The organism is Glaciecola sp. HTCC2999, assembly GCF_000155775.1.
Classification (GTDB): Bacteria; Pseudomonadota; Gammaproteobacteria; order Enterobacterales; family Alteromonadaceae; genus Opacimonas.
On the sequence record NZ_DS989812.1, the window covers coordinates 117727 to 175397 of the forward strand.

Genomic DNA, 57671 nt, shown 5'->3' on the forward strand with positions numbered 1-57671 from the left:
CGGGTTGACTTCCTAGTGCCTTTTATTGATACCGTGGCGGCAGATCGCAGTTTAAAAGAGCAAGCCGTGGACGTGCCGGAGCAATCCGCCATTACGAAAGATAACATCAGCTTATCGGTTGACGGTGTACTGTATTTTCGAGTGCTTGACCCGAAAAAAGCCACGTATGGCGTCGATGATTATGTCTTTGCGGTAACGCAGTTGGCACAAACCACCATGCGTTCAGAACTGGGTAAAATGGAATTAGATAAGACCTTTGAGGAGCGCGATATGCTAAATGCGAATATCGTCTCAGCCATCAATGAAGCGTCGAGCCCTTGGGGGATCCAAGTCCTTCGCTACGAGATCAAAGACATTACTCCACCATCCTCCGTCATGGAAGCGATGGAAGCGCAAATGAAAGCAGAACGGGTTAAACGTGCCCAAATATTAGAGTCTGAAGGAGATCGTCAAGCGGCGATTAACCGTGCTGAAGGTGAAAAACAATCACAAGTCTTAGCCGCAGAAGCTGACCGTGCAGAGCAAATTCTCCGTGCAGAAGGTGAGGCCAAAGCGATTGTTGCGGTGGCTGAAGCGCAAGCCGAAGCATTGGCAAAAGTTGGTCAACAAGCCAACACTGTCGAAGGTCAAAAAGCCATACAATTAGACTTAGCGACCAAAGCGATTGAAGCTAAACAAGCCATTGCCAAAGAATCTTCGGTGATTTTATTACCAGATAATGCTACCGATGCAAGCAGCTTAGTGGCTCAAGCGACGAGTATTATTAATACGTTAAATAAGGGTGGTCAAGCATGAACTGGCTCACGCATAATTTAGCAGAAACCTTATTCATCATTGGTTTGATTATTTTAATTATCGAAGTCACGGTATTGAGCTTTTCGACGATTATTTTGTTTATGCTAGGGGCGGCGACTATTATCACCAGTATCACCATGTATATGGGGGTGATCAGTGCCAATATTCTCGATGCCACCTTGATGATCGCTATTGTCACTGCCGTATTAGCGCTTATTTTGTGGAAGCCGTTTAAACAGCTACAAAATACACAAAATGATAAAGCGGTGAGTTCTGATTTGGTTGGGTTTACATTTATATTATCCGAAGAACTCAGTCCAGGTAAGGATGTCAGCTATAAGTATTCAGGAATTCAATGGCGTTTAGTCAGCACCCAGACCATTGCTGCACAGACCAAAGTCAAAGTGGTTGCGGTGAATGTTGGTGAATGGGAAGTGATTGCGCTCAACTAAGCCTTGATGTACTCTTTTGCTGTTGCTATGTGTTGGCAACAGCATGTTTTTTCGACTAAGAGCTCATAATGTCATTATATCAACAAGCGATGCTTCAAGCGCTAGGTATTCAGCAATACGCAGAACGTCATAACTCATCTGATCATGATCTTGCTTCTACACATGAAGTTGAGACACCCGTGCCAGCTCCTCAGGAATTAGCTCCTCAGGAACTAGCCACACAGGAATTACCTACTCAGGAACTCGCTCCACAAGAATTACCCCCTCAGAAAACCTATCCTCAGGTGCCAGATAGGCTGATACGTGATATCCAGATTGCATTGGGCGTGGATGTGAGCGTGAATTTCGGGACTGAGATAACGGTGGCTAAAGATCTTGTTACCTTACCTTATCCGTTCTCAACGAGCGATAAACCCATGCTGCTCAAAGCACTACATGGCCATGCCTGATATTCAAATTACACCATTAAGCATGCATGATGCGCCGAGTGCATATACCATCATGGAATCGGTTCAACCGGGCACTTGGAGCCAAGCCACGTTTTTAGATGCGCTTACTCCTCCTAACCTAGCATGGCAATTATGTATTGAAAAACGCTGTATAGGGTTATGTATTGTACAAACCTTGATGACACCACAATTCAAAGAATGGACCTTAGAAGAAATTGCGATTCATCCCGAGTATCAGTCACAAGGATATGGACATGCGATGCTTGAATATATGCTCAAGCAAGCACAAGAATTAGCAGTAGATGAGATATTTTTAGAAGTAAGAGAGACTAATCTGCCCGCACAATCACTCTACACTCGCCATGGTTTTACACAAATAGACCGCCGTAAAGGGTATTACCCCAGTCTACCGATAAATGGACTCGTCACCTCCACCAGAGAAGATGCGCTGATTATGCGTTGGGCAAGTTCGCAATAATGATTTCTGTTAGCATATCCAGATCAAATGGTTTGGCTAAATGATCATTCATTCCGGCATCTCGACAGGTTTTTTGGTCGGACACCATGGCATTCGCTGTCATCGCAATAATGGGGACGTCAGTTAAATTTAGCGTATGACGAATAAACTTTGTCGCAGCGATACCATCCATGACAGGCATCTGCATATCCATAAAAATAATATCAAATTCGTGCGGCTGTGCAGTCAATGTTTCGACTGCTTGTTGACCGTCTTCAACAATACTTACTTTAATGTGTAAATTTTCCAACATGTTTCTAGCCACTTCTTGATTGATAAAGTTATCTTCAACCAAGAGTATATGAAGTTGAGAAAAATCATATTGAATATGGCCAGCCGCTGGTTGATTATCGTATTTATCGAGCAGCTGAGAGGCAATTTCTTCATAAAAATTAGATGGGGTGATGGGTTTAATAAAATATCCATCGATAAGGACTTGTTGATAATCTTCAAGCTCTGAACTTAGGTCGCTACTTAATGTACACATTAAATAAATCAACGGTCCGTCATCACTCGTGATTTGCTGTTTGATAAGGCGTAACTCATCCCACGTGCTGTCATTTATTTCGTATTTATCAACCACCACAACATTAATCGTAGGGTGATCTTCATTGCTTATACTCTCGTCGAGTATCGTTAATACTTGGTCAGTAGAAGACGCGTGCAGACATTGCCACTTAAAGTTGTCACAGATATGATCAAAGATATCTTTACCAATGGCATTTTCAGAATAAAATAATATGTTCTGTTGTTTGAGTAAATGCTCGTTGACATATTGCGTTGTGCTATTGGATAAATGCAGATTTTCCGAGTCGGCTTTTTTGAAGTTAAGCTCGAACCAGAATGTCGAGCCTACCATGGGTTCGGATGACACTGCTAACGAGCTTCCCATCAATAACAAAATACTTTGACAAATGTTAAGTCCAAGCCCTGTTCCACCATATTTTTTGGTGGTATTCATATTGGCCTGTTCAAAACTTTCAAAGATCCGCGATTGTTGCTCTTGATTAATCCCAATACCCGAATCACTGACTTCAAACTTAACGGTCATATGATCATCAGAAAGGGCTGTTTGGGTTAATTTGATTTTGACAAAACCCTCGTCAGTAAATTTAATCGCATTACTGACAAGGTTAATTAGGACTTGACGCAGGCGTGTCTCATCGCCCAAAATATTCATATTCATATTCATATTCTGGTCGATATCTAACCATAGTTCGAGACGTTTCTCATTCAATGAACTAGACATGAGTGAACCTATGTCATTAATCATCATTTCTAGAGAAAATACCGATTTTTGTAATGTCACTTTATTCGCTTCAAGTTTACTGTAATCAAGTATGTCATTGACAATTTGAGAAAGTAAACGAGTGGACTTTAATCCGTTTTGGGCAAATTCGTGTTGTTTTTTATTTAATGATTCAAGTTCGAGTAATTGAAAGAAGCCCATTATCCCGTTCAGTGGGGTCCGAATTTCATGACTCATGTTGGCTAAAAATGTACTTTTAGCCTCAAGTGCCCGTTGCGCATTTTGATTTGCAGTAGCGGCAATATCACGTTGGATTGCCAAATTTTTCAAACTCAAATAAACCGCTAACATGGTGCCAAGAAACAATACTATAGATATGACAATAAGCGCAATCAAGGTCTGATTAATTGAAGATGCTTCAGTGATATTATCGGTGAGTGAGTAAGTATATAGTAACGTCGGATATTCACTTTTCTCTTTTTCTGTATCCAGTTTGATTTTCCCATAAACGGTATTGTCATCAAAATGAGTGGTTGAATCAGTCAGTTGTGAGATAGTTTGCCATAATTGTGGTGACTCTTTTGCTAAATTGGCATCGGTGCGATTTAGCAGCCATCCCCAATTTTTACTAACGTCGTTATTTTGCAGGTAATAGCCTTGGGAGTTCAATATACTGACTCGATGATTGATGAGAGTATCTAATTCATCAAATAATGCACTAGAGGAATAATTAATCACTAATATACCGGATTGTTCCCCGGCTTTATCAAAGCGTTTGATAAATCGTATTGTGGGATTGAGTGGACGTTCAATTACTCCGAACTCTTTATTAAGGTCAAATTCAGACGTCATAATATCTCTATCGACAAGCTCGAATCCGGCTTGCACATAGTTACGGTTGAGCTTATTTTGTTTGTCGTCAGAGGTAACGATTTGCTGGGTTAAGCGATGGCGTTCAACTCGAATTTGTTCAATACCGCTTCTATCAATAAAGCGTATTTGTTGAATATTGGAATGTGCCGCTAGCATATTCTGCCAAGATAGCTCGATAGCGGCTTGAGCAGACTCAGTCGATTGGGCCAGGTATTGTGTGAAAACGGATTCGTTACTCAATAAAATCAGGTCTTGTTCGACACTATTAAGTTCATCTTCAACGATGTATTTTAACAGCGCAACCTGGTGTTTAACTTGGTTAATTTGAAAATTTTGGTTATTTTTACGTTCCTGCATAACCTGAAAATAAATCACAGAGATAAAGAAAAGTGAAATTAAAAATGTAGGAAAAGCAATTTTCAAGAATAATGGCTCTGATTTCAATGATGACTCCTTTCATATTGGTTCGAGCATTTGAGACTGAGTATATCCTTTAGTATAACGATTAGCTATTAAATTGTGTTAACTATTTAACCAACATTTGTCAGGTTTAATTTATAGTTTTTAATTATTTTGCTATACTCACGCACCCAATAAGCACCCAATTTTTTGAATGTGTTTTTCACTTGTTTTATAAACACTGTTCTTAGCTGTTTATTTGCATATCGACACACACAGATAACTTAATTTTTGTCCCTTCGAACATAGGACGAAAAAGGAATATACAGACATGGCAAATGCCGATTTTCTGAATGAAATCAATAAGCGAAGAACGTTCGCAATCATTTCTCACCCGGATGCGGGTAAAACCACGATCACTGAAAAAGTCCTATTATTTGGTAACGCTTTACAAAAAGCTGGTACGGTAAAAGGTAAAAAATCCGGTCAACATGCCAAGTCAGATTGGATGGACATGGAAAAAGAACGTGGTATTTCGGTATCAACGTCTGTGATGCAATTTCCTTATGCGCAAAAGCTCGTTAACTTACTCGATACTCCTGGACACGAAGATTTCTCCGAAGATACTTATCGTACGTTAACCGCCGTCGATTCATGTTTAATGGTCATAGATGCGGCAAAAGGTGTCGAAGATCGCACCCGTAAACTCATGGAAGTGACACGTCTTCGTGATACGCCGATTATCACGTTTATGAATAAACTTGACCGCGATATTCTGGATCCAATGGAACTACTCGATGAAGTGGAAACTGAGTTAAACATCGCGTGTGCGCCAATTACGTGGCCAATTGGTTGCGGTAAATTATTCAAAGGGGTGTATCACATTCACCGCGATGAAACGATTTTATATGCGACAGGCCAAGGTCACACCATCCAAGAATTGCGCATTGTTAAAGGATTAAATAACCCTGAATTGGATGAGGCAATAGGTAGTGACTTAGCCGAGCAATTGCGTGACGAGCTCGACTTAGTGATGGGGGCATCAAATGAATTTGACCAAGAATTATTCTTAGACGGCCAACTGACCCCTGTGTTTTTTGGTACGGCGTTAGGTAATTTTGGTGTCGATCATATGTTAGATGGTTTAGTGGAATGGGCGCCTAAACCACAAGCTCGTGTCACCGAAGCTAGAACAGTTGATCCCGAAGAAGAAAAGTTCACTGGTTTTATTTTCAAAATCCAAGCGAACATGGATCCGAAACACCGGGACCGTATCGCATTTTGTCGCATTGTTTCAGGTAAATATGCCAAAGGGATGAAAATGCGTCACACCCGAATTGGGAAAGATGTCCGCGTCTCCGATGCGTTAACGTTTTTAGCCGGGGATAGGGCGTTATTGGAAGAAGCGTATGCTGGCGATATCATTGGTTTACATAATCATGGTTCTATCCGCATCGGTGATACCTTTACGGCTGGAGAAGACGTACGTTTTACCGGTATTCCAAATTTTGCGCCAGAGCTGTTTAAGCGTATTCGTCTCAAAGATCCATTAAAGATGAAACAGTTGCAAAAAGGCCTGATCCAATTATCAGAAGAGGGCGCAGTCCAAGTATTTCGTCCATTGATGAACAATGATTTGATTGTTGGTGCGGTCGGTGTGTTGCAGTTTGATGTGGTCGTTGCGCGTTTAAAAGCCGAATATAATGTCGATGCGATTTATGAGCACGTGTCGGTCGCCACTGCGCGTTGGGTATATGGGGATGACCGTAAAGTCGATGAGTTCCGTCGTAAAGCCCAAGCTAACCTTGCGTTAGATGGTGGCGATAACTTGACGTATATTGCCCCGACTATGGTGAATTTGTCATTAGCGTTAGAGCGCTACCCAGATATTAATTTTACCGCGACCCGCGAACAATAATTTTTTCAATAAAGAGCGATTATGAATATTCAAGCTATTTTAGTTGAGCGTTTTTCTACAGCCTTAGCCAAACTCGATGCCGCTGATGCTGCCGTGCCTGTAAGTAAAAGTACCCGTCCAGAATTTGGTGAATATCAGTTTAATGGCGCGATGGGATTAGCCAAACGCCTGCGTTGTTCACCGCGTGATGTCGCTCAACAAATTTTAGATGTGGTCGACCTCGATGGCATTGCTGAGCAATGCGAGATTGCAGGTCCTGGTTTCATTAATATTCATTTATCGAGCCAATGGTTAGCACAACAAGCCTCTCGTGTACTGGCAGATGAGCGCTTAGGCATTGAAACTCAGCCTCAACAAAACATTGTTGTGGATTACTCCGCACCTAACCTCGCAAAAGAAATGCATGTGGGCCATTTGCGTTCTACCATTATTGGTGATGCGGTGGCCAAAGCGCTTGAATTTATGGGGCACAATGTGTTGCGTCAAAATCACATGGGCGATTGGGGCACACAATTTGGCATGTTACTAGCGCACTTGAACGATAAACTTCAAGCGAACGAAGTGGCAGAAACGGCCCTGTCTGATTTAGAAGATTTCTACCGCCAAGCTAAAGTGCGGTTTGATGCGGAAGAGGGGTTTGCTGATCGCGCCCGTGAATACGTGGTCAAGCTACAAGGCGGGGACGATGCTTGTTTAGCGTTATGGCAAAACTTCATCGATGTCTCGATAGCCCACTCTGAAGAAGTGTATGAGAAATTGAATGTTTCGTTAACTCGGGAACATGTGATGGGCGAATCAGCTTATAACCCGGATTTAGCCAATGTCATCAGCGACTTACAAGCCCAAGGTGTGGCGGTAGAAGATGCCGGTGCACAGGTCGTTTTTCTCGATGAATTAGCGGATAAAAATGGTAAGCCTGCGGTGTATATTGTGCAAAAATCCGGTGGCGGTTATTTATATGCAACCACCGATTTAGCAGCAATTCGCTATCGTAAGCAGCAATTAGCTGCTCATCGGACATTGATTTTTACGGATGCGCGTCAGGCATTACATTTTAAACAAACTGAAATTGTTGCCCGTAAGGCCGGATTTTTAGCTGCGGATGAACAATATCAGCATTGTCCCTTTGGCATGATGCTGGGTAAAGACGGTAAGCCGTTTAAAACTCGTACTGGCGGCACGGTGAAGCTGATTGATTTACTTGATGAAGCGGTCGAACGCGCGCAGACACTATTGGCGACTCGAGATAATGATTTCTCAGCAGATACGTTAGCCGATATGGCGAATAAAATCGGTATTGGCGCAGTCAAATATGCCGATTTAAGTAAAAACCGCACGACGGACTATATTTTTGATTGGGATGCGATGTTGAGTTTCGAGGGCAATACTGCCCCGTATTTACAATACGCCTTCACACGTATTCAAAGCATCTTTAACAAAGCGAATGTGACATTAGAGAATTGCCGCGAAAATATTGTGATTAACGCACCTCAAGAAAAAGCATTAGCGACCAAATTATTACAATACCAAGATACGCTTGAGCAGATGGCTCATGAAGCGACGCCACATGTGTTATGTACCTATTTGTATGAATTAGCCAGTTTATATATGAAGTTTTATGAAGCATGCCCCATTCTAAAAGACGACGTGAGTGAAAGTGATAAAGCGTCGCGTTTAGCATTGTGTGCACTATGCTCTAACACCTTGTCCCATGGTCTGGATGTATTAGGCATTGCGACATTAGACAAAATGTAAATGCAGTGAATGATGTGTGCTTTAGAGACTCACATAAGGCATCATTAGCTGAAAATATCACGTAATAATAGAGGATAATGTTCATGGCAAAATTACTGGCTTTTAGTGGCAGCTTACGTAAAGACTCTCATAATCAGGCAATAGTCACTTGTGCTGCACAGGGTGCTCGTGCTCATGGTGCAGAAGTGACTATTATCCAATTAGTCGATTATATCGCACCATTATTCAGTGAAGATGTGGAAGCTGAGTTGGGTATGCCTGACACCGCGCAAGCATTTAAACAATTATTGATAGAACATGATGGGGTATTAATCGCTAGTCCTGAATATAATTCAGCCTTTAGTGCCGCGTTAAAAAATGCGATTGATTGGGCATCTCGTGGGGCAGAAGGGGAAGCACCATTAGCCGCTTTTCGTGGTAAAACAGCACAGCTCATGGCGGCATCACCTGGTGCATTAGGTGGATTGCGCGGATTGGTCAGTTTGCGCAGTTTGTTGGGCAATCTCGGTATGCATGTACATCCAACACAGCAAGCGATTAGCAAAGTACACACATTAATCGATGAACAAGGTGTGGTCAGTGATGAAAAAACCATAGCTAAGTTACACTCATTAGGCAAATTAGCCGCAGAGTTTACCGCGCAACTACACGATAAATAGTCGTTTATCTGTGGTAGGGCATGCATCTTTATATGTCCGACTGATGGTATGTCGACTCTGGTGAATTGGTAGTAAAAATAGCCTTTTTACTATCAATTTCACTCATTATTCGCTATTATTCCGCATCAAAATTTTCCACTGTTTAATAGCTATATGTTTGAAACTAATCCTATTACGACGAGTTTAGCCGATATCCGTGAGCGTACTTTATCGCTTAGGGGGTACCTTTGACTTTGATGCTAAACAAGAGCGCCTTGAAGAAGTTAATCGCGAACTAGAAGATTCAGCTGTCTGGAATGAACCGGACCGTGCACAAGCCCTGGGTAAAGAGAAAGTTGCTTTAGAGCAAGTCGTGGAAACGATTATGATCCTCGATCAAGGTGTTGAGGACGTGGAAGGCTTACTTGAGCTAGCGGTTGAAGCAGAAGATGAAGACACGTTTGCTGAAACTCAAGCGGAATTAGCTGAACTTATCAAACATCTTGAGCTACTGGAATTTCGCCGTATGTTTGCCAAACCGAATGACGGTAACGACTGTTATTTGGATATTCAATCGGGTTCTGGTGGCACTGAAGCTCAAGACTGGGCGAACATGCTGTTACGTATGTATTTACGTTGGGGTGAAGAAAATGGCTTTAAGACTGAACTAATTGAAGTCTCTGATGGTGATGTGGCAGGGATAAAGTCAGCCACCATCCGTTTTGGTGGTGAATATGCTTTCGGCTGGTTAAGAACCGAAACCGGTGTTCATCGTTTAGTGCGAAAGTCACCGTTTGATTCAGGTAATCGTCGCCATACGTCATTTGCGTCCGCGTTTATTTATCCTGAAATTAACGATGATATTGACATTGATATTAATCCATCGGATTTACGGATTGATACTTATCGGGCATCAGGTGCCGGTGGTCAGCACGTTAACCGAACGGACTCTGCGGTAAGGATCACCCATTTACCTACGAATATCGTGGTGCAGTGTCAAAACGACCGTTCCCAGCATAAAAACAAAGACCAAGCATTCAAACAGCTCAAAGCGAAGCTGTATGAATATGAGCTACAAAAACAAAACGAAGAAAAACAAGCGATGGAAGATAGTAAATCAGATATCGGTTGGGGCAGTCAGATCCGTTCTTATGTCTTAGATGATTCACGGATCAAAGACTTACGTACTGGCGTAGAAACCCGTAATACTCAAGCTGTCTTAGACGGCAATTTAAATAAATTTATTGAAGCTAGTTTAAAATCTGGCTTATAACCTTTGAAGTAGGATGTAATCACACTCATGACCGACCAACATGCAGATGACAACAAACTTGTCGCCGAGCGCCGTGCTAAATTGGATGCTATTAGAGCACAATGTAAGTCCAATGGTTTTCCAAATAGTTTTCGTCGTGAAGACTATGCTGATGATCTTCAAGCGAAGTTAGGTGAGTTTGATAAACCGACTTTAGAAGAGCAAGCTCATACTGCCAGTATTGCGGGGCGTATTATGGCCAAACGTGGGCCGTTTTTACTACTTCAAGACATGAGTGGACAAATCCAAGCATACGCGTCAAAAGATACCCAAAAAGACATTAAAGCACGTTTTGGGAGCTTAGATATCGGTGACATTATCGGTGTGAAAGGCGTGGTGCATAAATCGGGTAAAGGCGATTTATATGTCAATATGGATGAGTATGAATTACTGACCAAATCATTGCGTCCATTACCGGAAAAGTTTCACGGTTTAGCTGACCAAGAAACTAAATACCGTCAGCGTTATGTCGATTTGATCACTTCACCTGAAACGCGTGCGACGTTTTTATTACGCAGCAAAATCGTGAATGGGATCCGTTCATTTTTAGCGGATCGTGATTTCATGGAAGTCGAAACGCCGATGCTCCAAGTTATCCCCGGTGGCGCGACAGCGAAACCATTTGTAACGCATCATAATGCGTTAGACATCGATATGTATTTACGTATTGCTCCTGAGTTATATCTGAAGCGCTTAGTGGTCGGTGGTTTTGAACGTGTATTTGAAATTAACCGTAATTTCAGAAATGAGGGCTTATCGACGCGTCACAATCCAGAATTCACAATGATTGAATTCTATCAAGCCTACGCTGATTATAACGACTTGATGGATTTGACTGAAGACATGCTCAAACACCTTGCGCAAAATGTTTTGGGCACGACCATAGTGAAAAACACGGTTAAAAATGCTGACGGGGAAGTTGTTGAAACTAAAGAATATGACTTTGGTCAACCATTCCAGCGTTTATCTATGGGCGATGCGATTTTAAAATATTGGCCAGAGGCGAATGCCGCTGCGATAAATGATCCGGAAGCACATTTAGATGAGCTTAAAGCCATGGCTAAACAATTACATATTAAAGAGCCTGAAGTGGATGGTATTTGGGGCGCAGGCAAGTATCTTTGTGAGATTTTTGAAGCGACTGCTGAAGAACAATTAGACCAACCGACCTTTATTACCGAATACCCATGGGAAGTATCGCCACTGGCGCGTCGCAATGATGATAATCATTTCATTACAGACCGTTTCGAATTTTTCGTAGGTGGACGTGAATTAGCCAATGGTTTCTCAGAGTTAAATGATTCAGAAGATCAAGCAGCTCGATTTAAAAAACAGGTTGAAGAAAAAGATGCGGGTGATGATGAAGCGATGCATTTTGATGAAGATTATATCACTGCACTTGAGTATGGTATGCCGCCAACAGCAGGTGAGGGGATTGGGATTGACCGTTTGGTGATGTTATTTTCAGATAGCCCAACCATCAAAGACGTTATTTTGTTCCCACACATGAAACCGGTGCCAACTGATACGCCTGATGCGGATCTTAAAGACGCATAACTGAATGTAGTATGTCAGCAGATTAAAGCTAGTCAATTGAGAAATTGACTGGCTTTTTTAATGCCAGAATATTTTCCAATAAAGCTTGATTGCGCGATACATCAACGCCAAATTCATGCCCAACATTCACAATATAACCATTGATATGTTCAATTTCTGTTTTTCGACCGTGAGCGATATCTTGGTGCATGGACGAAAAATTGTTGCGCGTCGCATCGATCACATTAAATACGGTGTCTATCACCTCGGTGACGTTTAAATGGACATCCTTTGCTTGCGCAACACCGATCACCTCGTTGATGATGACATGAATATCGTCATGTAAATGAGTGGATGATAAGTCACCATTGGGCACATTTAACAATGCCGTGAGTGGATTGATCACGCAATTAACAGCGAGTTTAGTAAAGAGTGAAGGTAATATATCAGCGTGCCATGTCACACTCGGTAACACCTGATCAATGATCGTTTTATGTAAGCTTGTCTTATGATCACTCACGATCCCGGCTTGGGTTTCACCCCATGCAGTATGGGTAACAATATTATCTCGTTTAAACCCTGCCAACGTGGTGGTGGCAGCGATGATAACATGCTGTGGAAATAGTGTTTGAGCCAGCTCAATACTGCCCATGCCATTATGTAACAATACAATGGTCGCGTCACAGGCTAAGCGCGGCGACAATTCTGCTAATACCTGAGCCACTTGGTAAGCTTTGACCGGAATAATCACAATACCTGAAAGCGTCTCTTGTTCACTCAATAGTGTCCCTTGAGATAAACCATAGGTCTGCTCGTCTAGCCATCGTACGTTGACAGGAGGATGCTGCAATGCAGAGGACTTGATATAGTGTTTGACATGAAAGCCTTGTAGCAAAGCATTGACTGAAAGCAGCGCACCAATACTGCCTTGGCCTATAATATGAATATCGGTGGTAGTGTTTGCGCTCATGGTTGTAATGGCCAATTGAATGAGTGCATGATGTCAGGGGTAATGGCATTAATGATGTGCGGATCGTGGAACCACGAATCGGTATCGTTTTCGTGTGGTTCAATATGATCGACCGGACAATGAATCTGGATCGGCTCATCATCATATATAAAGTCCAGAGCAAATGCGTGAAGATACATGCGTTGTGCAGGTTCTGAGCTATATTGAGGGTCGCCTAAGATCCCACTGCCATTGCTTTTTAAGGCCACTCGGACCTGGTGGGTTTTACCACTGAAAGGTTTCACCCAAAATAAATATAACCCATTTCCCAGACCTTGCCGAAAAAAATAGGAGATAGCAGGACGCTCAACCGACTTAGTCAGGACCCATTGCCCCTTTCGTTTGTTGACCATGTCACCCTTTACCCAACCTGCTTTGCGTTTTCCTTTTGCATGACTTAATGCCACATAATATTTTTGAATACGTTGTTGACTGAATAATTCGCGAAAGCGTTCTGCCGCCACGGCATGTTTAGCAATGATCAAACATCCAGAAGTATGATCATCTAATCGATGGACTAAATGTAAATGCGCGTATTGTGCTTCAGGATATGCCATGTTAGCCAAGGCTGCTTTAAACAACGGCAAAACGGCAGGTAAACCATTGGATGCCTCATGCATCGTGACGCCTTGAGGTTTGGCAATGATGAAAAAATCCGAATGGTCATAGAGCACTTGCATCGGCGGGGAGCTCGTTACTCGTTGATATATTGTTCGATAGCACTGATAGTATCATTTAAGCTTTCGCTAAAGGACGTCATTTGTGCGGGCTCAACATTACCTGATTTGCATGCTTGCTCTAAGATGTTACTTTCTTCATGAAGCGCTTTCATACCTAAATTACCAGTAATACCTTTAACAGTATGTACTAGCATCGTGGCTTCCGAATAGTTTTGTGCTGCAACTAGTCCGCTTACGGTGTTGTATGTATCGCGGTAATCGTCGATAAATTTGTTAAGAAGGCGGCACAATAAATCATGGTTACCGTTGAGTTGTGAAATAGCGAAATCAGTGTCAAAAATAGTCATAGCAGATGATAAAAGAATAGAGATGGCTCTTATAGTAGCGAAATTATCCTCAATTTCCAGAATTCTTTTAATTTATACTATATTAATACTGTTTTATTGCTTATGATCGAATATATAAATACACCGCGTCATTGACTAAATGGATTCTATTTTGATATCAGATACGGCATCTTTTGCGCAACGAGTACTTTTTTTATCCGAACACCAAAATCTCGATGCATTACGTGGCATTCAACATGGTATTGAGCGAGAAGGATTACGCGTTGCTGCAGATGGCAGCTTATCCCAATTGCCTCATCCATCGGCATTAGGTTCCGCGCTTACCCATGAATGTATTACGACAGACTTTTCTGAAAGTTTGTTGGAATTTATCACGCCACCAAATATCTCAGTGGCAACAACGTTATCCCAGTTATCTGATATACATTCGCACGTATATTTGCAGATTGACCAAGAACAAATTTGGCCGTTATCCATGCCGTGTTTCGTGGGTGATGAAGATGACATTGTACTGGCTCATTATGGCACTTCGAATGTGGGTAAAATGAAACACGTGTATCGTGTGGGCCTCAAAAATCGTTATGGCAGTATGATGCAAGCGATATCCGGTGTGCATTTTAACTTTTCATTACCCTCATCATTCTGGGATATTTGGGGAGAAATGCATGGCCAAGTGGCTGATCAAGATGTCATTTCTGATAGCTATTTTGCTTTGATCCGAAATTATCGTCGTATGTGTTGGATCATTCCTTATTTGTACGGCGCATCACCTGCTATTTGTCGCTCTTTTTTACAAGACCGAGTCACGACGTATGATTTCAAGACGCTAGGTAAGGGGACGTCATATCTACCTTATGCCACATCACTGCGCATGTCTGATTTAGGCTATACCAATTCAGCGCAATCTTCGCTGAATATTTGTTATAACAGTTTACCTAGTTATGTGGCGTCAGTTCGCCAAGCGATTCAAACGCCTTCAGCCCAATATGCCAATATACCCGCCGGTGAAAATGGGAATTATCAGCAATTGAACGCCAATGTCCTGCAAATTGAAAATGAGTTGTATTCGCCTATTAGGCCAAAACAAATTGCCCGTTCAGGGGAAAAGCCTACGGACGCGTTATCATCAAGAGGCGTTGAGTATATTGAAGTGCGTGCATTGGACTTAGATCCATATTCTATGATCGGGGTGAATGCCACCCAAGTGTACTTTTTAGATGTGTTTTTGTTGTATTGCTTATATAAGCCGAGTGCGCCACTTTCTACTGCAGAATACAAACAAACTGAAGACAACCTTACCGCGGTAGTACTGCGTGGACGTGATCCTGAATTGACGTTGGCCACAGCTGAAAAACCAATGAAGTTAACGGATTTAGCTAATGACATGTTTATGGAAATGACGCAGATTGCCCATGTCTTAGATAAAGCGAATGGATGTCACGAATATTCCAACGCCTTGGCTCACGAACTCAAAAAAGTAAAGGATCCGAATTTAACGCCATCAGGAATGATGTTAAATACGATGATTACAGAGAATGAAGATAATTCACATTTTGGCAAACGCTTAGCTGAGCAACACAAACAACAGTTACTCGCGCGCGACTATGTGCATTACACTCAAGCTGAATTTGATGATATGTGTCTGCGCTCGATATCACAACAACATGCGATAGAGCAGGAAGATACGGTTGATTTTGCGACATATCTAAACACGTATTTTAATTACTAAAGCGCATATCGTGAAACACTAGACAAAAAAAAGCCTGATTCAAGATCAGGCCATAATACTCTAGGGAAACACACTACATATAAATAGAGCATGCAAAATGATGAAAGTTCAAAATAAATTATCAAAAATATCGATGTTTTTTAGTCTATTTGCTCTGGCCTTTATTCTAGGGGGGTGTAGCGTTTCTCCGCCCAAACAACCTGATGATTTATGTGCGATATTTTTTGAAAAAGATGATTGGTATGATGCCGCAGTTGATATGAATGAAGAATATGGCGTGCCTATTCATGTGCCTATGGCGATGATGTACCAAGAGAGTTCGTTCAAAGCTCAAGCGCAACCACCCAAAGATTATATCTTGTTTGGCCTTATTCCTTGGGGGCGAGTATCAAGTGCTTATGGTTATTCTCAAGCCAAAACCATGACCTGGGAAGATTATATCAACGCCACGGGTAATAGCGGTGCTGATCGAGATGACTTTGCTGATGCGATTGATTTTATGGGGTGGTTTATTACCCAATCCCATCGTATCAACGGTGTTTCTAAATGGGACGCCTATGCGCAATACCTTAATTATCATGAAGGGTGGGGCGGATATAAGCGTCAAACATATAATAAAAAACGCTGGTTAGTGGGCGTGGCTAATAAGGTGAAGGCCCGGTCTTTAAAATATGCTGGACAGCTCAAGCAGTGTGAAGATGAACTTAACCGTGGTTGGTTCATGAAGTTATTTTTCTAATACTAGCACCATCTGATAGTTCCTTGACCTATATCAAATAACTCTCTGAACCTGGTTAGGTGGCAAGGGATTATTTGATGTAGATCAATATTCTTAAAAGTGACATTTCCTATACTCAAAGTATGAATTTAACTAACCCGTATAGGTGATTTATGTTGCAATTACTCTTAACTGACCCCGTCGCATGGGGTTCTATTCTCGGTATCGTTATCATGGTCATAATGTGTTCATATTATGCGTACATGTTTATCCATAACAGTGCTGATGAGCATAAATAATTGTTCGTATAAGGTATGTAAATAGGGGTTCACTTACTCAAATTGGTTGAGATCTGGCACATTGATTAACGCCAGAATAGTGGCTTTCCCTCCCCATTGCTTTGGTGCATGGCAAAAGGCAATGATATGGGGATATTGGATCAAGTAATTGGGGATGGCTTGTTTTAAGATACCAGCCCCGTGTCCATGCATGATGGATACGCATGCACAATTATCTTTATACGCTTTACTAAGTAGTGCGGCAAGCTCAGCTTTTGCATTGGCCTTTGTCATCCCATGGCAATCTAATTCCCAATCAGGGATGAAATCACCGCGTTTAAGACGCTTTAACAGTCGAGCATGGGACTTGTCACCCTGATGCCAAGCAACCGCATCGGTATCACCAAAATAACCTTCAAATCCGTCGCTGAAGGTAAACTCTGCCTGTTGTTGTTTGACTAATGTCGCCGCTTGACGTTTTTCATGAGTGGCGCTTAGCTTTGAGTTCAGTGATGTTGGCGTGATTGTATCTTGATGCAAGGGAGTCACGTCTTGGTATAAGTCTTTGAAATTCGGTTCAGGTAACTCCGGTTCTACTTGGGTGGTGTTACTTGTGGGTGACGCAAAACTCGCATTGGTCGGCTGACCAGGCTGACGTTGTTCACGTAAAAATGCTTTGATCTCACCTTTGGTTAAATTTGTTTTCATCAAAAACCTAATATCAGAGTAAATTCCGCATGCCGATTTCGCACTTTTGAGGTATTATAAACACTATATTAGCCGCAACAAGTACATTCCATTATCTATGAGTACTCCATACAGTTTTGTCTCAGACGATTACGCGCAATTACATACCGTATTAGATTGGGTGCGTTATTGTACCTCTGAACTTAATCAAGCCGATGTTTATTTTGGTCATGGTACCGATAATGCGTGGGATGAGGCCATGGCGATTGTGCTGTTTAGCTGTGCTTTGGCACCTGATATGGCTCAGCACACGGATAACCTTATCCTTCAAGCACGTCTAGTTCAGCGCGAGAAAGAGCAAGTGGTCAACCTACTGACTGAGCGCATTAATACCCTTGAACCATTACCCTATTTAACTCACCAAGCCTGGTTTGCGGGTTTCCCGTTTTATGTGGACCATCGTGTGTTAATCCCGCGTTCTCCGTTTGCTGAACTCATTCATGATGAATTTACACCCTGGTTATCTCAACCACCTCAGTTGATTATGGATTTATGCACTGGTGGCGGATGTATCGCGATTGCGTTAGCGCATCAGTTTCCTCATGCACAAGTCGATGCGTTGGATATCTCTGAAGATGCACTCGAGGTGGCGAGTCTCAATATTGATGAACATGGTTTGACGGAACGAGTTTATCCGGTGCAATCAGATGTGTTTTCTGGCGTCATGGGACAAACTTATGATTTGATCGTGTCTAATCCGCCTTATGTGGATGCAGAAGACATGTCGGATTTACCACAAGAATTTTTACATGAACCGTCGTTAGCGTTAGCTGCCGGTCATGATGGGTTGGATATTGTCCAAACTATTTTAGAACAAGCGCCACAACACTTATCACCTGAAGGTTGGTTATTTGTCGAAGTGGGTAATTCATCTGTACACATGGAACAACGTTTTCCAGGCTTGAATGTGCAGTGGATTGAATTTGAATTAGGTGGTCAAGGTGTCTTTGCTGTTGCTCGGCAAACACTAGTTGATTACTGGCAACAACAGTAAGGAATTATCGTGGCAGGCAATACTTTTGGTCGTATGTTTACCGTGACTACATTTGGTGAGTCACATGGCATCGCTATTGGCGGTGTGATAGATGGTTGTCCTCCGGGGATGGCACTCACAGAAGAAGATATGCAGGTGGATTTAGATCGCCGTAAACCTGGTACCTCTCGTTATACGACGGCGCGTCGTGAGGATGATGAAGTACAAATTTTATCAGGCGTATTTGATGGGGTCACTACCGGTACGAGTATTGGTGTACTGATTAAAAATAAAGATCAGCGCAGCCAAGATTACTCTAAAATTGCCGATCGTTTTCGTCCGGGGCACGCTGATTATACCTATCAGCAAAAATTTGGTACACGCGATTATCGCGGTGGTGGACGCAGTTCGGCACGTGAAACGGCGATTCGAGTTGCTGCAGGCGCCATTGCGAAGAAATACTTAAAACAAGAATTTGGTATTGAAGTGCTTGGGTATTTATCCCAACTAGGGCCGGTTTGTGCTGAAGTCATTGATCATAGTGTGACGAACACAAATCCCTTCTTTTGTCCTGATCCAAACAAGCTCGATGAGCTTGACCAGTACATGCGTGATTTGAAGAAATCGGGTGATTCGATTGGTGCGAAAGTCTCTGTGCAAATTACCAATATGCCAGTGGGGCTGGGTGAACCTGTTTTTGATCGTTTGGATGCAGATTTAGCGCATGCCATGATGGGGATCAATGCGGTTAAAGGCGTTGAAATCGGGGATGGCTTTGATGTGATTAATCAAAAAGGCAGTGAACATCGCGATAAAATGACGCCAGATGGCTTTGCCACTAACCATGCCGGTGGTGTGTTGGGTGGTATTTCTACCGGTCAAGATGTGCTAGTGCATATGGCATTGAAACCGACATCGTCGATCACTGTACCAGGTGAAACGATTACCGTAGATGGTGAATTAACTGATGTGATCACCAAAGGTCGTCATGACCCTTGTGTAGGTATCCGTGCGGTTCCGATTGCTGAAGCAATGGCTGCGATTGTGATCATGGACCACTTGTTACGTCACCGTGGTCAAAATGCAGGGGTGACATCGTCTACTCCTGTCATCGCTGGAGCTATCCCTAACGCATAATCATGCTGATGTTAGACAAAGGTGTTGAATACACGCTTATCCATAAAAAAAACGCCAAGTGATTATGACTTGGCGTTTTTTTTGTGACGGACAACATGTAGCACACCATCGTATGCTACATGAATGTCACATGTCGATTATGCTGATAAATTTGCAGCTGCAAATTCCCAGTTCGCTAATGCCCAGAAACCTTCTAAGTAATTAGGACGAACATTGCGGTAATCGATGTAGTAAGCGTGTTCCCAAAGGTCAACCGTTAATAGTGGCACTAAATCATCAGTGATCGGTGTACCTGCGTTAGACGTGTTAACGATATCTAACGTACCGTCAGCCGTTTTCACTAACCAAGTCCAGCTAGAACCAAAGTTGTTGACCGCTTTGTCGTTAAACGCCGCTTTAAAGTCTGCAAATGAACCCCATTTTGCATTGATTGCGTCAGCTAGCTCGCCAGTTGGCTCGCCGCCACCATTTGGGCTAAGGCTGTTCCAATAAAATGTGTGGTTCCAGATTTGCGCAGCATTGTTAAACACGCCACCGTCAGAAGATTTGATGATCTCTTCTAAGCTTTTCTCTGCAAGCTCAGTGCCTTCAACTAAACCGTTAAGTTTAGCCACGTAAGTCGCGTGATGTTTGCCGTGGTGAAAATCTAAAGTTTCCGCAGAAATGTGCGGTTCAAGTGCATTTTTTTCGTAAGGTAGTGCAGGCAATTCAAAAGCCATGATGTTCTCCATTCGTCGTAATAAAATGTGGTTATCAAGCAAACCAATATAATTGGTAACTGAAGGTAATATAAGGATTGTCTGACAGTTTACAAGTTTATATTAATAACTTTCGTAAACTAAACAACACTATCATATATGTAATTCCTATAAATAAGTTCAATTTTGGATGGGGTTTGTTGAAATTGACTGGCATAATACCCATATCAATTTTAATTCAGATTAATTAGAGAGTACTTATGGAAACCGTTGAAAAGATCCAACAACAAATCAGTGAAAACCCAATCTTACTTTACATGAAAGGCTCACCTAAATTACCTAGCTGTGGCTTTTCATCACAAGCTTCTCAAGCGCTAATGCAATGTGGTGAACAATTTGCGTTCGTCGATATCTTACAAAACCCTGATATTCGTGCTGAATTACCTAAGTTTGCGAACTGGCCAACTTTCCCACAGCTATGGGTAGACGGTGAGTTAGTCGGTGGTTGTGACATCATTATGGAAATGATGCAACAGGGTGAGCTGCAACCATTAATAAAAGAAACGGCAGCTAAATATGCTAGCGACGAAGACGCTGCAGAATAAAATATCCGTTTGATGTAATAAAAAAGCCCCGATTCAATTGCTTGATTCGGGGCTTTTGTTTGTGCGTAAGTTTATTTCATACGAATGAGAGAAGAATGAAACTAGCCTACGTCTTTAAACAAACTTTCATCAACGATGTAGTTATCAATTAACTCTTGGGCCATTGATATGCATTTTCCACAATTTCCACCGAGGTTGATATGTTGTTTGAGCTCTCGTAAATTACCGACACCATGCTCTGATACAGCACGCTTTATGTCTTTATCGGTGACCTGGTAACACATACATACAAACATCGAGAATTTCCTTAAATCTTTATGTTAATAATAATAGTTCTCATTTGCACTTAATGCAAACATTTATTTGTTATTTTTTATATATTTGTTTTTTATGCGACTTGATAAAGGATTTTTAAACCTTATATCTAATCCTAACGTATGATTAATTCGTTACTTTTTAACAATAATAAACTAACCAATATTGGAGATCCTTATGGGTGTTTTAGTAGGTCGCGCTGCTCCTGATTTTACAGCTGCTGCAGTTTTAGGTTCAGGCGAAATCGTTGATTCATTTACATTAAGCGAAGCAGTTAAAGGCAAAAAAGCCGTTATCTTTTTCTATCCGTTAGATTTCACCTTCGTATGTCCTTCAGAACTTATTGCATTTGATAAGCGTCTTGAAGAATTTACTAAGCGTGGTGTTGAAGTGATCGGTGTGTCTATTGACTCACAGTTCAGCCACAACGCATGGCGTAACACTGCTATCAATGATGGCGGTATTGGCCCGGTTAAATATACGCTAGTAGCTGATACTAAGCATGAAATTTGCCAGGCATATGATGTTGAGCATCCAGAAGCGGGTGTTGCTTTCCGTGCATCATTCCTTATCGATGAAGATTTACAAGTACGTCACCAAGTGGTTAACGATTTACCATTAGGCCGTAACGTTGATGAAATGTTACGTATGGTAGATGCATTAAACTTCACTCAAGAACACGGTGAAGTATGTCCTGCTGGCTGGCAAGACGGTGATAAAGGTATGGATGCAAGCACTGAAGGTGTTGCAGCATACTTATCAGAAAATGCGGACAAACTATAAGCAATCGCTTGTTGTTATCTGATTAGATAATAATTAAAAACCCGTTAATAGCTTGCTGTTAACGGGTTTTTTGTATGTGCTTAACAAACAATACGCTTGGGCAGTAGGATTTTTGATTGTGAACATGCATAATCTCACCACTTATTTGCAAACGATGGGGCAGCATGAAAAAAATAGCGTCTGTATTTGCTAAAGAGGGTTTATTGGCTGATGTGATCCCCGGTTTCTCCCCGCGTGATGCCCAGACGCAAATGGCGAATGCTGTGAATCAAGCGATGGCTAAAAAACAGCAACTCGTGGTAGAAGCGGGTACGGGGACGGGTAAAACCTTTGCTTATTTAGTGCCAGCCTTACTCAACGAAGGTAAAACCATCATCTCTACGGGGACTAAAAATCTCCAAGAACAACTATTCCATCGTGATTTACCCATTGTTAAGGAAGCCTTAGGTAGTTATAAACAAACTGCATTACTCAAAGGACGTGCGAATTATCTATGCCAACATCGCTTAGCGCAGTTTTCGGGCAGTAATACCTTTTTAGATCCTGAAACATTACATGAATACTCGCAAGTCAGACACTGGTCAGTGACGACGAAAACCGGCGACATTGGCGAATTAAAAACCATCCCTGAAAATGCAAAAGTGATCCCTTATGTCACCTCGACAGCTGAGAATTGTTTAGGGAAAGAATGCCCTGATTTTGAAGGGTGCTATTTAGTCAAAGCGCGCACCGAAGCGCTCGATGCCGATGTCATTGTGGTGAACCATCATTTATTCTTTGCCGACTTAGCACTCAAGGATACGGGGTTTGGGGAATTGATCCCTGAAGCGGATGCGATAATCTTTGATGAAGCACATCAAATTGGCGATATTGCCAGTGAGTATTTTGGTAAGCAATTCTCTACCCGCTTATTACATGATGTGGCCAAAGATATTTATGGGTTATTTCGCACCAGCCTAAAAGATATTGAACAGGTGAATAAGACTGCGCGAAAACTTGCCGATATCGCGACTGATTTACGCTTAAATTTTCCGGAGAAATCGCAAAAAGGCAAACTCAAACATATCCTCAATGACGATAAAGTGGCGACTGGACTAGAGCGTTTAGCCGATACATTGAAAAGTCTGGTGGCGGTACTCAAGGTTCATTTAGGGCGTGATAAAGAACTGGATAATATTTATGAACGTTTAGCGCAAGCCAAAGCAAATCTTAAAGAGGTCATCGATGTTTCCACCCCTGGTGTGTCACTATGGTATGAAACTACTCCTAAACAAGTGGTCTTGCATTTAACCCCGTTGAGTATTGCCGAAAAATTTAATGGTATCGTTACTCAGCCTCGCCGAACTTGGGTGTTTACGTCAGCAACGTTAATGGTAGATAACGGCTTTAGCCATTTTACTGAGCATATGGGCTTAACCCAGGCCCAAACATTAGCGTTGGAAAGTCCGTTTGATTATGCAGCCCAAGCGATGTTGTGTGTACCACATTATTTGCCTGAACCATCAAATTTTGCAATGAAAGAGACGTTAATTCGCGTATCTATAGAGCTCATCGCTGCGGCGCAAGGTCGATGTTTTTTACTGTTTACGTCCCATGCGATGTTGCGAGAAGTCGCTAACGCGCTAGAAACACACATTGATAATGAATTACTGGTGCAAGGGACGACAACCAAACAGGCGTTATTAGACCGCTATATTGAAAATAAATCAGCAGTCCTACTTGCCACGGGCGCATTTTGGGAAGGGGTCGATGTACGCGGAGACGATTTGTTATGTGTGTTAATTGATAAACTTCCGTTTGCATCCCCTGATGATCCACTGTTACAGGCGAAAGTTGAAGATGCACAAAAGCGCGGCAAAAACCCGTTTATGCATGTGCAAATCCCCCAAGCGGTTATTACTTTAAAACAGGGTGCCGGGCGCCTAATTCGGGATGAAACGGATAAAGGGGTGTTGGTGATTTGTGATAGTCGTCTTGTGACAAAAGATTATGGTAAGATATTTTTATCGAGTTTACCGCCAATGCGCCGCACTCGACAACTAAGTAAAGCAACAGCCTTTTTAACTTCTCTAGTGGAACCTGAAGATACATGAATATTGTAGTGCTTGATACTGCCACCGAAGCATGTTCGGTCGCGGTGAATTATAACGATACTGTGGTAGGGCAGTTCACTGTGTCGCCACAGCAACAATCAGTCAATATCTTACCGATGCTACAAGCTGTCTTAGATGAGGCGGGAATGGCAAAATCAGCAATCCAAGGGATTGGTTTTGGGCATGGTCCAGGTTCTTTTACCGGCGTTCGCATTGCTATGGGCATGACCCAAGGGCTAGCGTTAGGTTTAGATATTCCAGTGGTGGGTGTCTCTACCTTAGCCGCTATGGCGCAAGAGGCATTTACTCAAGCACCAGAATTAGAGACTGTATATGCGGCTATTGATGCGCGAATGGATGAAGTTTATTTTGCCCAATATCGTATCGAAAAAGGTCTAGTCGTGTTACAAGGTAATGAGCAGGTGATCCCACCAGAAGTGGCTTTATCTCAGATGGATGGGCAAATAGGACACCTGAAACAACAGCTGGCTGATGGCAAGATAGCGTTAGTCGGCACAGGCTGGGAAGCATATACGACGTTTGCTGAACTATTACCCGGCCCGATTGTCATTACTCTACCTAATGCGCGTTTTATGCTGCCATTAGTCGAAGACGCTTTTGCTCAAAATAAAGGTGTGGCGGTTGAAGATGCCCAGCCTCAGTATGTGCGTGATACGGTGACGTGGAAAAAACTACCCGGTCGCTAAATTTACCACTATATTATTAATGATGATAATGAGATGTTTCTCCTAAGGATATGATGAAGATGAAGACCTTCTTAATAATGACCCTGTTAATGCTAAGTGGCTGTGCTTCGGTACCTCCGATCTTAGAAACGCCAGAAGATACTGCATTAGTCAGCTACGAAGAGGTTGTGATGAATCAAACAGCCAAAGATGCTCAAGCACGATGGGGTGGGGTGATTGCACAGGTTGAAAATAATCCAGATGGTAGTGTGATTGAAATGGTCCATTACCCGCTTAAAGCCAATGGCCGCCCCAATTTATCCAAAGCGTCTATTGGCCGTTTTAAGGTATTTGTAGATGGGTTTATTGATCCTCTGGTCTTTAAACAAGAGCGCGTAGTGAGTGTGTTAGGTACCGTAGGCGATCCAGTGGAAGGTACAGTATCTGAACAGGTTTATATTTATCCAAGTATTTATGCCACTGGTTATTATTTATGGGAAGACATTGAAGAGTTTGAATATTCAAAAGTACAAGTGACGCCGTTTTTTAGATTTGGTCACGGTTTTGGTTTCGATTTAGGTTTTCCTTATTACCGCTCGCGTCATCATGGGATCTATCGTGAATCAGGTAGGATCAGAGTGCGCTCGGGCAATACCCAATCAGGTGCTGGCGGGACTAATAGTAAACAAACATTGGAAAATATACCCAATCGTCAGCCAGATAGTACATCTCGACCAAAACCAACGACGTCGACAGCCAGTGAGCATAACCGTAAATACGCAGAGCGATAAACTCTGTGGATTTACCAGCAATTAACGCAGTCTTACGAATTAATGATGAACTAGAAACGTTACCTCAAATCAGCTTTAAATTGCCTAATGGGGTAACCTTAAATGGGCGCACATTGAGCGCTCAGGAACCTTCGACAGCGTCTACAGCTTCTGTACCTACCCATGTGATCTTGTGTTTACATGGTTATTTGGATAACTGCCATAGTTTTGCGCCTTTAATGTCGGTTTTAGCATTGGAGATGACCTCAGCTTCAGTAGCGCCAATACCAGAGGTCTATGCCATTGATTTTGCCGGTCATGGACGTTCTAGTCATCGTAGCCCTGATGCGCATTATCACCAATCGGATTACATCCAAGATATTGTTGCGCTAATCACTACTCAAGGCTGGCAGCAGGTGACATTAGTCGGGCATTCTATGGGGGGGATCGTTGCTTGTTCTGTGGCTGCTATTTTAAGTGAAGCGATTTCACGTCTTATTTTGATTGAGACGGCAGGTCCTTTAGTGGATGACGAAAGTAATACGGTGACACAAATGCGCACATCGATTGATAGTCGAATAAGCGCATCTCAAAAATTGCCAAAACAACCAAAAGATTACCTAGCGGTATTACAAGCGCGGATGAAAGTCAGTGATATCAGCGTATCCCATGCCGATATGCTCATGCGACGCAATCTACGTTTTCATCAGCCGAGTAATGAGATCACTGTAGATGCATCGTGCCAATGGGGAACGGATAGTCGCTTACGGACAGTATCTACTTTGCGTTTTACTGAGGGGCAGGCGCAAAATATTATTGAGCATATTATGTGCCCGGTCACCATGATAGTCGCTGATGAAGGATTTGAACGAGTTAAAATTCAAGCTAAAGCGCGTGCAGACTGGTTTAATCAGGTCAACATCATCCACACGCCAGGCAATCATTATATGCATATGCAATACCCGCAGTTAGTCGCAGATATTATTTACCAAACTACATAAATGTCAGTTTTCGCTGGGTCCATTGTTGAAATATCGTTTCATCGATGACATGGACTTCTGCGGTATCGGTCAAGGCCGGTTTAATGAGCATGGTACCATGACACAGACGACCATCTCTAAGCCAAGTCACCTTCACTTGCTCGCGCCCTGCAAAACGATTGAGTAGATTAATTAAGTTCGTGGAGCTGACTTCGAGATCTTCGATGGCCAGTAAGACATCATTTCGCGTCATCCCGGCAGCTGCCACAGGTGAACCAATCAATACTTGAGTCAACAAAATACCAATGCTTTGTGCTTTATGCATCGCACCAAATGCAATGGCACAAGGCGTCGCTTTCGTAATCCCGCCCTTATCATTATTATCAACCGCCGGTCGTAACGTTAACGACAAACCAATAGTGGGTAACAATGTGGCTAACGGTAACTCGATAGTACTGTGTGCAAAATGATGAATAACACTATCTAAGTCAAGCTGTAGTTCATCTCGGCAAATCACTTCAATCACATTATCAGGCGTGCCGACTTCATTGACTCCGTACTTTTCCCATAGCAAGCGCATCACCGAGTCGAGATTATATTTTCCGTTAGACTGTTGTAATATCACAATATCCAGACACAGTGCGGCGAGTCCACCTTTATTGTAATAACTCACAATGAAATTTGTAGAATCAGGGGTCTGCTTATAAAACTTAGTCCAAGCTTCGAAGCTGGAAGTACTAATAGATTGATCGAAACGACCAGGGTTTCGTAGTAACCGAGTGATATTTTTAGCCAAAATATTGGCGTAAGCTGGGGCATCAATGATACCTGTGCGCACTAGGGTGGCGTCATCATAAAAGCTCGTAAAGCCTTCATAAATCCACAGTTGATTCGTATAATTTTCTAATGTTAATGATGGATTCACCATGACATCTGGTTTTATCCGTTTAACGTGCCACGTATGAAATAACTCATGGGCACATAAACTTAGGAAGGTTTCATAGCCTTCACTGATACCTGTTGTTGCTGTGTTTTTTAATGCATCACGCGGGTAGAGTAACGCCGTCGACGCTTTATGCTCTAATCCACCAAACCCATCTTTAGCCACGAGCGTTTGAAACACATAGCGTTTTATTGGTGTCTCGGAATTAAATAGATGCAAATGGTGCGCACAGATTTTTTTCATATCTTCGATCAGTGCGGCCATATCAGTATCGATGTCTTCGGTAAACATCATCTCAAATACGACATCCTCGACCATAAATGAATGCACATTGATAGCGCCTATGACAATAGGATGATCAATGAGATCGGCATAGGATTCGACTTGGTAATGACCCAGCACATATTGAGACGGGTCATAAATATCAGGTGGGCATTCGTCTTTAAGGAGCAGCGGTAGCGTCGTGCTCACTTGCCATTCATGTTCGATAGCATAGTCGTTAGCATATAAGCGCACCGCATACGTTTTGTTATCATTGATCCTAATATCGTCAAGCTCATCACACTTAGGATCATAATCATCAATCACTTGCATAAAAATACTCGTACCATTTACAAATGCATATAAATCATTCATGAAGGCACTACGTACCGATAAATCATTTGCAAACACGATATACGTAAAGGTGAAATCATACTGACAAGGGGCCACAATCCAGGTGTGCTTAGATGTTTTTCGCCATGCCAGCGTCTGTCCTAAACAATCTTTGGCTGACTCTTGATGCACATGTTGAGCAAAGTCTCTGATCATGTAACTGCCAGGGATCCAGTTGGGTAAACGCAATATTGTTTGTTGGATATTTGCGGGTAACTGGATAGTGATTTGTAACAGATGAGCGTGGATATCAAATATCTTCACATCATAACAAACAGGTGTTGGCATATTATTCCCTAGACGAATGTAAAATTAATGTTAATATCGGTGTTGAAAATTTTCTGTGTCGATTATATAAAAAGACACCACAATAATGCACGATAAAATCTAAGACTAAGTGTGCGTTAATTACTGCTAACAAGCAATTAATGGGATAAATCAATGCGACAGATCGATAAATTATTACATCAATACGGTGAATCACACCAACACAACACCAATATTTGGATCCATGGCTTAGCGGTGCCAAGTATTTTTTTTGTCACGATTGGGCTGATTTATGCCATACCTGTCCCAGATATGATTGCGAAATTTGACATCACTTTTGCTCATATTTTAGCTGTTCCTATGCTGATGTACTATTTTAAACTATCAGGGCCCATTGGTGCGGCAATGACACTGTTAACTATTGCTGTATTTGGTGGCATCTCTGCACTTGAAATGCTGGATATATCGGTATGGCAATTTTCACTCGTACTATTTGTGGTGATGTGGGTATTGCAGTTTATTGGCCATAAAATTGAAGGTAAAAAGCCTTCATTCTTTGACGATTTACGTTTCTTATTAGTCGGACCGGCTTGGTGGTGGATGCATTTGTTAAAACGATTAAACATCCAACCCTAAAGTGCAATTAATGGGCTTAATATTGAACTAAAATCAGCGTCAACGGTATAATAACTATATTGAATAATTATGTTAGTCAGGTTTGATGCGTAAAATTTTTGTTTTAGTTACTTTACTATTGCTCAGTGCTTGCTCAAGTAGTCTGGTATATAACAATGCAGATACATTATTAGGTTGGTGGATTGGTAAATATATTGATTTTACCGATGCACAACAGCCTCTCGTTGATCAAACCATTGATGAGTGGTTAGCCTGGCACAGACAAAATGAACTGCCTCAGTATCGCACTCAATTATTGCGTTTGCGTAACGCCATTAGTACTTCGGATTTAACTCAGGATGAATTGGCATCACATTTCGACATAGCTCAGGGACATACTGCCCGAATCCGTCAACGCATTGCCCCTGATATTGCTAAAATAGGGGTCACATTAAACCTCGACCAGCTCTCTCAGCTGTTTGCGACGATCAACCATGAACGGTCAGAACGCGCGGAAGAGTTTGCTGAACGTCAACGTAAGCAGCCTAAGCGAAGCGAGCGTTTAACGGAGAATATATCTGAGTATTTAGGCCGTATGACGCCAGCACAGAAAACGATAGTTGAAGATTATGCACAACAACTTAACGCTACCTATGAATTGTGGCGTGAGTATGGTGATACATCGAATCACACCGCCAGACAAATTTTGTTAACGGCTGCCTTTGATAATCAGGCTCAAACGAAACTAGCTCATTTTATTGTGGAACAAGAGTCATTACAGACCGCTGCATTACAAAGTGCGGCTGAGCAAAATAAGGCGTTGTATATTAATATGCTTTGGGCTATCTTTCCCACCCTCACTGATGCTCAGCGTGATCATTTGATTGATAAAATCGATGAATATTTAGATTTAATCGAATCATTAAGTTAATTCTCAGTTCATCGCTGTGCATCCATGTTGATATTACCTCTTTTTGTTAAGGAAGATTGATGGCACAGCCACGTCCTATCTACGGGTTCATTCTCGCAGCAATTACTGCCGTGTTATGGGGTATGTTACCGTTGTTCCTGAAAATCTGTTTAGAAATGATGGATAGTATGACAATTACCGCCTACCGTTTTCTAGTGGCGGGGTTGTTCATATTCGGTGTACTGATCAGTCAACGTCAATTTCCTGATCCGCGCCAATTATCCAAATCGACCCTTGCACTGGTCCTATTTGCCAGTGTGATGCTAGTGTTAAATTACACCACCAATGTGATTGGTTTGGATTATCTTAATCCTGAAACCGTACAAGTTATCATGCAACTGGCGCCATTTTTACTCATGCTCGGTGGGGTCGTGATATTCAAAGAACGCTTTACTCGATTTCAAACGTTTGGCGCAGGCGTCTTATTAATAGGGATGTTGTTATTTTTTAATGAGCGCTTAGAGACACTATCTCATTCTACGACAGAGTCTCCTATTGGGCTGTTTATTATTATTTTTGCAGCAACGACATGGGCTATTTATGCACTGGCACAAAAACCATTATTTGCGTTTTTAAATGCCAAGCAATTGACTTTGTTTATGTATACTTTAGGCTTTTTATTATTGGTCCCTTTGACCGATTTTGGTGCCTTATTGACGCTTACTCCTGTTCATATCGGGGCCTTATTATTTTGTTGTTTGAATACCATTATAGCCTATGGTGCATTTACTGAAGCGATGGAAGTGTGGAGTGCCTCAAAGGTAAGTGCTGTGATCGCTACCGCCCCCATTTTTACTTACTTATCAATGGTCGTGGCCATACAAATCGATCCGACTCGTTTTGTACACAGTGATATGGATGAATGGGCTTATGTCGGGGCATGTTTGGTAATCACTGGTTCGATCATCTGTTCTTTAGGTAAAAAACAACCCAAAATCAACTAAATATCGCATCTTTTACGTTTTATGCTAATCTAGTTCCCATTATTCAATTTGTTGTTCACTCGACTTACACACACTGGTTATTCTCTCATGTCACATCCTTATTTATTGATAGATTCATATGATGCGTTGTTGCAATATTGTCAACAAGCTGCACAACAATCTGTCATTGCTGTGGACACAGAATTTGTCAGAACCCGAACCTTTTATCCTCATATTGGTTTGGTACAGATATATGATGGCGTAGATATTGCGTTGATTGATCCGATTGCGATAGATGATTTATCACCGTTGTCACAACTCATGACAAACCCTCAAGTGATTAAAGTGTTACATGCGTGTTCAGAAGATTTAGAAACGTTTGAATTTGCCTTAGGGGTTATGCCAGAGCCATTATTTGATACGCAAGTTGCAGCTCAATTAGCGGGGTTAGGTAATTCCGTAGGTTATGGACGATTAGTGGAGCTATTACAAGACATCACCCTTGAAAAAGGGGAGTCTCGAACCGATTGGATCCGCCGTCCTTTGAGTCCAGAACAATTAATCTATGCCGCGGAAGATGTGCTGTACTTATTACCTTGTTATTTTAAGCTAGCAGAAAAGCTTGAAGCGAGTCAGCAACTACATTGGGTTTATGATGAAGTAAACCAACTCATCCGACGTAAGCGAGCAAATATTGACCCTAAACATGCCTATTTATTGCTTAAAAATACCTGGAAACTGAGTCCGCTAAATTTATATGCGATGCAATTGTTAGCTCAGTGGCGTTTAACGTTTGCTCGAGAGCATGATATTACCCAGAACTTTATTTTGCGCGAGCAAAGTATGTTTGATATTGCGTCTTGCCTTCCGGGGCATAAAGGCGCATTGTTTGCATTAGATGTCGTCACTCCTCAAGAAGCTCGACGTCATTGTGATACTATTTTAGGTATCATTAAAACCGCGCGTCAAGCCCCTGAAAGTGATTACCCTGATGCAGTTCAACGGATCACCGATGTTCCACTGTATAAAAAACATGTTGCGGCGATCAAAGCCATTTGTAGTGAGGCGGCCCAATCAGTAGGAGTAGATTCGACGTATTTTGCATCAAAACGTCAGATTAACCAGGTAGTTAGTTGGTTTGTGTTCGCGTTTGATGATACCCGTGCTCTAGGCATGGAACCTGACCTATTAGTAGGATGGCGAGGCGAGTTAGTGGGTGCTAAAATTACTGCACTAGCTCAGCACTTTACTCGCTAGACTACAGCTTAAAAGAGATTAATTGCAATGAAGCAAATTTGCGCCATTTACAAGTCTAAGAAACGCCCTGATACTTATCTATACGTGCCTAAAAAAGAAGATTTTAGTGCAGTACCGGAAGGTTTGTTAGCGCGCTTTGGGCACCCTGAACTCGTCATGCTCATGGCATTACCCACGGATAAAACCTTTGTGAATCTTGATCAAACCAAGCTCATCGATGCACTTAAAGACCCCGGCTATTATTTACAGTTACCGCCAGTTAGTCCTAGTTTATTAGCTGAGCATCGTATCGCACTGGGTTTATCTCCCGATCCACAGCAAGATACCTAACATGGCAAAGTTATCCGCTCAGATGAGTGCACTCATCGCGTCCAAATACTGGGAAACCATAGCGCTAGCAGATATGGATGATGCTCAATGGGAGGCAATCTGTGATGGCTGTGCTAAATGTTGTTTACATAAATTTATAGATGATGAGGTAGACGAAGCCCATTACACGGATGTGGCGAAAGGTGAAGAAGAGATGTTCTTTACGGACATCGCTTGTCAGTATTTGCATACCAAAACATGTCAATGTACGGAGTACCAGGACAGAACTGAACTGGTTCCGCACTGCGTAAAACTCACGCAAGAAAATCTTCCTGAAATATTTTATATGCCACCAAGTTGTTCATATCGTCGTTTGCATGAGGGTAAGCCATTACCATCTTGGCATCCGTTGTTGAATAATGGTAAAGCGCACAAGATGCATAGTGCAGGCATGTCGGTGCGAAATAAAACCGTCAATGAGTTAGCGGTCGATATGAATAAATTTGAAGACCGTATCGTTACGTGGCCATTGAATGTGGAAGAATAACGACCACATTCCTGATTAGATACGACGTAAATTAACCACACGTAACATCAGCATCAATGCCCAGACTATCGCGTAACTGGCAAAAATAATACGCATCCATTCAGCCATGCCCATGCCAGCAAACTGCCATGAATTTTCACTGCAATCCCCAGTTGCACCAAAGATAGCAGGGAGCCATTCATGCAATGGCATGAATGCTGGGAAGTTAGGGACGATGTCACAAATCGCAAAAAACGGATTCGCAGCAAACAAAATATCGACATGTTCATGGGCAATTAAAAAGCCCCAAATTGACGCGACGCCCCATCCTATAAAACCCAGTAAACGAGAGATGCTATGTTGCCAAATACTCGGTAATAAGGCACTGATGAGTATACCTACGACAGCGGTGCGTTGATAAATGCATTTAATACAAGGCTGCAGATCCAGCACATGCTGAAAATATAATGCAGTGGCAAGTAATCCCAGCGCACTTAGACCTAATAAACGCCATGGTAATGTCGATTCTGGCCAGCGTTGTAATTGATTAAATAGCATATTGGATCCTCTTTAGGGTTGGCTATTTAATATAATACAAGAGGGTTTGATAGGAATATAGGATAAATATTGGTAGATAGATCTTTATCTGGTACAATCAGTTCAGATTAATTGAGTGAATGTTCATGATATATAAAGCCCAAAGTCCAGCAGGTTTTGCTGAAGAATACATCGTTGAGTCTATCTGGAGTGGTCGTTTTCCTCCTGGTACTATATTACCTGCAGAGCGAGAATTATCTGAGTTAATTGGTGTGACTAGAACGACTCTGCGAGAAGTATTGCAGCGCCTAGCCCGTGATGGTTGGTTAACAATTCAGCACGGTAAGCCGACTAAAGTGAACAATTACTGGGAAACTTGTGGGTTAAACATCTTAGAAACCCTAGCTCGCCTTGATCCGGCCAATATCAAAGAACTGGTTGATAATCTTCTTGCTGCACGTACTAATGTCAGTGCGGTGTTTATTCGAGGTGCGTTTAAACAAAATCCAGATAGAGCTCGTGAAATTATTGCCCGTCATGCTGAGATAGAGCAAACCGGTCTTGCCTTTGCTGAATTTGATTATCAAATGAACCATGATTTGGCGTTCGCTTCAAATAACAATATCTATGTATTATTAATGAATGGTTTTAAGGGAATGTATGCACGCATCGGGACATATTATTTTTCTCATGAAAGTGCACGTGCTTTAGCCACACAATTTTATCAAGATTTACTGATGCTGATTGACCAAGATGAACCTCAACGAGTGCCGCTGTTAGTGCGTCAGTATGGTATTGAGAGTGGAAAAATTTGGGCGCAAATTCGTGATGATCTACCTGCTGATATTGCTGATTAATTTTGGTAATTCTATCTCATAAATCAAAAAAATAACAATTCTGCAACACAATGTTTTGATCTCTGTTACATTACTGCTTTATTGTAGCTTACGAGATAGACATGACTGCTAATTTTGATTTTATTATTGTCGGTGCAGGCACTGCAGGTTGCACCCTTGCCCGACGTCTAATCGATACCCAACAAGTGACTGTCGCCCTTATCGAGGCCGGAAAAAAAGATACTAACCCCTTTATTCATATGCCCATTGGGGTAGCAGCTCTTTCCAGTATAACGGGGATAAATTGGAACTATAATACGACTCCTCAACCAACACTCAATGAACGTCAATTATTTTGGCCTCGTGGTAAAGTCATGGGTGGCTCAAGTTCTATTAATGCGATGGTCTATATTCGTGGGCAATACAGTGATTATGATGAATGGGAGGCCATGGGGGCTAAAGGATGGTCTGCGGATGAAGTCTTACCGCTATTTAAACTAAGTGAAGATAATACTCGCGGTACGAACCCATTCCATGGTGTAGGTGGCCCTATTGGCGTCAGTGATTTACGCTATCATGACCCTTCCTCTGATGCGTTTGTTGCAGCAGCGCAGCATGTTCAATTACCTCAAGTTGATGATTTCAATACCCATGAGCGTTTAGGACTCGGTATTTATCAAGTATTTCATCGTGATGGACAACGTTGCTCAACCGCAAAAGGTTTCATTGGTCCTGTATTATCACATCCCAACCTAACTGTGTTAACTCATACTCATGTACGTAAAGTACTGATAGAAGGAGGCGAGGCAAAAGGCGTTGAATGTGAAATCAATGGAGAAATCTTAACATACACGGCTAATCGAGAAGTCATTTTATCTGGTGGCGCAATTAACTCCCCACAGCTTCTCATGTTATCGGGTATTGGTGATAAATCACATTTAGCTGAGCACATGATTGAATGCGTTGCCGATATTCCCGCAGTTGGTCAGCACATGCAAGACCACTTAGATGTCGTAGTACAAGTTAAAGCAAAATCGGCATGCGGTTATGCGGTGATGCCACGATTATTACCCAAATATATCTCACATGGTATGCAATACCTCACACAGAAAAAAGGCTTACTGACATCAAATGCTGCAGAGGCTGGTGGATTCGCTGCGAGTCGTTATGGCAGTGCAGAAAAACCCGATTTACAGTTTCATTTTATTCCTGGATTGATCGTTGATCACGGCAGACAATTGGCGTTTGATTATGGTTTTAGTCTACATGTTTGTCATTTATATCCTAGGTCGACGGGGAGCATTCGTCTTGCATCTAAAAGCCCCCAAGATGCACCAAATATTGATCCTAATTATTTGTCAGATGAGGCAGATTTATATGCGTTAGTGGACGGCGTCCGTTTAGCCCGTCAGATTTTTACCGCGCCTGAATTTACTCATTATGGTTTATCGCCATGGTATCCAATAGCCAGCTCATTAGATGAAGAGTTAAGCGATGAAGCCATCATTGATTTTATTCGTGAACGTGCTGAAACGGTTTATCATCCGGTCGGCACATGTCGGATGGGCAGTGTCGATGACCCAAATACAGTGGTTGATCCTGACTGCCGAGTGAAATACGTGACGCGGTTAAGAGTTGTCGATGCCTCAGTTATGCCTAAAATTATGGGGGGGAACACCAATGCTCCAACCATTATGATTGCTGAGAAAATCGCTGCCAACATCATTGCTGAACTATAAATCTCAAGACCAGCAAAATGACAAACTGAATCATAAAATGACCAGTCATACATTACCTTTAATGACAGGGTTAATATACTATTATCTCAATACAGGGAACGCTTCTTATGGCTAAAGAACAATTACATACATCGCATCCTTATCCACACTTATTCACCCCGTTAGATCTTGGGTTTACCCAACTCAAAAATCGCGTGATTATGGGATCGATGCACACCGGTTTAGAAGAGTTACCTAACGGTCAAAAGCGCACTGCGGCCTATTTTGTTGAGCGTGCCAAAGGGGGCGTGAGTCTGATTGTCACTGGCGGCATAGGACCTAATGAAGAAGGTGCGACCCATGCAGTTTCTCGACGATTAGATGATCCTGATGTATTAGCTGAACATCGTTATGTGACGGATCAAGTGCATCAGTACGATACGAAGATTTGTATGCAGATCCTACACACAGGGCGCTACTCTTTTAATCAAAATTTAGTTGCCCCGTCTCCGATACAAGCACCGATTAATCAATATGTACCGCGTGAGTTATCGAGTGCTGAAATTGAAGGACAAATTAATGACTTTGTCAAAACCGCATTATTAGCAAAAGAAGCGGGTTATGATGGTGTAGAGATCATGGGTTCAGAGGGATATTTTCTTAATCAATTTATCGCTCAGCGAACGAATCAACGTGATGATGAGTGGGGCGGCGAATATACAAACCGCATCCGTTTACCATTAGCTGTGGTACGTCGAGTACGGGAAGCGGTGGGTGAACATTTTATCATTATTTATCGTTTATCGATGTTAGATCTAGTGGAAGGTGGTTCTACAGCCGAAGAAGTTATTGAACTTGGATTAGGTATTGAAAAAGCGGGTGCGACTATCATTAACACTGGTATTGGTTGGCATGAAGCTAGGATCCCGACCATTGCCACTAAAGTGCCGCGAGCGGCTTTTACCTGGGTCACGGCAAAATTTAGACAGGCATTAAATTTACCCGTGATCACTTCTAACCGAATTAATACGCCAGAGGTTGCAGAGTCTGTATTAGCACGAGGTGATGCAGACATGGTCTCAATGGCTCGTCCATTTTTAGCTGACCCTCAATTTTTGGCTAAAGCACAAGCGAACCAAGCGCATTTAATTAATACCTGTATTGGTTGTAATCAAGCCTGCCTCGATCATGTATTTGTGGGCAAAATGACGAGTTGTTTAGTTAACCCTCGTGCTTGTCATGAGCAAGAAATTGTTATCGAACCAACCCATGCGCCTTTAAAACTAGCTGTGATTGGCGCAGGGCCTGCAGGATTAGCAGCTGCGACCACGGCAGCCCAGCGTGGCCATCATGTGACCTTATTTGATGCACAAAGTGAGATTGGTGGGCAATTTAATATCGCTAAACAGGTCCCCGGTAAAGAAGAATTCTATGAAACGATTCGATATTTTAGCGAACAGCTCAAAGCGCTCAATGTGAATGTGCAGCTAAATACTGAGATGACCGCAGAGGACCTAAATCACAGTGATTTTGATCTCGTGATTATTGCCGCGGGTATTATCCCAAGAACCCCTCGTATTGACGGTGTAGAACATCCTTGTGTCATGAGTTACATCGATGTGTTAAAACACAAACGCCCGGTAGGTAAAAAAGTCGCCATTATAGGTGCCGGTGGTATTGGGTTTGATACGGCAGAATATTTATCCCATGGTGACACTTCGCCAAGCACAGATATCCCTTCTTTTATGTCACAGTGGGGAATTGATATGACGCTTTCATCACGTGGTGGCATTGAAGGCATTCAAGCTTTACCTGAACCTAGCTCACGAGAGATCTATTTGTTACAACGAAAAGCGACGAAAGTCGGCGCTGGGTTAGGCAAAACAACGGGATGGTCGCATCGCATGGGCCTGCATATGAAAGGTGTTAAGATGATTAACGCAGTGACTTACAACAAAATTGATGATGATGGATTACATGTTACGGTGAATGGTGAAACACATACCCTTGCGGTTGATAATGTCGTGATTTGTGCAGGGCAAGAGCCGAATCAACAGCTCAGTGAGGGCTTAACTAAACCTTATCATTTGATTGGTGGATCAGATGTTGCGGTAGAGTTAGATGCTAAACGTGCCATTGATCAAGCGATGCGTTTAGTGGTGAGTTTGTAACCGTTTTCGTTATAACCTCACTTCCAATGCCCCTGAGATTTGATCGATGATCACTTGGGGGCGGTTAAGGATATCCATCCCTAATAGCCCATCAAAACCAGATAATCGGTCGACAGGCAGCACTAATACGTCGACTTGGTCAAGTTGCCAACCGCCAAGCGTTACCTGCTTCATGTTATATAAGCGTGCTTGGGTTTGACCACTGGCAGTATTAATTAATATACGTCCTAAAAATTGTCGTTGTTCAGGCGCTAAACGTTCAAATGCTTCACCGGATATAGCTGTTGTTGACGCGCCGGTATCAACTAACAGTTCAAATGTAGTGGACCCAATATTCAAAGGTGCATACCACTGATTACGCTTATTTTTTAACGGGATAATCATGTCTGCAGGTTCATCAATACGACTTGGTTGTTCGGTGAATTTATCTGTAGCAGCTAGGTTACGCTGTGTTTGGTTATCACCAGGGACGTTGAATTTGCCTTCCCAGAGTCGTCTGGTTTGGATCATGATGGGATGTTGGTCGGGGAGACTTGCCAACGTATTTTCCATGGCATCGGGTAAATTTAACATGGCGTACGATAACGCTAGCGGTTCTATGTATTGGATCGCAGTAGGAGCAAATTGAATCAAAGGTTCAACAAACGTCGCTAGTGCCGTCCAATCTTGATTATCGCGCAACGCATCAATAATAGGATTGGCATGATGATTAATAAAATCTTGAATCAAGCTAATGGCATTGTCATCTATTTGGTGACTCATCAGCGCATAGAGATATTCTAATCCTTTAGCACTGGTTTGAGTGTGAATGATGACACGCCCCTCCAGCATCTGAGCACCAAAATGTGTAGGGTGTTGATACAAAAACTCATTTAATAATGGTGCCAATGTCGTCCACTGGCCTAAATTGGCAAGTGACTCGAGCTGCATAAACTGACTATCAACATTCACAGAGGGATCCAGGCTGGTCATTATGCTTTGGTTCGAGTTAGAGAAATTGGCGTCGGATGAAGCAGCTAGTCTCGTTGAACTCAGTGTATTTTGCTTAACGGGTGTGTGAACACCTTGAACCGTTAATGTGTCATGGTGATCAATACTGAGCGTAAAGTATAAAGCAACAAATAAAAGTACATTGATCGCTAGGGATAATAGCAGAGCAATTTTCATACGTGGTCCTTAACTTGACGGTATGCTTTAGAATAAGCTTCCGTAAACACCGGAGGCATTCGTTTTATTTTTCCGGTGGATAATGCAATACAAATAAATTGTGTTTGTGCACTAAACACGCACTGACCTGTATTGAGATTGACCATTTCAAAACGTCGATGTAAAGAGGCTTTGCCGTCACATAATGTGATCCATGTGGCACAAGTGACGGTGTCGTCAAGGTGTAATGGAAGATGGTATTCTAAATGGTGAGTGCGAATAGCCATGCCTCTATCTAAGGCTTTATATTGTTCAATACTCAAACCTAGGCTATTAGAGTGAAGCCATGCCACCGTTTCAATTTGTTTTACATAAGCGACATTATTAACATGTCCATAATGATCAATGAGTGCAGGAGTAATATGCCAAGAGCAGGTAAATGGCGCGGGTAAACTGAACATCACAACACCTAAAAAATAGAAAACACCATAATATTACATGAAAAGATAAATTATTATAAAATTTTATGGCTGGTTTTAAATAAGTGATATACACTTTAATTTAAGGGACTTTTTTGTATGGGGATAGGGTTATTCACGACGTAGATAGATTGATAGAATTGTTTGATGACACTTTTTTTGACAAGTACAACACTCGTCTTATAAAAGGTGGCGAAGAGCCTATTTACTTACCTGCCGATGCCGAAAACGCATTTCATCAAATTGTATTTCGCAGTGATTATTTTTCTAGTGCCTTGCATGAAATTGCACACTGGTGCATTGCTGGTGCTGAGCGTCGTCTTAAAAAAGATTATGGATATTGGTACGCGCCAGATGATCGTGACAGACCGACCCAAAAAGAATTCTACAAAGTCGAAGAGTTACCCCAAGCAATAGAGTGGGGCTTTTGTTTAGCATGTGGTATTAAATTTAATATCAGTATGGATAATTTAAATGGCGATAAAACAGATGAGTTAGCATTTACCTCGAATGTTGCTTACCGATTATCAAAATTATTAAGTTTTGGTTTCCCTCCTCGCGCAGAATATTTTATCGATGTGTTACGGAAAGAGTATTTTCCCAAAAAAGTGTTTACACCAAAATCTCGCGCTCAATTGTCTTTTGAGACCACAAATAGTAAATTAAGAAATTCTCGAATTTAGAATGATTTAGTCCACTTAAAGCACGCATAATGTCAATTGAATCCTCAACTGCTGAACGCCAACAACGTACTTTTGTGCTTGGGTTGGTAATAAATCCGTATGCCGGTATTGGTGGCGCACTTGCATTAAAAGGCAGTGATGGCGCAGATATTCGTGCTCAAGCCCTGGCTCAAGGGGCAATCCCTCAAGCGAATAACAAAACGACAGTGGCATTAAGTCAATTAATTGACTACCAAGCTGATATTCTAATCAAAACGGCATCAGGACAAATGGGGGCTCAATGTGCAGAGTCATTGGGTTTTGATACTCAAGTGTGTTACACCCACCCCAATACCCAAACCGAAGCGAGTGATACCCAAGCCGCTGTAGATATATTTGTTGAACAAGGTGTTGATTGTATTTTATTTGCAGGTGGTGATGGTACCGCTCGTAATATTTGCGCACAAGTGCCGCACCATATTCCTGTATTGGGGATCCCCGCGGGATGTAAAATTCACTCAGGTGTTTATGCCATCACTCCTAGTGCTGCAGGCTGTGTGATTGCTGATATGGTGTTAGGGAAATTGGTGACAGTGCAAAGTGCTGAAGTACGAGACATTGATGAATCGGCCTTTCGCGAAGGCAAAGTCATTGCTAAACACTTTGGCGAACTCACGGTACCCGCCCAACTGCAATACGTGCAATCAGTTAAAATGGGGGGTAAAGAATCGGATGAATTAGTATTGGCAGATTTAGCAGCATATATTCAAGAGTTACGCGACGATGAAGATGACTGCTCGTGGATCATGGGATCGGGTTCAACCATCGATTTTATGATGGACGAGTGGGGGATCGACAATACGCTTCTAGGCGTGGACGTGATCACTGCTAGTGGTGAGGTGTTAGCGGATATAACAGCGTCTGAGTTATTAGAACATGTACAGACCCACCGAGCAAAATTAGTGATCACCTTAATTGGGGGACAAGGGCATATTCTTGGCCGTGGTAATCAGCAGTTATCCCCTGAGGTGATACGAACGATTGGTCGAGAAAATATTCTCATTGTTGCCACCAAAACTAAGCTTCAACACCTTGAAGGGCGACCATTAATCTGCGATACATCCGATCCCGAATTGGATACTCAATTGCATGGCTACATGGAAGTTATCACAGGTTATAATGATAAAGTGCTGTACCCTGTCGGCGTCGAATACAGGTCAAAGGGGTAAATATTCAACATGAGTCAATTTTGGGATAAGGTCGATACGATTGAAGCACAACTCGATATGATTGTTGATAGTGGTACCGACGATGAGCTGTTTATTGCCAGTTATTTTCATGGTCATTTTTCACTAGCGGTGAGTCAAGTACCTGATGATGTTGATGATAAGATGGTTTTCCTGCGTCAAACCTTAATCGCTAATTTAAACGATGCTTTTGTCAATCGTGAATTAGAGGATATTGATCAACAGAAAATATGGACACTGCTTGAACGTCTCTTTTAAGCACCCTGACTATCGTTTTGGGGCATGAATCGCGCCAAATAGTCTTGCCTTCGTACACCATCACGAATTAAAAAACGGTTTGGGCATAATGCCTCTGATATTGTACGACTGACGGGTAAAGGATGTCCGAGCAATTGCGAGACGAGGAGTTCAGCCATTAACGGTGCTGTAGTTAATCCGCGTGAACCCAAGCCGGTTAAAATATATTGTTGTGGGATATTTTGGGCATCAGGGTAAGTATATGCCGGTTTCGCTTGGTATAAATGTGCATAGTCATTGAGTTGTTGTGGGATATCCGGTACCGCACCGACTAGCGGTAAATGATCCGGCGTCGAACAACGTACCGCAGCGCGTCCTTTGGTAGGCAATGTCATTGCATGGATCCATGGACACTCGACTAAGCTTTGTTGGTGCATTGCTAAATTCTGTTCTGATTCACTAGCCCGATAATCACAGCTTGTATCTTCTTTGACATAAGTTGAGCCCATCGCATGATAACCATTAATTGCCGGAGTGAAATATCCTTTATGGCATAACACGGTATTTAACGGTGTGCTTTGAACTGTCGCGCTGGCACTTTCGACTTGGCCACGTACTACTCGGTATGGCAGCGGGGGGATCGGCAAATTAGGTGAAGATGCGCCGGTTGCATAAATGACAGCATGCTCAGGTGATTGCGTGAGTGTATCGATTTGCTCAGGCGTCAATGTAGTTCGAGTCTCGATTTGACATAAGCCAGTTTGAGTCGACAGTTGCAATAATGCCTTGACCAACTGAGGCGGGCTGATCCAACCCCCATCTGGAATAAATAACCCTGTATAAGGCATGGCGACGCCGGCAATAGTTTCGGCTTCTTCGATAGATACGCCTTTGATTAGTGCATCCGGCCAAGTTTGTCCATCCTGCAAAGCATGTTGACGCGTCTTGACTTTATCATTGAACCCCACCAGTAATACGCCACACCAATCATGTTCAAAATTGGCACCCTGGGCAATAAGCTTGTCATAAAAACGTTTAGCATGCACAAAGCTACTAGCATGAACTTGACTGGCATAACTAGCTTGAGCGTTGAGTTGTGGATAGAACCCGCCCAGATCATTACCTGATGCCCCTTGCGCAACATCAGAATCAGCGCAATACACATTGACTTTGATACCTTGCTGAGTCAACAAATACGCTAAACAGCCCGTGGCGATGCCTCCCCCTAAAATACTTACCTGCGTGATTGGTGTCTGTGAGGTTTGTTGAGCCGAGCGTTGATAGTAAGGAACAGTATGCGTTTGTACGATATGTTCTCTTGATGCAAGCTCGGTGAGTCTTGCGCTGAGCATTTCCCGTTTTTTGCCAAAACCTTTGGCTTTTTTCGTGGTAAACCCGGCGGCATTGAGTGCACGACGAACAAATCCTGCGGCAGTAAAAGTAGCAATGGTGCCAGCTGGTTTGGTCAACCGCGCAAGTTGCGCAAATAACGCATCATTCCACATGTCAGGGTTTTTACTTGGCGCAAAGCCATCAAGATACCAGGCGTCGATTAAACCTGAGTCATGCTTTTCATTTGGTGGTACATGCCATTGAGGTAAAATGTCATGAATATCACCTAGCCATAAATCCAGAGTGATATGATCATTAAGAATACTCATCCTATGACAGCCAGCTAGTGGCATTGGGTATTGTGGTAATAGCTCGTCGATAAAGGGGGCTAAATGCGGATAAACGGCTAATGCCTTGATAATATCTGCAGGGGTAACCGGAAACTTTTCGGTCGATAAGTAATATAAACGTGGCAGTGTATAGCCCTCATCTAGCATACGCTGATAATGATGACACGTTTGAAAGAAATTTAAGCCCGTCCCAAAACCAGTTTCACCAATGACAAACGGCATATTGGGATAAGATTGTGTAAATTCTGACCAGCGAGTTAATAACTGACTTTGCTCGATAAACACATAATCGGTTTCTTCACAGCCACGCGCATCGCAAAAGTACACATCCGTAAATGTATCTGCGACAGGCGTGCCTGACTCATTAAAACTGATTTGTGCGTGGCTTAACTTCACATTGACTCATTAAATAAATATACTCAAGGCACTATAATATCAGACCAGTTAATTTTATAAACTAACGTACAATCATCGCTGATAAATACGACACACAAAACCCCAAGGAATATCATGAGAAGAGCAGTCATCACCGGATTAGGCATTGTATCAAGCATCGGCAACAATAAAGCGGAAGTCACCGAATCATTACGCGCAGGGAAATCAGGTATTACTTATTCTGAACAATTTGCCGAAAAAGGCTTACGTAGCCATGTTTGGGGTAAAGTGGACATTGATTTAAGTGAACATATTGACCGAAAACAGCTTCGTTTTATGGGCGATGCTGCGTCTTATGCGTTTATTGCGATGCAACAAGCCGTTGCAGATTCTGGTTTAACTGAAGATCAAATATCTAACATTCGTACGGGTATTATTGCCGGTTCTGGTGGCGCATCATCTGAACACCAAGTCGATTCTGCTGATATTTTACGTAATAAAGGTGTTCGCCGTGTTGGACCTTACATGGTGACTCGTTGTATGGGGAGTACCGTATCTGCTTGCTTGGCGACGCCATTCAAAATTAAAGGGGTCAATTATTCGATTTCCTCAGCATGTGCTACTTCTGCTCACTGTATTGGTAATGCACTTGAAATGATCCAATTAAATAAGCAAGACATCGTCTTTGCCGGTGGCGGTGAAGAATTACACTGGGCCCTATCAGGTCAATTTGATGCCATGGGAGCCTTATCTTCACAATATAATGATACACCTGATAAAGCTTCGCGTACCTATGATGCTAATCGTGATGGTTTTGTGAGCTCTGGTGGCGGCGGTATGGTCGTGGTAGAAGAGCTAGAACACGCTTTAGCTCGTGGTGCACATATTTATGCTGAGATTGTCGGTTACGGTGCCACTTCTGATGGTTACGATATGGTTGCTCCATCGGGTGAAGGCGCGGTTCGTTGTATGCAAATGGCGATGCAAAACGTGGACACTGATATTGATTACTTAAATACGCACGGGACATCTACTCCAGTGGGAGACGTTCAAGAGCTGAAAGCGATTCAAGAAGTCTTTGGTGAGAAATCGCCAGCCATCAGTGCAACCAAAGCGATGACGGGACATGCTTTGGGAGCGGCGGGTGTTAACGAAGCGATCTACAGTATCCTGATGATGGAAAATGATTTTATTGCGCCATCGATCAATGTTGAAACATTAGATGAAGCTGCTGCTGGGCTAGATATTGTGACAGAAACTCGTGAGCAAACGATTAATACAATCATGTCGAATAGCTTTGGCTTTGGTGGGACTAATGCAACGTTAGTTATGCGCCGTTATAACGATTAATAATGATCTGGGGTGTGGTGTTTTGGGCGTATTTATTTTAGATTAAGGTAAATACGTATAATAAATGCAAGGACACACCCTATGACTCAATCTGTTAAAGATATCGTATCTCCAGAAGAATGGGCGATTCGCGTCGACCTAGCGGCTTGTTATCGAATGGTCGCTCATTATGGTTGGGACGATCTTATCTTTACTCATATATCCGCTCGTGTGCCAGGTCCTGAAGCACATTTTTTAATTAATCCTTATGGTATGTTATTTGAAGAGGTCACCGCTTCTAGTTTGGTGAAAGTGGATCTAGACGGAAACAAAGTCTTAGATAGCGATTTTGATATCAACCCTGCTGGTTTTAATATTCATTCTGCAGTGCACGCAGCGCGTGAAGATGCGCATTGTGTATTACATCTACATACCAACGAAGGTGTGGCGGTGTCCATTTTAGAAGACGGGCTAGAAGCATTTTCACAAGCCTCGTTATTCCCGTTAAGCGGCTTGTCTTACCATGATTATGAAGGGGTTTCCCTTGATCCAGATGAAAAACAACGTTTAGTAGCAGATTTAGGCGACAATAACTTTTTTGTATTACGTAATCACGGGTTATTAACTTGTGCGAGCACCATCCCTGATGCCTTTTTGTTTATGTATATTATGCAGCGAGCTGCTGAAACGCAATTGCTTGCGCAAGGGACTGGGAAACCACTGATTAAAGTGCCAGACGCTATTTTAGCCGGGATACAGTCTATGGCCAAAGAAGTCCTTAAATCCTCAGGTGGACAAATGGCATGGCCAGGTATTTTACGTAAACTTGACCGTGATTATCCGGGGTTTCGTTCCTAATGAGTACATTCATACTGAGCGAGTATCAAACGCGTGCTCAGTATATTGAATACCAAGACTGGCATGTGGGCTGTTTTAGCCCTTTTGATTTGTATTCAACTGTGGATAATGTTGACGTGTTAGCACGGCCGGTGGTTGTGTTTTTGCACGGTTTTCCTAGTGCCAGTAGTGACTGGAAAGCCCAATGGCATACACTTAAGGACACGCATTTTTGTATTGGCTTGGATTTTTTAGGTTTTGGTATATCAGATAAACCTTATCCTCATCAATACTCTCTCCATGAACAAGCAGACATTGTTGAGTTGTTATTTGCTCGTTTAATCGAGCGGGGGATCACTAAAATTCATCTTGTGGCTCATGATTATGGCGTATCAGTGGCCCAAGAATTACTCGCTCGGCAACAACAGCAACGACTAGCACTTAACATCAGTTCTGTTGTATTCATGAATGGGGGCCTGTTTGCGGCCTTGCACAAACCGATTTGGACTCAAAAATTATTAAAATCACCGATTGGCGGGCTGCTAAGTAAATTCATGTCTAAGCGGACATTAGCCAGTAGTTTCAACCAAATATTTGGTCCTAAAACACCGCCACAGCCTGAATTAATTGATGAGTTATGGCAGTTATTGAATGTACATCAAGGACGACGAGTGATCCCTCAGTTGCTCAGTTATATTGATGAGCGTTATGCCAATGCTACGCGCTGGCAAGACGCGCTGACACAAGCGAAGATCCCTTTGACATTGATTAACGGCGTGCATGATCCCATCTCAGGTCAACATATGCTGAATGAGTTTGAACGGTTATTACCTCAAACACATAATACGCCATTAAATGTTGGTCATTATCCTCAAATAGAAGCGCCAGAAGCAGTGACTCAAGCTTTACGCGACTTTTGGGCTAAGCTATCATCTGAGTAATGTTTTTTAGTCCACAGGTGTATTTTGAAAATTCTATATGATGACAACATGCCATTCGCCGAAGATGTGTTTCCTTCTCTTGGAGATGCAAGTGCGTTTAATCACCAGGCGTTAGCTGATATCGATTTGGCTTCGGTTGATGCCATGATGATCCGTTCTACCAGTAAAATTGATCAAGCTAGAGTGGGGCAATTATCATCATGTCAGTTTCTTGCTACCGCGACTGCAGGCTATAATCATCTTGATTTAGCAGCATTATCGGCAGCTAAGATTGACACGTTTATTGCGGCAGGTTGCAATGCGACGTCTGTTTCGGAATATGCACTCAGTGGGGTGTTATACGCCTTATTAGCACGTGGTGATATTCAAGCGTCAGATCCTGTGAGCATACTGCAAGGTTTTAGGGTAGGTGTCGTCGGACTAGGGCAAGTGGGTCGTCGTGTCATGGCTAAGTTTTCTGCATTATGAATGATCGTAGATGCCTATGATCCGCCTCGTGCGTTAGCTGAAAATAGGCCAGAGTGGAACGATCTTGCGGCTATTTTAAGTTGCGACATTATCTGTTTGCACGCTCCTTTAGTGAAAAACGGACCCTACCCATCATGGCATTTATTTGATGAACAGGTATTAGCTCAGCTTTCACCGCGTCAAATCTTACTCAATGCAGGCAGAGGGGAAGTGGTTGATAATCATGCTTTACTTCGTCTTGCCCAACAGGGGCTAACACCGACGCTGATACTCGATGTGTGGGAAGATGAACCTGATATTTTAACAGAGCTGATTGAGTACTGTTTAATTGCCACGCCACATATTGCTGGACATAGTTTGGAAGGTAAAACTCGTGGGACATTCATGCTATATGATTGGTTAGCCACACAAACTCAACAAGCCATTGTGCATCAAATGGCAGATTTTTTGCCCAATCATGATGTGTCGTTAATCTGCTCGGATGAGTCCTTAACCGTTGAATCGCTTAGTACATTGGTATGGACAATATATGATATAGCATTTGATCATAGCGAATTTGTGTCTAACATGGCACAATCACCCTGTTTTGCACAATTACGAAAGCAATACCGTCAACCTCGACCCAATAGTGATATTGCGGTAAGACGAGAATTTGATACGGCGCATGTCACTTGTACTTTTGAGCAAACCACGCACACTTTGTCAGCGTTGGGTTTTAGTGCCTCAACGCTATAATCGGTTTAAGGATCCTTATTTACCATGTCACAAGCATTTAATGTTGCCGTTTTAGGCGCAACTGGCCTCGTAGGCCAAACAATGATGGATTTACTTGCAGAGCGCAATTTTCCTATTAATCAATTATTTCCTCTTGCTTCAAGCCGTTCAGCGGGTGGTACGATTACATTTAAGGGTAAAGAAATTGAAGTGCTTGATGCCGATAAATTCGATTGGTCACAGGCTGAATTTGGTTTCTTCTCTGCTGGTGGCAGTGTTTCTGAAAAGTTTGCCCCCATCGCTGCTGAAGCAGGATGTGTTGTCATTGATAATACCTCACATTACCGTTATGAGCCGGATATTCCTTTAGTCGTACCAGAAGTCAATAGTCACGCATTAGCGGATTTTAGAAATCGTAATATCATTGCCAACCCTAACTGCTCTACCATTCAAATGATGGTGGCTTTAAAGCCTATTCATGAAGCAGTCGGGATTGAACGTATTAACGTATGTACCTATCAATCAGTATCGGGTGCAGGTAAAGAAGCGATGGAAGAACTCGCTACGCAAACCGCTGATTTATTAAATGCTCGTGAAGTGAAAAACGATAACTTTTCTCGTCAAATTGCGTTTAATGTGATCCCACAGATTGATGTGTTCCTTGATAATGATTACACCAAAGAAGAAATGAAAATGGTGTGGGAGACACGTAAGATTTTAGGTGATGATACTATTCTAGTGAATCCTACCGCAGTGCGTGTCCCAGTATTTTTTGGTCATGGTGAAGCGATTCACATTGAAACACGTTCTCCGATTGATGCCGCTGATGTTAAAGCGTTACTGGCTCAAGCTGAAGGCATTAAATTGTATGATGATCGTGAAGCATTTCCTACGCAAGTATGCAGTGCCAGTGGCAATGATTTAACTCATGTTGGGCGTGTACGTAATGATATTTCGCATCCCAATGGTATTAATATGTGGGTTGTTTCTGACAACATCCGTAAAGGGGCGGCGACGAACAGTGTTCAAATTGCAGAAACATTAATTCGCGATTATCTGTAGTTCCTCTTATATCCTACCTTCGATAAATGCTCGTCTATGACGAGCATTTATGCTATCTTCTGACACAACTTTTTCTTCATATAACGACGACACTTTCTAGCCTATCGTTAACGATTTTTTTTGGGAATAACTATGAAGCAATTCGTGATATTAGTGTTGATTTTTTTATCCCTAATCCAGACGACGCCTGCGTTTGCTGGAGAGTTCCAACGAGTTGAGTTAAGTGTCGATCATAACACTGAAACGACCCGCACTAGTAATGTGGTTTATGGGCCTGTAAGTGATAATGATACGCTATGGCGTATAGCGCGTATCTATCGAAATTCCCCTGAATTTGCAACAGCGAAACCGGAATCCTTATATCCGGTCATGTACGGCATATATGTATTAAATCCGAATGCATTTAATAACCAAAACGTGAATCAATTACTGAATAATGCGATGTTAGTCATGCCAGCGGCGAGTTTTGTTGCGACCATTGACCTAGAGACAGCTCGACGCAAAATGGAGGGTGATGAGGTTTTGCTTGCGGATAGTTCTTTACTAAGCACTCAATCTAAGGCGGGTGTCGTCGAACAAAAAATGTTGTCGTCTAGTGAGCAACACACCCTGGAACAACTGACACTTCAATACTCAACATCGCTTGATAGTATTCAAACATTACTTGATGAAAATGCGTTGCTGTCTTCGCAATTACAGTCGGTATCCCAACAGCTTACGCAATTATCTCAACGTGTAGATGGTGATGTGCAAGAACAACTTGACGCTCAAGCTGAATTACAAGTGCAGTTATATCAATTACTGGATAAGTCTTCTCAGATCAGCGAAGCAACAACGCAAACCAATTCAGTGACAGATTTACTGGTGCTATTAAAAGAGCCATTGATTATTATTTCGTTGTTTTCAGGCATCATATTATGTGCATTGGTTGTGTTTGGGCTGTGGTTATTTTCTCGTCGTCCCAGGATAATAGACGGTGATGACATTGCTTCAAGGCCAGCAGAAGATATGTTAAATGTCATCGAGTTGTCTGATACAGATTTTAGCCATGCACCATTCTCTGATCGTGACTCCTATGTTAAGCATAGTTTTGAAAATCCTGATCTGGTTGAAGATGTTATTCCTGAGCCAGTGGTGGTGTCTGAGCCTGCATCTGATGCTTCCACAAAGCAGGAACCGAAAGCGACTTCGGAGTCGGTGTCTGAATTCGCATCATCTTTAATAGATGACATCCCTGACATTAATATTTGGGCGTCTGATCAACACGCGCCAGATGAAAGTCTGATCACAGATTTAGAGAATACGGATTTTGATGAATTACTTCAATCGCTTGAAACTCCGGCTAAGGATGAGGAAGTCAAGCTTGAGCCAAAGGCTCCGGTTGCCCCTTCGTCACTCAATGACAAGGTTAAAAATGAGACTGATGAATTTATCGATGTGGACACACTGCTTGCAGATATTAGCGAGATGGAAGATGAACCTGAGATAGATTTATTAAAGAACATCGACAGTATGCCTGAGCCGGTGAGTGAAAATGAGATCACTGACGATGATGTTTTTTCATCTGATTTAGATTTAGCGCGTGTCTATATTGAAATGGACGATATCTCAGAAGCGTTGGATATCTTAAAAAAAGTGTTACTAAACGGTTCAACTTCTCAACAAGCAGAAGCTAAACAAATTCTTACCCAACTAGATAACCGATAAATGACTACCAATATTGCGATGGCTGTAGAATACTACGGTGCTGATTTTTATGGCTGGCAACGCCAAGATAACGTGCCTTCAGTGCAGCAAGCATTAGAAGATGCAGCGAGTTTTGTTGCCGATGAAAAAGTGAATATTATCTGTTCGGGTAGAACCGATGCTGGTGTTCATGCGACATATCAGATTGTTAATTTTAAAACGTCGGCTAAACGTGACGAGAAAGCCTGGACGTTAGGGGTCACAACAAAAACCCCAGATGCCATCGCGGTGAAATGGGCAGTAGAAGTGCCCGATACATTTCACGCTCGTTTTAGCGCAACGGCGAGGCGTTATCGTTATATTATTTATAATCATCGTGTGCCTCCTGCGATTTTAGCGAAAGGGCTTACTCACTGTTATTTACCATTAGATGCACAAAAAATGCACGAAGCGGCACAAGTGCTGGTGGGTGAACATGATTTTACATCGTTCCGAGCAGCGCTGTGTCAGTCGAAAACGCCTTTTCGAAATATTCATTTTGTGAATGTTCAACGAGTCGGTGAATATGTCATTATTGATATTAAAGCGAATGCGTTTTTACATCATATGGTACGAAATATTGCCGGCTCTTTAATGTTGATAGGCGCTGGAGAACAGCCTTTGAGTTGGTTGCAAGAAATACTTGAGATTAAAGATCGTACTCAAGCAGGTGTGACGGCAAAACCGAATGGTTTATATTTTGTTGATGTCGATTACCCCGAATTTGATTTACCTAAAAGTCCTCTTGGGCCTACATTCTTACAATTTCCCGAATGACTATTATTGACTTCTAAGACCAGTTAATCTTTCGTATTAACTGGTTTTTGTGGTTTAATTCACCCTATAAAGATCGATTTTCGACAGGATATAAAAAATAATGAGTTGGATAGAGAAAATTCTCCCGCGTACGCAGTCTTCTGAAAAGAGTAATGTACCTGAAGGTATTTGGACTAAATGTACATCTTGTGATTCAGTACTTTATCGTAGTGAATTAGAAAAATTGCTTGAAGTATGTCCTAAATGTGACCATCACATGCGTATAGGCTCACGTGCCCGTATCAATAGTTTTTTAGATGCTGATGGGCGTGAAGAGTTAGGTTCAGAGTTTGAACCTCAGGATATCCTAAAATTTAAAGATTCCAAACGCTATAAAGACCGTATCTCAGCGGCGCAAAAATCCACTAATGAAAAAGACGCTATTATTGTGGTCAAAGGTAAATTAAATGGTATGCCAGTTGTGGTGGCTAGTTTTGAATTTGCGTTTTTAGGTGGCTCAATGGCCTCGGTTGTGGGCGCCCGTTTTGTGGCAGCAGTTAATGCGTGCTTGGCTGAGAAAATGCCATTAATTTGTTTCTCTGCTAGTGGTGGTGCACGTATGCAAGAAGCACTTTTATCTTTGATGCAAATGGCGAAAACATCGGCTGCATTAGCGAAAATGAGCCAAGCAGGTTTACCGTATATTTCAGTATTAACGGATCCGACAATGGGTGGGGTTTCAGCTAGTTTAGCAATGTTGGGTGATGTGAATGTGGCTGAACCAAAAGCATTAATTGGTTTTGCCGGCCCTCGCGTTATCGAGCAAACCGTTCGTGAAACATTACCTGAAGGTTTTCAGCGCAGTGAATTTCTATTGGATAAGGGAGCGATTGATATGATCGTTGACCGTCGTGATATGCGCGATACTTTGTTCAGTGTCTTATCAAAATTACATCATGTGAATGTCCCTGATAGTCCAGCGTTTGATGCATCTAATACGTCAACTTCTGATCCTGTTGTTACTCAACAACCGTCAGATTTTCCAAAAAATGGATCTGACTCTTAAGTAAACACGCTATGACTCTGACAGCTGATGCTTCGTTAATGGAATGGTTGACTCATCTTGAGTCAATCCATCCGGTAGGTATAGATATGGGCTTGGATCGTGTTCAAGCAGTCTATCAGCGTTTAAATTTGGATTGGTCTGGAGTCACGGTGATCACTGTGGCAGGCACCAATGGCAAGGGCACTACATGTGCTTTTATTGAAGCTGCTGCTATACAATGCGGTTATGAGGTTGGGGTCTATAGTTCCCCTCATATCAATACCTATAATGAACGTGTCAGAATTAATCAACAGTTATTAGATGATACCGCTCATACTCAAGCATTTGCTGCAATAGAAGCTGCTCGAGGTAATATCTCTCTTACTTATTTTGAATTTGGCACGCTTGCTGGACTGTGGTTACTGCATCAACAAGCGCTCGACGTGGCTGTATTAGAAGTCGGCCTAGGTGGCCGCCTTGATGCTATTAATGTAGTCGACCCAGATATCGCTGTTATCACGAGTATTGGACTGGATCACCAAGCATTTCTTGGGGATACACGCGCACTTATTGCACAAGAAAAAGCGGGAATTATGCGCGCGGGTAAACCGGTTATCATCGGTGAGCCTGAACCGCCTCATACCCTCCGCGAAGCTGTCGTGAGTTATGCTGCCGATGCTCAATGGGTGAGTCAAGATTTTGCTTATCACATTGAACACAATCTCTTTCACTTTAAGATGGGTAGTACACAGTTAAGCCTCCCTTTACCTCACATTCCTTTTCCTAATGCCGCTACTGCGATGGCAGTAGTGCATCAGCTAGCTTGGCCTGTCTCTGCTTCACAATGGGCATACTGTGCTGCACATACAAGGTTAAACGGCCGGTTAACAGTATTAACTGAACATGCGTTTGGCAGTGAGGCGCCAGTGATTATGTTAGATGCTGCACATAATATTCAAGCTTCAGAGTATTTAGCGACACATATTGCTCATCTTGCTCCTCGTCGGGTGTTTGCCGTATGCGGTATTATGCAAGATAAAGATTGGGCCGGGGTATGTGCCCCATTAGTCCCTTTAGTATCACATTGGTATCCGTGTGATGTTCAGATTGAACGCGCTGCAAAAGGAAGTGATATTGCAGCATGTTTAGTCAATTCTTTAGCCATTAATAAGACACAAGTGACGGCAGTTAATACTCCTTATGAAGGGGTTGTGAATGCAATTAAGACTGCCACCAATCAGGATTTAGTGTTAATATTTGGTTCGTTTTTTACCTTAAGTGACTTTTACGCACAATTACCATCTGCGTAGTGTCGCACGTTTTATGAAGGGCTATTTGTGAATACTGCATTACAGAACAGGTTAGTAGGGACGATTTTGGTAGTGGCACTTGCCGTCATCTTTTTACCTGATTTACTTGATGGTCAGAAACAAGTGCAACAAGATATTCAAATCAATATCCCGAAACCACCAGCACCTTTAGCGACTCATTCTCTTCGTGAAGTGAATATTGAAAATATTAAACAACAAGCGGCTTTACCGGTCGTTGTCGAAGATATTATTGCGGATGATACAGACGTTGTTTCTGTTAGTGACACTGGCATTGGCACTAATACTGATACCCAAGTCACTCCAGAAATCGACACCGCAGTGGCAACTTCCCCCCCAGAAAATAGTAAAACCAATCTCACTGCCTCGCTGGAGAATCAGACACAACGTTTGCAAGCGGACCCTCAAGAGTCAGCTGGGTGGGTGATACAGTTAGGTAGTTTTAGACATCAAAAGAATGTGAGAGAGTTATTCGATATTTTGGAAAAAGCAGGATATCGCACGTTTTCCCGTCCAGTAGAAACACCTTCTGGCATTCTCACTAAAGTGTTTGTAGGACCAGAAATTGACCAAGAAAAACTTAAAGCTGCATTACCACATTTGAACGAAATCACGAAATTAAAGGGGCGACTTACGCCTTTTACAATATAAGTAAAAATCTTGATGGTTTTGCATCTAGCATCTGCTAAACTACGCGCCATCAAGTTCTTAAGAAAGCCTGAGCTGACTTAAACTATTATGAAGAAATTATGAACTGGGTCGACTTTTCTATTATTGGCATTATTGTCTTATCAGCATTGATAAGCTTAGTGCGTGGCTTTATGAAAGAAGCCTTATCTCTGGTTATTTGGTTTAGCGCATTTTATGTGGCTAGCCGTTTCTATCCGAACGTGTCCCTGTTACTTACCCAAATTGAAAATGAGATGTGGCGTCAAGGTGCTGCTATTGGCCTGTTATTTGTAGCCACTATGATTGCGGGCGCTATCTTTAATTATATTGTCGGTCAGTTAGTTGAATATACTGGTCTGTCTGGCACTGATAGAATGTTAGGTATTGTGTTTGGTGCACTTCGAGGTGTCCTGATAGTATCTGCAATATTATTTTTCATCGATTCATTTACAGGGTTCTCAACAACTCCTTGGTGGGAAGCATCCATTCTCATACCAGAGTTTGCGATTGTGATTGAATGGTTTTTTGAATACCTTCAAGGTAGTTCAAGTTTTTTAACACCCGCTTAAATAGGTAATTTAACATGTGTGGTATAGTCGGTATTGTTGCGCAAGGTCCTGTCGCCCAAGATTTATATGACGGGTTAACCGTTCTACAACATCGTGGCCAAGACGCCGCTGGAATTATGACCATTGATGATGGAAACTTCCATTTAAGAAAAGCGAATGGTCTGGTCAAAGATGTTTTTCATACGCGTCACATGAAGCGTCTTAACGGTAACACGGGGATTGCGCATTGTCGGTATCCTACGGCTGGCAGTTCAAGTTCTGCTGAGGCTCAACCCTTTTATGTCAATTCACCTTACGGTATCGCATTTGCGCATAATGGTAATTTGACAAATGCACATGAATTAGCGGATGAAGTATTTAAACTTGCTCGACGTCATATCAATACCACATCAGATTCTGAAATTTTACTTAATATCTTTGCTCATGAAGTCCAAGCCTGTGAAGGCATGGTGGTAACACCTGAAGAGATCTTCAAGGCCGTGACTAATGTGCATAAAAAAATTCGCGGTGCTTACGCTGTTGTCGCTTCAATCATCGGTAATGGTATGGTTGCGTTTCGTGATCCTAATGGGATCCGTCCATTAGCACTGGGTAAGCGTGAAAACGAGCATGGCACTGAATATATGGTGGCTTCAGAAAGTGTTGCGTTAGATGCGGTTGGTTTTACGTTTATGCGTGATGTATTACCTGGAGAAGCTGTATATATTACTGATGCAGGTGAATTATTCACGCAACAGTGTTCGTCGAATGCAGTTCATTCACCGTGTGTGTTTGAATTTGTGTATTTTGCGCGTCCTGATTCATTTATTGATGGTATCTCGGTTTATGCGTCTCGTGTCAATATGGGCACTAAACTGGGGGAAAAAATAGCGCGTGAATGGGCTGATAAAGACATTGATGTTGTTATTCCTATCCCTGAAACATCAATGGATGTCGCACTACAAATCGCAAATACTTTGGATTTACCTTATCGCCAAGGGTTTGTTAAAAATCGTTATATTGGTCGCACGTTTATTATGCCTGGCCAAAAACAACGTAAGAAATCTGTCCGTCGTAAACTGAACGCGATCAAATCTGAATTCAAAGACAAAAATGTGTTATTGGTTGATGATTCCATTGTTCGTGGTACCACTTCTGAACAAATTATTGAGATGGCGCGTGAATCTGGAGCGAAGAAAGTGTACTTTGCTTCAGCAGCACCTGAAATTCGTTTTCCTAATGTATATGGTATTGATATGCCGTCACCTAATGAGTTGATTGCATACGGTCGTGAAATCGAACAAATCAGTGAGTTGATTCAAGCAGACGGCTTAATTTTCCAAGACATCGACGATTTAGTTGACGCAGTTAAACTAGAAAATCCAGAAGTAGCGCGTTTTGAGACTTCAGTATTTGACGGTCAATACATCACAGGTGATGTTGACCAAGACTACCTTGACCTGATCAATAACGCACGTAGCGATCATGCAAAAAAATCAGCAGGTAAAAAAGGTGGATTAAACAATATTGACATGCACAATATTGATCAAGAATAATATCAATTGTTACGAAACAAATAAAAAACCACCTGTATTGAAGGTGGTTTTTTTATTGCGTTTAGCGCTTAAAGGTAAGTAATTCCAGAGCCTGAATTAAGTAAAATCACTGACATTGCCATCAACACCGATAACAGTACTAAACCGCAAGTGACTACAGTTGATGCATAGATAAAGCCTTTTTCTTCAGGGATATGCATTAAAATCGGTACGCCCGAATAGAGTAGATATATGGAATAGGTTAGTCCGACTAAACCCACTGCACTAATAAACCATAACTCAGGATATAAACAAGCAAAACCAACCATGTAAAGTGGGGTGGCTGTGTATGCTGCTAGTTCTAAAGCTTGTGTGATGGATGGTTTAGCATCAAATACTTCTGCGAGTTCATGGATCATCATTGCCAAGCTGGAAACACCGACGACTAGACCAAAATACATACCTAAAGACATGAATAGCGCACTTTCATGGGTTAAGCGGATCGTATCTCCTGCACCAATACTCCAACCAATTTGAGCACTAGCGTAATAACTACAGACTGAAGGAATAAGTGCGATAATTAAGATATGACTCAACGCATACCAATAATTTTCATGATTACGGTCAATTTGTTGCCATTCGGTTCTTGGGTTTGAATATAACCCCCATAAGTGATTTAAAATCATCACGACTCTCCAATAAGATAATATGTCGTCTTT

At 42.2% G+C, this 57671-nt stretch carries 58 protein-coding genes; 45 read left to right on the top strand and 13 right to left on the bottom strand.

What is annotated here, in order from left to right; all coding sequences use genetic code 11:
* The 4 genes from G2999_RS12080 to rimI form a co-directional block, all read left to right on the top strand.
* A partial coding sequence (locus tag G2999_RS12080) for an SPFH domain-containing protein (protein ID WP_010180065.1) occupies positions 1-795 on the top strand: 795 nt, incomplete at its 5' end.
* Positions 792-1247 (top strand): NfeD family protein, encoded by a 456-nt coding sequence (locus tag G2999_RS06840; RefSeq protein WP_010180068.1) that lies wholly within the window; start codon positions 792-794, stop codon positions 1245-1247. The genes G2999_RS12080 and G2999_RS06840, both read left to right, overlap by 4 nt.
* Before the next feature lie 68 nt (positions 1248-1315).
* Positions 1316-1696: a hypothetical protein gene (locus tag G2999_RS06845; RefSeq protein ID WP_010180069.1), complete on the top strand. Its 381-nt coding sequence runs from the start codon at positions 1316-1318 to the stop codon at positions 1694-1696.
* Positions 1689-2174: a ribosomal protein S18-alanine N-acetyltransferase gene (rimI, locus tag G2999_RS06850; protein ID WP_010180071.1), complete on the top strand. Its 486-nt coding sequence runs from the start codon at positions 1689-1691 to the stop codon at positions 2172-2174. Before G2999_RS06845 ends, rimI begins: the two co-directional genes overlap by 8 nt.
* Here the strand turns inward: rimI and G2999_RS06855 are convergent.
* Positions 2149-4779: a hybrid sensor histidine kinase/response regulator gene (locus G2999_RS06855; RefSeq protein WP_010180073.1), complete on the bottom strand. Its 2631-nt coding sequence runs from the start codon at positions 4777-4779 to the stop codon at positions 2149-2151. The two genes, rimI and G2999_RS06855, sit on opposite strands and share 26 nt — an antisense overlap.
* A 286-nt stretch (positions 4780-5065) precedes the next feature.
* Between G2999_RS06855 and prfC the strand changes: the two genes are divergently transcribed.
* From prfC to lysS, 5 genes are all read left to right on the top strand, one after another.
* The gene (prfC, locus tag G2999_RS06860) at positions 5066-6652 is read left to right on the top strand and encodes a peptide chain release factor 3 (RefSeq protein ID WP_010180076.1); all 1587 of its coding nucleotides are present in this window, start codon (positions 5066-5068) and stop codon (positions 6650-6652) included.
* Between the two features lie 21 nt (positions 6653-6673).
* Positions 6674-8407 carry an arginine--tRNA ligase gene (argS, locus tag G2999_RS06865; protein ID WP_010180078.1) on the top strand — a complete coding sequence of 578 codons (1734 nt, stop codon included), beginning with the start codon at positions 6674-6676 and terminating at the stop codon, positions 8405-8407.
* Between the two features lie 83 nt (positions 8408-8490).
* Positions 8491-9066, top strand: a complete 576-nt coding sequence (locus G2999_RS06870) for an NADPH-dependent FMN reductase (protein ID WP_010180080.1) — start codon at positions 8491-8493, stop codon at positions 9064-9066.
* Positions 9067-9219: 153 nt separating this feature from the next.
* A protein-coding gene (gene prfB, locus G2999_RS06875; protein WP_156780236.1) for a peptide chain release factor 2 occupies positions 9220-10318 on the top strand; the annotation gives its coding sequence in 2 pieces (ribosomal slippage) (positions 9220-9294 and positions 9296-10318; 1098 coding nt in all).
* Positions 10319-10345: 27 nt separating this feature from the next.
* Positions 10346-11914: a lysine--tRNA ligase gene (gene lysS / locus G2999_RS06880; RefSeq protein ID WP_010180083.1), complete on the top strand. Its 1569-nt coding sequence runs from the start codon at positions 10346-10348 to the stop codon at positions 11912-11914.
* Positions 11915-11942: 28 nt separating this feature from the next.
* Here the strand turns inward: lysS and G2999_RS06885 are convergent, their stop codons facing one another.
* From G2999_RS06885 to G2999_RS12085, 3 genes are read right to left on the bottom strand one after another with little or no spacing between them, the layout of a single operon-like run.
* Positions 11943-12863 (bottom strand): ketopantoate reductase family protein, encoded by a 921-nt coding sequence (locus G2999_RS06885; protein ID WP_010180085.1) that lies wholly within the window; start codon positions 12861-12863, stop codon positions 11943-11945.
* Positions 12860-13582 (bottom strand): pseudouridine synthase, encoded by a 723-nt coding sequence (locus tag G2999_RS06890; RefSeq protein WP_010180086.1) that lies wholly within the window; start codon positions 13580-13582, stop codon positions 12860-12862. The genes G2999_RS06885 and G2999_RS06890 overlap by 4 nt, the downstream gene beginning before the upstream one ends.
* Positions 13583-13596: 14 nt before the next feature.
* On the bottom strand, positions 13597-13929 hold the full coding sequence (locus G2999_RS12085; RefSeq protein ID WP_010180088.1) for an Hpt domain-containing protein: 333 nt from the start codon (positions 13927-13929) through the stop codon (positions 13597-13599).
* Positions 13930-14080: 151 nt separating this feature from the next.
* Between G2999_RS12085 and gshA the strand changes: the two genes are divergently transcribed.
* The 3 genes from gshA to G2999_RS12830 all read left to right on the top strand — a co-directional run bounded on the left by gshA (position 14081) and on the right by G2999_RS12830 (position 16675).
* The gene (gene gshA, locus G2999_RS06900) at positions 14081-15658 is read left to right on the top strand and encodes a glutamate--cysteine ligase (RefSeq protein ID WP_010180090.1); all 1578 of its coding nucleotides are present in this window, start codon (positions 14081-14083) and stop codon (positions 15656-15658) included.
* A gap of 133 nt (positions 15659-15791) precedes the next feature.
* Positions 15792-16397, top strand: a complete 606-nt coding sequence (locus tag G2999_RS06905; RefSeq protein ID WP_232222433.1) for a hypothetical protein — start codon at positions 15792-15794, stop codon at positions 16395-16397.
* A 152-nt stretch (positions 16398-16549) separates the two neighbouring features.
* Positions 16550-16675: a DUF3149 domain-containing protein gene (locus G2999_RS12830; protein WP_010180094.1), complete on the top strand. Its 126-nt coding sequence runs from the start codon at positions 16550-16552 to the stop codon at positions 16673-16675.
* Between the two features lie 33 nt (positions 16676-16708).
* Here G2999_RS12830 and smrB read toward each other — a convergent pair whose 3' ends face one another.
* Entirely contained in the window at positions 16709-17362 is a 654-nt protein-coding gene (gene smrB, locus G2999_RS12090; RefSeq protein WP_010180096.1) for an endonuclease SmrB, read from the bottom strand.
* 97 nt (positions 17363-17459) lie between these two features.
* Here smrB and prmB point away from each other — a divergent pair, with 97 nt between their 5' ends.
* Both prmB and aroC read left to right on the top strand, forming a co-directional pair.
* Positions 17460-18395 (top strand): 50S ribosomal protein L3 N(5)-glutamine methyltransferase, encoded by a 936-nt coding sequence (gene prmB, locus G2999_RS06920; RefSeq protein WP_010180099.1) that lies wholly within the window; start codon positions 17460-17462, stop codon positions 18393-18395.
* Positions 18396-18404: 9 nt separating this feature from the next.
* A complete protein-coding gene (gene aroC / locus G2999_RS06925; RefSeq protein ID WP_010180101.1) occupies positions 18405-19511 on the top strand; it encodes a chorismate synthase in 1107 nt (368 codons plus the stop codon).
* Between the two features lie 137 nt (positions 19512-19648).
* On the opposite strand, the gene sodB is transcribed toward aroC, so the two are convergent.
* Entirely contained in the window at positions 19649-20230 is a 582-nt protein-coding gene (gene sodB / locus G2999_RS06930; RefSeq protein WP_010180103.1) for a superoxide dismutase [Fe], read from the bottom strand.
* A 239-nt stretch (positions 20231-20469) separates the two neighbouring features.
* Here sodB and G2999_RS06935 point away from each other — a divergent pair, with 239 nt between their 5' ends.
* Positions 20470-20814, top strand: a complete 345-nt coding sequence (locus G2999_RS06935; RefSeq protein ID WP_010180105.1) for a Grx4 family monothiol glutaredoxin — start codon at positions 20470-20472, stop codon at positions 20812-20814.
* 101 nt (positions 20815-20915) lie between these two features.
* Here G2999_RS06935 and G2999_RS06940 read toward each other — a convergent pair whose 3' ends face one another.
* Complete coding sequence (locus G2999_RS06940; RefSeq protein WP_010180107.1) at positions 20916-21110, bottom strand: (2Fe-2S)-binding protein; 195 nt, start codon at positions 21108-21110, stop codon at positions 20916-20918.
* A gap of 196 nt (positions 21111-21306) precedes the next feature.
* On the opposite strand from G2999_RS06940, the gene G2999_RS06945 reads away from it, so the two are divergent.
* The 5 genes from G2999_RS06945 (at position 21307) to G2999_RS12660 (ending at position 26462) form a co-directional block, all read left to right on the top strand.
* Positions 21307-21912: a peroxiredoxin gene (locus G2999_RS06945; protein WP_010180109.1), complete on the top strand. Its 606-nt coding sequence runs from the start codon at positions 21307-21309 to the stop codon at positions 21910-21912.
* Positions 21913-22076: 164 nt separating this feature from the next.
* On the top strand, positions 22077-24005 hold the full coding sequence (locus G2999_RS06950; RefSeq protein ID WP_010180110.1) for an ATP-dependent DNA helicase: 1929 nt from the start codon (positions 22077-22079) through the stop codon (positions 24003-24005).
* Positions 24002-24712, top strand: coding sequence for a tRNA (adenosine(37)-N6)-threonylcarbamoyltransferase complex dimerization subunit type 1 TsaB (tsaB, locus tag G2999_RS06955; protein ID WP_010180113.1), 711 nt, complete (start codon positions 24002-24004; stop codon positions 24710-24712). Before G2999_RS06950 ends, tsaB begins: the two co-directional genes overlap by 4 nt.
* Positions 24713-24771: 59 nt before the next feature.
* On the top strand, positions 24772-25482 hold the full coding sequence (locus G2999_RS12095) for a Slp family lipoprotein (protein ID WP_010180115.1): 711 nt from the start codon (positions 24772-24774) through the stop codon (positions 25480-25482).
* Positions 25483-25487: 5 nt separating this feature from the next.
* On the top strand, positions 25488-26462 hold the full coding sequence (locus G2999_RS12660) for an alpha/beta fold hydrolase (RefSeq protein ID WP_010180117.1): 975 nt from the start codon (positions 25488-25490) through the stop codon (positions 26460-26462).
* Here G2999_RS12660 and G2999_RS12105 read toward each other — a convergent pair.
* Positions 26455-28326: a M61 family metallopeptidase gene (locus tag G2999_RS12105; protein WP_010180119.1), complete on the bottom strand. Its 1872-nt coding sequence runs from the start codon at positions 28324-28326 to the stop codon at positions 26455-26457. The two genes, G2999_RS12660 and G2999_RS12105, sit on opposite strands and share 8 nt — an antisense overlap.
* Positions 28327-28479: 153 nt before the next feature.
* Here G2999_RS12105 and G2999_RS06975 point away from each other — a divergent pair, with 153 nt between their 5' ends.
* The 6 genes from G2999_RS06975 to G2999_RS07000 all read left to right on the top strand — a co-directional run bounded on the left by G2999_RS06975 (position 28480) and on the right by G2999_RS07000 (position 32926).
* Positions 28480-28941, top strand: coding sequence for a DUF962 domain-containing protein (locus G2999_RS06975; protein WP_010180121.1), 462 nt, complete (start codon positions 28480-28482; stop codon positions 28939-28941).
* An 85-nt stretch (positions 28942-29026) separates the two neighbouring features.
* Positions 29027-29851 carry a DUF6279 family lipoprotein gene (locus tag G2999_RS06980; protein WP_010180123.1) on the top strand — a complete coding sequence of 275 codons (825 nt, stop codon included), beginning with the start codon at positions 29027-29029 and terminating at the stop codon, positions 29849-29851.
* A gap of 59 nt (positions 29852-29910) precedes the next feature.
* Complete coding sequence (locus tag G2999_RS06985) at positions 29911-30834, top strand: DMT family transporter (RefSeq protein ID WP_010180125.1); 924 nt, start codon at positions 29911-29913, stop codon at positions 30832-30834.
* An 87-nt stretch (positions 30835-30921) separates the two neighbouring features.
* Positions 30922-32070 (top strand): ribonuclease D, encoded by a 1149-nt coding sequence (rnd, locus tag G2999_RS06990; RefSeq protein WP_010180127.1) that lies wholly within the window; start codon positions 30922-30924, stop codon positions 32068-32070.
* A gap of 27 nt (positions 32071-32097) precedes the next feature.
* Entirely contained in the window at positions 32098-32400 is a 303-nt protein-coding gene (locus G2999_RS06995) for a YcgL domain-containing protein (RefSeq protein ID WP_010180129.1), read from the top strand.
* Between the two features lies 1 nt (position 32401).
* Positions 32402-32926: a YcgN family cysteine cluster protein gene (locus tag G2999_RS07000; protein ID WP_010180131.1), complete on the top strand. Its 525-nt coding sequence runs from the start codon at positions 32402-32404 to the stop codon at positions 32924-32926.
* Between the two features lie 15 nt (positions 32927-32941).
* On the opposite strand, the gene dsbB is transcribed toward G2999_RS07000, so the two are convergent.
* Positions 32942-33463, bottom strand: coding sequence for a disulfide bond formation protein DsbB (dsbB, locus tag G2999_RS07005; protein WP_010180133.1), 522 nt, complete (start codon positions 33461-33463; stop codon positions 32942-32944).
* A 125-nt stretch (positions 33464-33588) separates the two neighbouring features.
* Between dsbB and fadR the strand changes: the two genes are divergently transcribed.
* From fadR to G2999_RS07020, 3 genes are all read left to right on the top strand, one after another.
* Entirely contained in the window at positions 33589-34299 is a 711-nt protein-coding gene (fadR, locus tag G2999_RS07010; protein ID WP_010180135.1) for a fatty acid metabolism transcriptional regulator FadR, read from the top strand.
* A gap of 101 nt (positions 34300-34400) precedes the next feature.
* Positions 34401-36017 carry a GMC family oxidoreductase gene (locus G2999_RS07015; protein WP_010180137.1) on the top strand — a complete coding sequence of 539 codons (1617 nt, stop codon included), beginning with the start codon at positions 34401-34403 and terminating at the stop codon, positions 36015-36017.
* A gap of 107 nt (positions 36018-36124) precedes the next feature.
* Positions 36125-38167, top strand: coding sequence for an NADPH-dependent 2,4-dienoyl-CoA reductase (locus G2999_RS07020; protein ID WP_010180139.1), 2043 nt, complete (start codon positions 36125-36127; stop codon positions 38165-38167).
* A gap of 9 nt (positions 38168-38176) precedes the next feature.
* Here the strand turns inward: G2999_RS07020 and G2999_RS07025 are convergent, their stop codons facing one another.
* Together G2999_RS07025 and G2999_RS07030 are read right to left on the bottom strand one after the other, a co-directional pair.
* A complete protein-coding gene (locus G2999_RS07025; protein WP_010180142.1) occupies positions 38177-39334 on the bottom strand; it encodes a TIGR02281 family clan AA aspartic protease in 1158 nt (385 codons plus the stop codon).
* On the bottom strand, positions 39331-39774 hold the full coding sequence (locus G2999_RS07030; protein ID WP_010180144.1) for a thioesterase family protein: 444 nt from the start codon (positions 39772-39774) through the stop codon (positions 39331-39333). The genes G2999_RS07025 and G2999_RS07030 overlap by 4 nt, the downstream gene beginning before the upstream one ends.
* A gap of 149 nt (positions 39775-39923) precedes the next feature.
* On the opposite strand from G2999_RS07030, the gene G2999_RS12110 reads away from it, so the two are divergent.
* Genes G2999_RS12110 through G2999_RS07045 form a run of 3 tightly spaced genes read left to right on the top strand, consistent with a single transcriptional unit; the run spans position 39924 to position 41959 of the window.
* The gene (locus tag G2999_RS12110) at positions 39924-40475 is read left to right on the top strand and encodes an elongation factor P hydroxylase (protein ID WP_232222428.1); all 552 of its coding nucleotides are present in this window, start codon (positions 39924-39926) and stop codon (positions 40473-40475) included.
* 29 nt (positions 40476-40504) lie between these two features.
* The gene (locus tag G2999_RS07040; protein WP_010180148.1) at positions 40505-41683 is read left to right on the top strand and encodes an ATP-NAD kinase family protein; all 1179 of its coding nucleotides are present in this window, start codon (positions 40505-40507) and stop codon (positions 41681-41683) included.
* Between the two features lie 9 nt (positions 41684-41692).
* Complete coding sequence (locus G2999_RS07045; protein ID WP_010180150.1) at positions 41693-41959, top strand: YfcL family protein; 267 nt, start codon at positions 41693-41695, stop codon at positions 41957-41959.
* Here the strand turns inward: G2999_RS07045 and mnmC are convergent.
* Positions 41956-44016: a bifunctional tRNA (5-methylaminomethyl-2-thiouridine)(34)-methyltransferase MnmD/FAD-dependent 5-carboxymethylaminomethyl-2-thiouridine(34) oxidoreductase MnmC gene (mnmC, locus tag G2999_RS12115; RefSeq protein ID WP_010180152.1), complete on the bottom strand. Its 2061-nt coding sequence runs from the start codon at positions 44014-44016 to the stop codon at positions 41956-41958. The genes G2999_RS07045 and mnmC overlap by 4 nt on opposite strands.
* A gap of 114 nt (positions 44017-44130) precedes the next feature.
* On the opposite strand from mnmC, the gene fabB reads away from it, so the two are divergent.
* The 13 genes from fabB to purF all read left to right on the top strand — a co-directional run bounded on the left by fabB (position 44131) and on the right by purF (position 56973).
* Positions 44131-45345: a beta-ketoacyl-ACP synthase I gene (gene fabB / locus G2999_RS07055; RefSeq protein ID WP_010180154.1), complete on the top strand. Its 1215-nt coding sequence runs from the start codon at positions 44131-44133 to the stop codon at positions 45343-45345.
* An 81-nt stretch (positions 45346-45426) separates the two neighbouring features.
* On the top strand, positions 45427-46182 hold the full coding sequence (locus tag G2999_RS07060; RefSeq protein WP_010180157.1) for a class II aldolase/adducin family protein: 756 nt from the start codon (positions 45427-45429) through the stop codon (positions 46180-46182).
* Positions 46182-47102: an alpha/beta fold hydrolase gene (locus G2999_RS07065; RefSeq protein ID WP_010180158.1), complete on the top strand. Its 921-nt coding sequence runs from the start codon at positions 46182-46184 to the stop codon at positions 47100-47102. Before G2999_RS07060 ends, G2999_RS07065 begins: the two co-directional genes overlap by 1 nt.
* Positions 47103-47126: 24 nt before the next feature.
* Entirely contained in the window at positions 47127-47570 is a 444-nt protein-coding gene (locus tag G2999_RS12665; RefSeq protein WP_156780238.1) for a hypothetical protein, read from the top strand.
* Positions 47571-48305, top strand: coding sequence for a DUF3410 domain-containing protein (locus tag G2999_RS12670; RefSeq protein WP_010180163.1), 735 nt, complete (start codon positions 47571-47573; stop codon positions 48303-48305).
* A gap of 24 nt (positions 48306-48329) precedes the next feature.
* Positions 48330-49346, top strand: a complete 1017-nt coding sequence (locus G2999_RS07075) for an aspartate-semialdehyde dehydrogenase (protein ID WP_010180165.1) — start codon at positions 48330-48332, stop codon at positions 49344-49346.
* Between the two features lie 132 nt (positions 49347-49478).
* Positions 49479-51053 (top strand): FimV/HubP family polar landmark protein, encoded by a 1575-nt coding sequence (locus G2999_RS07080; RefSeq protein WP_010180168.1) that lies wholly within the window; start codon positions 49479-49481, stop codon positions 51051-51053.
* Positions 51054-51848: a tRNA pseudouridine(38-40) synthase TruA gene (gene truA, locus G2999_RS07085; RefSeq protein ID WP_010180170.1), complete on the top strand. Its 795-nt coding sequence runs from the start codon at positions 51054-51056 to the stop codon at positions 51846-51848. It begins immediately after the preceding gene.
* 100 nt (positions 51849-51948) lie between these two features.
* On the top strand, positions 51949-52893 hold the full coding sequence (gene accD, locus G2999_RS07090; RefSeq protein WP_010180172.1) for an acetyl-CoA carboxylase, carboxyltransferase subunit beta: 945 nt from the start codon (positions 51949-51951) through the stop codon (positions 52891-52893).
* Between the two features lie 11 nt (positions 52894-52904).
* Positions 52905-54182 (top strand): bifunctional tetrahydrofolate synthase/dihydrofolate synthase, encoded by a 1278-nt coding sequence (gene folC / locus G2999_RS07095; protein WP_010180174.1) that lies wholly within the window; start codon positions 52905-52907, stop codon positions 54180-54182.
* Between the two features lie 27 nt (positions 54183-54209).
* On the top strand, positions 54210-54851 hold the full coding sequence (locus G2999_RS07100; RefSeq protein WP_010180176.1) for an SPOR domain-containing protein: 642 nt from the start codon (positions 54210-54212) through the stop codon (positions 54849-54851).
* 98 nt (positions 54852-54949) lie between these two features.
* Positions 54950-55438, top strand: coding sequence for a CvpA family protein (locus G2999_RS07105; RefSeq protein WP_010180178.1), 489 nt, complete (start codon positions 54950-54952; stop codon positions 55436-55438).
* A 14-nt stretch (positions 55439-55452) separates the two neighbouring features.
* Entirely contained in the window at positions 55453-56973 is a 1521-nt protein-coding gene (purF, locus tag G2999_RS07110; RefSeq protein ID WP_010180180.1) for an amidophosphoribosyltransferase, read from the top strand.
* Between the two features lie 68 nt (positions 56974-57041).
* On the opposite strand, the gene G2999_RS07115 is transcribed toward purF, so the two are convergent.
* Complete coding sequence (locus G2999_RS07115; protein WP_010180181.1) at positions 57042-57638, bottom strand: Yip1 family protein; 597 nt, start codon at positions 57636-57638, stop codon at positions 57042-57044.
* Positions 57639-57671: the final 33 nt, after the last annotated feature.

What these genes read in the sequence shown, in the direction of transcription:
- rnd (WP_010180127.1), top strand. Translation starts at nt 30,922, where the DNA reads ATGTCACATCCTTATTTATTGATAGATTCATATGATGCGTTGTTGCAA.
- truA (WP_010180170.1), top strand. Translation starts at nt 51,054, where the DNA reads ATGACTACCAATATTGCGATGGCTGTAGAATACTACGGTGCTGATTTT.
- G2999_RS07115 (WP_010180181.1), bottom strand. Translation starts at nt 57,638, where the DNA reads ATGATTTTAAATCACTTATGGGGGTTATATTCAAACCCAAGAACCGAA.
- G2999_RS07045 (WP_010180150.1), top strand. Translation starts at nt 41,693, where the DNA reads ATGAGTCAATTTTGGGATAAGGTCGATACGATTGAAGCACAACTCGAT.
- G2999_RS12105 (WP_010180119.1), bottom strand. Translation starts at nt 28,326, where the DNA reads ATGCCAACACCTGTTTGTTATGATGTGAAGATATTTGATATCCACGCT.
- G2999_RS06995 (WP_010180129.1), top strand. Translation starts at nt 32,098, where the DNA reads ATGAAGCAAATTTGCGCCATTTACAAGTCTAAGAAACGCCCTGATACT.
- G2999_RS06935 (WP_010180105.1), top strand. Translation starts at nt 20,470, where the DNA reads ATGGAAACCGTTGAAAAGATCCAACAACAAATCAGTGAAAACCCAATC.
- G2999_RS07080 (WP_010180168.1), top strand. Translation starts at nt 49,479, where the DNA reads ATGAAGCAATTCGTGATATTAGTGTTGATTTTTTTATCCCTAATCCAG.
- rimI (WP_010180071.1), top strand. Translation starts at nt 1,689, where the DNA reads ATGCCTGATATTCAAATTACACCATTAAGCATGCATGATGCGCCGAGT.
- G2999_RS07105 (WP_010180178.1), top strand. Translation starts at nt 54,950, where the DNA reads ATGAACTGGGTCGACTTTTCTATTATTGGCATTATTGTCTTATCAGCA.
- G2999_RS12830 (WP_010180094.1), top strand. Translation starts at nt 16,550, where the DNA reads ATGTTGCAATTACTCTTAACTGACCCCGTCGCATGGGGTTCTATTCTC.
- G2999_RS07000 (WP_010180131.1), top strand. Translation starts at nt 32,402, where the DNA reads ATGGCAAAGTTATCCGCTCAGATGAGTGCACTCATCGCGTCCAAATAC.
- folC (WP_010180174.1), top strand. Translation starts at nt 52,905, where the DNA reads ATGACTCTGACAGCTGATGCTTCGTTAATGGAATGGTTGACTCATCTT.
- G2999_RS12670 (WP_010180163.1), top strand. Translation starts at nt 47,571, where the DNA reads ATGATCGTAGATGCCTATGATCCGCCTCGTGCGTTAGCTGAAAATAGG.
- G2999_RS06940 (WP_010180107.1), bottom strand. Translation starts at nt 21,110, where the DNA reads ATGTTTGTATGTATGTGTTACCAGGTCACCGATAAAGACATAAAGCGT.
- lysS (WP_010180083.1), top strand. Translation starts at nt 10,346, where the DNA reads ATGACCGACCAACATGCAGATGACAACAAACTTGTCGCCGAGCGCCGT.
- prfC (WP_010180076.1), top strand. Translation starts at nt 5,066, where the DNA reads ATGGCAAATGCCGATTTTCTGAATGAAATCAATAAGCGAAGAACGTTC.
- smrB (WP_010180096.1), bottom strand. Translation starts at nt 17,362, where the DNA reads ATGAAAACAAATTTAACCAAAGGTGAGATCAAAGCATTTTTACGTGAA.
- prmB (WP_010180099.1), top strand. Translation starts at nt 17,460, where the DNA reads ATGAGTACTCCATACAGTTTTGTCTCAGACGATTACGCGCAATTACAT.
- G2999_RS07025 (WP_010180142.1), bottom strand. Translation starts at nt 39,334, where the DNA reads ATGAAAATTGCTCTGCTATTATCCCTAGCGATCAATGTACTTTTATTT.
- G2999_RS07075 (WP_010180165.1), top strand. Translation starts at nt 48,330, where the DNA reads ATGTCACAAGCATTTAATGTTGCCGTTTTAGGCGCAACTGGCCTCGTA.
- G2999_RS06950 (WP_010180110.1), top strand. Translation starts at nt 22,077, where the DNA reads ATGAAAAAAATAGCGTCTGTATTTGCTAAAGAGGGTTTATTGGCTGAT.
- fabB (WP_010180154.1), top strand. Translation starts at nt 44,131, where the DNA reads ATGAGAAGAGCAGTCATCACCGGATTAGGCATTGTATCAAGCATCGGC.
- sodB (WP_010180103.1), bottom strand. Translation starts at nt 20,230, where the DNA reads ATGGCTTTTGAATTGCCTGCACTACCTTACGAAAAAAATGCACTTGAA.
- G2999_RS06890 (WP_010180086.1), bottom strand. Translation starts at nt 13,582, where the DNA reads ATGCAAGTGCTCTATGACCATTCGGATTTTTTCATCATTGCCAAACCT.
- G2999_RS07030 (WP_010180144.1), bottom strand. Translation starts at nt 39,774, where the DNA reads ATGTTCAGTTTACCCGCGCCATTTACCTGCTCTTGGCATATTACTCCT.
- G2999_RS07015 (WP_010180137.1), top strand. Translation starts at nt 34,401, where the DNA reads ATGACTGCTAATTTTGATTTTATTATTGTCGGTGCAGGCACTGCAGGT.
- G2999_RS06975 (WP_010180121.1), top strand. Translation starts at nt 28,480, where the DNA reads ATGCGACAGATCGATAAATTATTACATCAATACGGTGAATCACACCAA.
- G2999_RS07065 (WP_010180158.1), top strand. Translation starts at nt 46,182, where the DNA reads ATGAGTACATTCATACTGAGCGAGTATCAAACGCGTGCTCAGTATATT.
- G2999_RS12085 (WP_010180088.1), bottom strand. Translation starts at nt 13,929, where the DNA reads ATGACTATTTTTGACACTGATTTCGCTATTTCACAACTCAACGGTAAC.
- G2999_RS06980 (WP_010180123.1), top strand. Translation starts at nt 29,027, where the DNA reads ATGCGTAAAATTTTTGTTTTAGTTACTTTACTATTGCTCAGTGCTTGC.
- G2999_RS07020 (WP_010180139.1), top strand. Translation starts at nt 36,125, where the DNA reads ATGGCTAAAGAACAATTACATACATCGCATCCTTATCCACACTTATTC.
- fadR (WP_010180135.1), top strand. Translation starts at nt 33,589, where the DNA reads ATGATATATAAAGCCCAAAGTCCAGCAGGTTTTGCTGAAGAATACATC.
- G2999_RS07040 (WP_010180148.1), top strand. Translation starts at nt 40,505, where the DNA reads ATGTCAATTGAATCCTCAACTGCTGAACGCCAACAACGTACTTTTGTG.
- G2999_RS06945 (WP_010180109.1), top strand. Translation starts at nt 21,307, where the DNA reads ATGGGTGTTTTAGTAGGTCGCGCTGCTCCTGATTTTACAGCTGCTGCA.
- G2999_RS12095 (WP_010180115.1), top strand. Translation starts at nt 24,772, where the DNA reads ATGAAGACCTTCTTAATAATGACCCTGTTAATGCTAAGTGGCTGTGCT.
- G2999_RS06870 (WP_010180080.1), top strand. Translation starts at nt 8,491, where the DNA reads ATGGCAAAATTACTGGCTTTTAGTGGCAGCTTACGTAAAGACTCTCAT.
- G2999_RS06985 (WP_010180125.1), top strand. Translation starts at nt 29,911, where the DNA reads ATGGCACAGCCACGTCCTATCTACGGGTTCATTCTCGCAGCAATTACT.
- purF (WP_010180180.1), top strand. Translation starts at nt 55,453, where the DNA reads ATGTGTGGTATAGTCGGTATTGTTGCGCAAGGTCCTGTCGCCCAAGAT.
- argS (WP_010180078.1), top strand. Translation starts at nt 6,674, where the DNA reads ATGAATATTCAAGCTATTTTAGTTGAGCGTTTTTCTACAGCCTTAGCC.
- G2999_RS07060 (WP_010180157.1), top strand. Translation starts at nt 45,427, where the DNA reads ATGACTCAATCTGTTAAAGATATCGTATCTCCAGAAGAATGGGCGATT.
- G2999_RS06885 (WP_010180085.1), bottom strand. Translation starts at nt 12,863, where the DNA reads ATGAGCGCAAACACTACCACCGATATTCATATTATAGGCCAAGGCAGT.
- accD (WP_010180172.1), top strand. Translation starts at nt 51,949, where the DNA reads ATGAGTTGGATAGAGAAAATTCTCCCGCGTACGCAGTCTTCTGAAAAG.
- tsaB (WP_010180113.1), top strand. Translation starts at nt 24,002, where the DNA reads ATGAATATTGTAGTGCTTGATACTGCCACCGAAGCATGTTCGGTCGCG.
- G2999_RS06845 (WP_010180069.1), top strand. Translation starts at nt 1,316, where the DNA reads ATGTCATTATATCAACAAGCGATGCTTCAAGCGCTAGGTATTCAGCAA.
- G2999_RS06840 (WP_010180068.1), top strand. Translation starts at nt 792, where the DNA reads ATGAACTGGCTCACGCATAATTTAGCAGAAACCTTATTCATCATTGGT.
- G2999_RS06905 (WP_232222433.1), top strand. Translation starts at nt 15,792, where the DNA reads ATGTTTTTTAGTCTATTTGCTCTGGCCTTTATTCTAGGGGGGTGTAGC.
- dsbB (WP_010180133.1), bottom strand. Translation starts at nt 33,463, where the DNA reads ATGCTATTTAATCAATTACAACGCTGGCCAGAATCGACATTACCATGG.